35 protein-coding genes and 4 pseudogenes (2 of these 39 running past the window's edge) are annotated in these 57,671 nt (G+C 47.4%); 23 read left to right on the top strand and 16 right to left on the bottom strand.

The features are described 5' to 3' along the window. The 4 genes from putB to putR form a co-directional block, all read left to right on the top strand. On the top strand, positions 1-444 hold the final stretch of the coding sequence (putB, locus tag SC79_RS16030) for a proline dehydrogenase PutB (protein WP_082022797.1). It extends 468 nt beyond the left edge of the window; 444 of the gene's 912 nt are visible here — the last part of the coding sequence; its start codon lies off the left edge, out of view; its stop codon occupies positions 442-444. 15 nt (positions 445-459) lie between these two features. After that, entirely contained in the window at positions 460-2,007 is a 1,548-nt protein-coding gene (gene pruA, locus SC79_RS16025) for an L-glutamate gamma-semialdehyde dehydrogenase (protein WP_039075902.1), read from the top strand. Positions 2,008-2,098: 91 nt separating this feature from the next. Then, complete coding sequence (putP, locus tag SC79_RS16020; RefSeq protein ID WP_082022769.1) at positions 2,099-3,553, top strand: sodium/proline symporter PutP; 1,455 nt, start codon at positions 2,099-2,101, stop codon at positions 3,551-3,553. Positions 3,554-3,706: 153 nt separating this feature from the next. After that, positions 3,707-4,942: a proline utilization transcriptional regulator PutR gene (gene putR / locus SC79_RS16015; protein ID WP_039075901.1), complete on the top strand. Its 1,236-nt coding sequence runs from the start codon at positions 3,707-3,709 to the stop codon at positions 4,940-4,942. Positions 4,943-4,978: 36 nt separating this feature from the next. Here the strand turns inward: putR and SC79_RS16010 are convergent, their stop codons facing one another. The 3 genes from SC79_RS16010 to SC79_RS16000 form a co-directional block, all read right to left on the bottom strand. After that, entirely contained in the window at positions 4,979-5,836 is an 858-nt protein-coding gene (locus tag SC79_RS16010) for a TIGR03943 family putative permease subunit (protein WP_039075900.1), read from the bottom strand. Between the two features lie 4 nt (positions 5,837-5,840). Beyond that, positions 5,841-6,725 carry a permease gene (locus SC79_RS16005; RefSeq protein WP_082022795.1) on the bottom strand — a complete coding sequence of 295 codons (885 nt, stop codon included), beginning with the start codon at positions 6,723-6,725 and terminating at the stop codon, positions 5,841-5,843. A 96-nt stretch (positions 6,726-6,821) separates the two neighbouring features. Next, complete coding sequence (locus tag SC79_RS16000) at positions 6,822-7,676, bottom strand: alpha/beta fold hydrolase (protein WP_039075899.1); 855 nt, start codon at positions 7,674-7,676, stop codon at positions 6,822-6,824. A gap of 159 nt (positions 7,677-7,835) precedes the next feature. Here SC79_RS16000 and ffoR point away from each other — a divergent pair, with 159 nt between their 5' ends. Further along, the gene (gene ffoR, locus SC79_RS15995) at positions 7,836-8,846 is read left to right on the top strand and encodes a ferredoxin--NADP(+) reductase (protein ID WP_039075898.1); all 1,011 of its coding nucleotides are present in this window, start codon (positions 7,836-7,838) and stop codon (positions 8,844-8,846) included. Between the two features lie 202 nt (positions 8,847-9,048). Here the strand turns inward: ffoR and cobA are convergent, their stop codons facing one another. The 4 genes and pseudogenes from cobA to SC79_RS15975 form a co-directional block, all read right to left on the bottom strand. Further along, positions 9,049-10,500: a uroporphyrinogen-III C-methyltransferase gene (gene cobA / locus SC79_RS15990; RefSeq protein ID WP_082022767.1), complete on the bottom strand. Its 1,452-nt coding sequence runs from the start codon at positions 10,498-10,500 to the stop codon at positions 9,049-9,051. Between the two features lie 303 nt (positions 10,501-10,803). After that, entirely contained in the window at positions 10,804-11,124 is a 321-nt protein-coding gene (gene nirD, locus SC79_RS15985) for a nitrite reductase small subunit NirD (RefSeq protein WP_039075896.1), read from the bottom strand. A gap of 32 nt (positions 11,125-11,156) precedes the next feature. Beyond that, positions 11,157-13,574 carry an NADPH-nitrite reductase gene (gene nasD, locus SC79_RS15980; protein WP_039075895.1) on the bottom strand — a complete coding sequence of 806 codons (2,418 nt, stop codon included), beginning with the start codon at positions 13,572-13,574 and terminating at the stop codon, positions 11,157-11,159. A 120-nt stretch (positions 13,575-13,694) separates the two neighbouring features. Continuing rightward, positions 13,695-14,368, bottom strand: a pseudogene (locus SC79_RS15975) (molybdopterin oxidoreductase family protein); the annotation flags it as partial. Between the two features lie 119 nt (positions 14,369-14,487). Between SC79_RS15975 and folE2 the strand changes: the two are divergent. From folE2 to zinU, 4 genes and pseudogenes are all read left to right on the top strand, one after another. Continuing rightward, positions 14,488-15,402, top strand: a complete 915-nt coding sequence (gene folE2, locus SC79_RS15970; RefSeq protein ID WP_039075894.1) for a GTP cyclohydrolase FolE2 — start codon at positions 14,488-14,490, stop codon at positions 15,400-15,402. Then, a pseudogene (locus tag SC79_RS15965) lies at positions 15,399-15,963 on the top strand (L,D-transpeptidase). The gene folE2 and the pseudogene SC79_RS15965 overlap by 4 nt, the downstream one beginning before the upstream one ends. A gap of 83 nt (positions 15,964-16,046) precedes the next feature. Beyond that, positions 16,047-17,219, top strand: a complete 1,173-nt coding sequence (locus SC79_RS15960; RefSeq protein WP_039075892.1) for an FAD/NAD(P)-binding protein — start codon at positions 16,047-16,049, stop codon at positions 17,217-17,219. 36 nt (positions 17,220-17,255) lie between these two features. Next, positions 17,256-18,449, top strand: coding sequence for a zinc metallochaperone ZinU (gene zinU / locus SC79_RS15955; protein WP_039075891.1), 1,194 nt, complete (start codon positions 17,256-17,258; stop codon positions 18,447-18,449). A 47-nt stretch (positions 18,450-18,496) separates the two neighbouring features. Here the strand turns inward: zinU and SC79_RS15950 are convergent, their stop codons facing one another. Both SC79_RS15950 and SC79_RS15945 read right to left on the bottom strand, forming a co-directional pair. After that, positions 18,497-19,177, bottom strand: coding sequence for an amino acid ABC transporter permease (locus tag SC79_RS15950; protein ID WP_039075890.1), 681 nt, complete (start codon positions 19,175-19,177; stop codon positions 18,497-18,499). Positions 19,178-19,186: 9 nt separating this feature from the next. Beyond that, complete coding sequence (locus SC79_RS15945) at positions 19,187-20,050, bottom strand: transporter substrate-binding domain-containing protein (protein ID WP_082022765.1); 864 nt, start codon at positions 20,048-20,050, stop codon at positions 19,187-19,189. Positions 20,051-20,217: 167 nt separating this feature from the next. Here SC79_RS15945 and SC79_RS15940 point away from each other — a divergent pair, with 167 nt between their 5' ends. The 7 genes and pseudogenes from SC79_RS15940 to SC79_RS21390 form a co-directional block, all read left to right on the top strand. After that, the gene (locus SC79_RS15940; RefSeq protein WP_039075889.1) at positions 20,218-21,354 is read left to right on the top strand and encodes a zinc-dependent alcohol dehydrogenase; all 1,137 of its coding nucleotides are present in this window, start codon (positions 20,218-20,220) and stop codon (positions 21,352-21,354) included. Positions 21,355-21,366: 12 nt separating this feature from the next. Beyond that, on the top strand, positions 21,367-21,822 hold the full coding sequence (locus SC79_RS15935) for an RDD family protein (RefSeq protein WP_039075888.1): 456 nt from the start codon (positions 21,367-21,369) through the stop codon (positions 21,820-21,822). 81 nt (positions 21,823-21,903) lie between these two features. Then, positions 21,904-22,236, top strand: a complete 333-nt coding sequence (locus tag SC79_RS15930) for a YckD family protein (protein ID WP_039075887.1) — start codon at positions 21,904-21,906, stop codon at positions 22,234-22,236. Positions 22,237-22,372: 136 nt separating this feature from the next. Next, complete coding sequence (locus SC79_RS15925) at positions 22,373-22,795, top strand: MarR family winged helix-turn-helix transcriptional regulator (protein WP_039075886.1); 423 nt, start codon at positions 22,373-22,375, stop codon at positions 22,793-22,795. Continuing rightward, positions 22,783-23,124 (top strand): DUF3147 family protein, encoded by a 342-nt coding sequence (locus SC79_RS15920; protein ID WP_010330228.1) that lies wholly within the window; start codon positions 22,783-22,785, stop codon positions 23,122-23,124. Before SC79_RS15925 ends, SC79_RS15920 begins: the two co-directional genes overlap by 13 nt. 11 nt (positions 23,125-23,135) lie before the next feature. Continuing rightward, positions 23,136-23,864, top strand: coding sequence for an AAA family ATPase (locus tag SC79_RS15915; RefSeq protein WP_039075885.1), 729 nt, complete (start codon positions 23,136-23,138; stop codon positions 23,862-23,864). 137 nt (positions 23,865-24,001) lie between these two features. After that, positions 24,002-24,067 (top strand): annotated as a pseudogene (locus tag SC79_RS21390) (hypothetical protein); the annotation flags it as partial. Positions 24,068-24,142: 75 nt separating this feature from the next. On the opposite strand, the gene nin reads toward SC79_RS21390, so the two are convergent. The 5 genes from nin to hxlA all read right to left on the bottom strand — a co-directional run bounded on the left by nin (position 24,143) and on the right by hxlA (position 28,218). Next, a complete protein-coding gene (gene nin, locus SC79_RS15910) occupies positions 24,143-24,541 on the bottom strand; it encodes a DNA-entry nuclease inhibitor (RefSeq protein ID WP_039075884.1) in 399 nt (132 codons plus the stop codon). 23 nt (positions 24,542-24,564) lie between these two features. After that, the gene (gene nucA, locus SC79_RS15905) at positions 24,565-25,014 is read right to left on the bottom strand and encodes a DNA-entry nuclease (protein WP_142354790.1); all 450 of its coding nucleotides are present in this window, start codon (positions 25,012-25,014) and stop codon (positions 24,565-24,567) included. A 176-nt stretch (positions 25,015-25,190) separates the two neighbouring features. After that, a complete protein-coding gene (gene tlpC / locus SC79_RS15900) occupies positions 25,191-26,912 on the bottom strand; it encodes a methyl-accepting chemotaxis protein TlpC (RefSeq protein ID WP_039075882.1) in 1,722 nt (573 codons plus the stop codon). 111 nt (positions 26,913-27,023) lie between these two features. After that, a complete protein-coding gene (hxlB, locus tag SC79_RS15895; RefSeq protein WP_039075881.1) occupies positions 27,024-27,581 on the bottom strand; it encodes a 6-phospho-3-hexuloisomerase in 558 nt (185 codons plus the stop codon). Between the two features lie 4 nt (positions 27,582-27,585). Then, positions 27,586-28,218, bottom strand: coding sequence for a 3-hexulose-6-phosphate synthase (gene hxlA, locus SC79_RS15890; RefSeq protein ID WP_010330234.1), 633 nt, complete (start codon positions 28,216-28,218; stop codon positions 27,586-27,588). 229 nt (positions 28,219-28,447) lie between these two features. Here hxlA and hxlR point away from each other — a divergent pair, with 229 nt between their 5' ends. The 6 genes and pseudogenes from hxlR to SC79_RS21365 all read left to right on the top strand — a co-directional run. Further along, a complete protein-coding gene (gene hxlR, locus SC79_RS15885) occupies positions 28,448-28,810 on the top strand; it encodes a transcriptional activator HxlR (protein WP_010330235.1) in 363 nt (120 codons plus the stop codon). A gap of 572 nt (positions 28,811-29,382) precedes the next feature. Beyond that, positions 29,383-40,146 (top strand): surfactin non-ribosomal peptide synthetase SrfAA, encoded by a 10,764-nt coding sequence (srfAA, locus tag SC79_RS15880; protein WP_039075880.1) that lies wholly within the window; start codon positions 29,383-29,385, stop codon positions 40,144-40,146. A 12-nt stretch (positions 40,147-40,158) separates the two neighbouring features. Next, positions 40,159-50,910, top strand: a complete 10,752-nt coding sequence (gene srfAB, locus SC79_RS21680) for a surfactin non-ribosomal peptide synthetase SrfAB (protein ID WP_039075879.1) — start codon at positions 40,159-40,161, stop codon at positions 50,908-50,910. Positions 50,911-50,946: 36 nt separating this feature from the next. After that, complete coding sequence (gene srfAC, locus SC79_RS15870) at positions 50,947-54,777, top strand: surfactin non-ribosomal peptide synthetase SrfAC (RefSeq protein ID WP_039075878.1); 3,831 nt, start codon at positions 50,947-50,949, stop codon at positions 54,775-54,777. 28 nt (positions 54,778-54,805) lie between these two features. Continuing rightward, the gene (srfAD, locus tag SC79_RS15865) at positions 54,806-55,534 is read left to right on the top strand and encodes a surfactin biosynthesis thioesterase SrfAD (RefSeq protein WP_039075877.1); all 729 of its coding nucleotides are present in this window, start codon (positions 54,806-54,808) and stop codon (positions 55,532-55,534) included. A 99-nt stretch (positions 55,535-55,633) separates the two neighbouring features. Next, a pseudogene (locus SC79_RS21365) lies at positions 55,634-55,717 on the top strand (hypothetical protein); the annotation flags it as partial. 108 nt (positions 55,718-55,825) lie between these two features. On the opposite strand, the gene SC79_RS15860 reads toward SC79_RS21365, so the two are convergent. Both SC79_RS15860 and SC79_RS15855 read right to left on the bottom strand, forming a co-directional pair. Further along, positions 55,826-56,383, bottom strand: coding sequence for a YcxB family protein (locus tag SC79_RS15860; RefSeq protein ID WP_039075876.1), 558 nt, complete (start codon positions 56,381-56,383; stop codon positions 55,826-55,828). A 52-nt stretch (positions 56,384-56,435) separates the two neighbouring features. Continuing rightward, on the bottom strand, positions 56,436-57,374 hold the full coding sequence (locus SC79_RS15855) for a DMT family transporter (protein ID WP_039075875.1): 939 nt from the start codon (positions 57,372-57,374) through the stop codon (positions 56,436-56,438). 124 nt (positions 57,375-57,498) lie between these two features. On the opposite strand from SC79_RS15855, the gene SC79_RS15850 reads away from it, so the two are divergent. Then, a protein-coding gene (locus tag SC79_RS15850; RefSeq protein ID WP_039075874.1) for an aminotransferase-like domain-containing protein crosses the window boundary here: on the top strand, positions 57,499-57,671 show its 5' end (the start). It continues 1,162 nt past the right edge of the window; only the first 173 of its 1,335 coding nucleotides appear in the window; the start codon lies at positions 57,499-57,501; the stop codon falls past the right edge of the window.

Raw genomic sequence — 57,671 nt, 5'->3', positions numbered from 1 at the left:
GTGCTGCAAGCCTATCTGTACCGAACGGAAAGTGACATTGACGATTTGGATTCTTTACACCCGTTCCTTCGCCTTGTAAAAGGAGCTTATAAAGAATCGGAAAAAGTAGCTTTCCCGGAGAAAAGCGATGTCGATGAAAATTACAAAAAAATCATCCGGAAGCAGCTCTTAAACGGTCACTATACAGCGATTGCCACGCATGACGACAAAATGATCGATTATACAAAGCAGCTTGCCAAAGACAATGGCATCGCCAATGACCAGTTTGAATTTCAGATGCTGTACGGCATGCGGTCGCAAACCCAGCTCAACCTCGTAAAAGAAGGTTATAACATGAGAGTCTACCTGCCATACGGCGAAGATTGGTACGGCTACTTTATGAGACGCTTAGCAGAACGTCCGTCAAACATTGCATTTGCTTTTAAAGGAATGACAAAGAAGTAAAAAGGAGAGATTATCATGACAACACCTTACAAACACGAACCATTCACAAATTTCCAAGATCAAAACAACGTGGAAGCGTTTAAAAAAGCGCTTGCGACAGTAAGCGAATATTTAGGAAAGGACTATCCGCTTGTCATTAACGGCGAGAGAGTCGAAACAGAAGCGAAAATCGTGTCGATCAACCCAGCTGATAAAGAAGAAGTCGTCGGCAGAGTGTCAAAAGCTTCTCAAGAGCACGCAGAGCAAGCCATTGAAGCTGCTGCGAAAGCATTCGAAGAGTGGAGATACACGTCTCCGGAAGAAAGAGCGGCTGTCCTGTTCCGCGCTGCTGCCAAAGTCCGCAGAAGAAAACATGAATTCTCCGCTTTGCTTGTCAAAGAAGCAGGGAAGCCATGGAACGAGGCGGATGCTGATACGGCTGAAGCGATCGACTTCATGGAATATTATGCGCGCCAAATGATCGAACTGGCAAAAGGCAAACCGGTCAACAGCCGTGAAGGCGAGAAGAACCAATATGTATACACGCCGACTGGTGTAACAGTTGTCATTCCGCCTTGGAACTTCTTGTTTGCGATCATGGCGGGAACAACAGTGGCGCCGATCGTTACTGGAAATACCGTTGTTCTTAAACCTGCGAGCGCTACGCCTGTCATTGCTGCGAAATTCGTTGAGGTGCTTGAAGAGTCTGGATTGCCGAAAGGCGTAGTCAACTTCGTTCCTGGCAGCGGGGCGGAAGTTGGTGATTACCTTGTTGACCATCCGAAAACAAGCCTGATCACTTTTACGGGATCAAGAGAAGTTGGCACGAGAATTTTCGAACGTGCGTCTAAAGTCCAGCCGGGCCAGCAGCACTTAAAACGTGTGATTGCTGAAATGGGCGGAAAAGATACAGTTGTCGTTTGTGAAGATGCAGATGTGGAACTTGCCGCACAATCGATCTTCCAGTCAGCGTTCGGCTTTGCGGGACAAAAATGTTCTGCAGGTTCACGTGCAGTTGTCCATGAAAAAGTGTATGATCAATTATTGAAGCGTGTCATTGAGATTACGGAATCAAAAGTTACGGCAAAACCTGACAGCGCGGATGTTTATATGGGACCTGTTATTGACCAAGGTTCTTATGATAAAATTATGAGCTATATTGAGATTGGAAAACAGGAAGGGCGTTTAGTAAGCGGCGGCACTGGTGACGATTCAAAAGGATACTTCATCAAACCGACGATCTTCGCCGACCTTGATCCGAAAGCAAGACTCATGCAGGAAGAAATTTTCGGGCCTGTCGTTGCATTTTCTAAAGTGTCAAACTTTGACGAAGCTTTAGAAGTGGCAAACAATACTGAATACGGTTTGACAGGCGCGGTTATTACAAACAACCGCAAGTACATCGAGCGTGCGAAACAGGAATTCCATGTCGGAAACCTGTACTTCAACCGCAACTGTACGGGCGCTATCGTCGGCTACCATCCGTTTGGCGGCTTCAAAATGTCCGGAACGGATTCAAAAGCAGGCGGTCCGGATTACTTGGCACTGCACATGCAGGCTAAAACAATCAGTGAAATGTTCTAAAGCGGGACTAAATGGGCATCCTCCCTGCGGGGATGTCCATTTCATCCATATACCATAAAAAAGAGGAGGAAGTGCCATAGAAAACACACAGCTGATTATTTCGATTTGTATTTATATGGCGGGGATGATGCTGATCGGCTACTTCGCTTACAAGCGCACGTCGAATCTGACGGATTACATGCTTGGAGGACGCTCTTTAGGTCCGGCCGTAACCGCTCTCAGTGCGGGCGCTGCCGATATGAGCGGCTGGCTGCTGATGGGGCTCCCGGGTGCCATGTTCTCAACAGGTCTGAGCGGGATTTGGATTGTGTTCGGACTTTGCCTCGGAGCATGGGCGAACTGGCTCTATGTTGCGCCGCGGCTGAGAACCTATACTGAACAAGCGGGGAACTCCATCACAATTCCCGGGTTTCTTGAGAATCGCTTCGGAGACCATTCGAAGCTGCTGAGACTGTTTTCAGGGATTGTGATTTTAGTCTTCTTCACATTTTATGTTTCGTCCGGAATGGTATCCGGCGGCGTTTTATTCAACAGTATTTTGGGAATGGATTATCATACAGGCTTATGGGTTGTAACTGGTGTTGTTGTGGTTTATACCTTATTTGGCGGCTTTTTGGCAGTCAGCTGGACGGATTTTGTTCAGGGGATCATTATGTTTGCCGCACTCATCCTTGTTCCAATCGTTACGTTTTTCCACACGGGGGGAGCAAGTGAAACAGTTACTGAAATCCGGTCTGTTGATCCAGATATGTTTGATATTTTTAAAGGAACAAGCGTCCTTGGCATTATTTCTTTGTTTGCCTGGGGTTTGGGATACTTTGGACAGCCGCATATCATTGTGCGTTTTATGGCGATAACGTCTGTCAAAGAGATCAAAAGAGCGCGCAGGATCGGAATGGGATGGATGATGCTGTCTGCAGTCGGCGCTGTGCTGACCGGTTTGGGCGGACTCGCTTATTACCATCAGAATGGCATGACACTGAAGGACCCAGAGACCATTTTTATTCAATTAGGGAATATCTTGTTCCATCCGATTATCACAGGCTTTCTCATTTCAGCGATTTTGGCCGCGATTATGAGTACAATTTCTTCCCAGCTGCTTGTGACATCAAGCTCTCTGGTCGAAGATTTGTATAAGTCGATGTTCAGGCGCTCGGCTTCTGATAAAGAGCTGGTGTTTTTGGGCCGTTTGGCTGTGCTTGTGATTTCTGTCATCGCGTTATTCCTTGCTTGGGAGAAAAATAATACGATCCTTGGATTGGTAAGCTACGCATGGGCGGGCTTCGGTGCATCATTCGGGCCGGTTGTGCTGCTCAGTCTGTTTTGGAAACGAATGACCAAATGGGGGGCACTCGCCGGCATGATTGTGGGAGCAGCAACTGTAATCATTTGGGCGAATGCCGGTCTTTCGGACTTTCTGTATGAAATCATACCTGGTTTTGCTGCGAGTCTATTATCTGTCTATATCGTCAGTATATTGACGCGGGCTCCGTCACAAGCTGTTGCAGACCAGTTTAAAGACTACCAAGATACAATGTCACAATGAAGATTGAAAGGAGGAGGAAGGGGCTGTCCCTTTTTCCTCTTTTCTCCTTTTAAACGGCCGTTTTTTTCTTTTGGAAACGAACGTATTTTTTTCTATACAAATAGACCCGGTATGGATATGATTAAAGTAAAAAAAAGTATAGGAGAAAAAGGTATGGAAGAGCTTTTAGAGAGAGTTTTTTCATTTTCAGATGTTGATAAGCTGATTGACTTTATCAGTTATGAACTGCAAAAACCAGTCATACTGGAAAGTGCGGATTTCTTTTTGTTAGCCTATAATTCTTACTATATTAACCATTTTGACTCTGCTAATCAGCAGACTATTTTTTCGAAAAAATGTCCGGTTCAGATTTTTGAGAGGTTTCTAAAGGATGGAGTCATTGAAAAACTGAAAACAGAACCTGAGCCTTTTCGCGTCAATAAAATTGAAAGCATTGGGTTAAACCAGAGAGTGGTCGTAAGCGCAAAGCACAAAGGGGACGTCATGGGCTACATCTGGGTTCAGGAGCTGGACGAAAATCTGACGGAAGAAGAACTCGATTTTTTGTATGAGACCTCTTTCCATGTCGGGAAAATCATTTATAAAACCAATAAGCTGAAACAGGAGAAGGAAGAAAAAGCAGAAGATCTGATCAAACGGGCGATCTATGAGCAATTCACCTCTGAGAAGGAACTCAGACGGGAAGCTGAAAGAATCAACACCGTGCTGCCTTCCATGTTTTCAGTTGTCATCCTGCACGCCGCGAATGGGGATGGGGAAGCGGTTGAGGATTTAAAGGAAAATATCAGGTCGTACTTAAATTTAAGGGATAAAGTCAGTCATGTCTTAACGATCGATTCAAATATTGTCATCGTCGTAGCGAGTTTTTTCCAAAAAAGCTCCGTCTCCTCGGCAGCTTCTGAATTTATTAACAAGCTGTTAACACATTTTCACTTTCAAAAAATTCCCACCCCTATTTATATCGGTATCGGAAACGAATATGATCACCTTTTAAAACTTGGCAAGAGCTACACAGAAGCGCTTGAAGTAATAAAAGCAGCGGAGATCACCGGCAATCAAGAAAATATTCCATATGAATATGCAAAACTCGGCATTTACCGTTATTTAGAGAGCATTGAACAGAAAAATCAATTTTTAGAATACGAGAATAAGGATTTGGCTTTATTAAAAGCAAAAGACCAAGAAAGCAGCACCGAGCTGCTGAAAACGCTGGAAATCTATCTCCTCAACAACTGCAAAACCAAACCAGCAGCAGAACAGCTGTTTATTCACCAAAATACATTGAATTACCGCATCAAACAAATTACTGAAATGACGTCGATTAATTTAAGCGATTTTAGGACACGATGCCAGCTTTATCTTGATTTGATGCTGATGAAAAAGAAATAAAAAAGAAACCAGTACATGTACTGGTTTCGTCTTCACTTAAAATCCTCTGTAAACATAAGGATCATCAGGCTTTTTAATGGTGTTCCAGTCGGTCACTTTCACGACAGGGAGAGTTGACTTGAATGGCTGATAATATTCTGAGGCCAGCGTGCCTTTAATATGAATCCATTCATCATCCTTGATGTTCATGTCCTTCGGAAACTCCACAAGCATCCCATACACGCCGGAATCAGCGATACAGTGAATGATGCCAAACCTCAACACGAACTGCTGGTTTTTGTTAATCGCATTTCCTTTATACGCAAATCCATGAAATTCAATCGTCCGTCCGAGAAATTCACCCGGGTAGTTATAAATGGTTTCCATTCCTTTTAGGAAATCATCATCAGTCAGAGAAATCTCTTTTTTGCCGGAATACTTATCAAACAGCTGTTTCATCTGTTTGTCATAGCTGTCTTGCGCGTAATAAAGGCTGGCATCAGGTCGCAAATACTGTGTTTGTGAATAATGGTCTCCGCTCTCCATCGCTTTAAACGAGAACCCTTTTGTTTTGACAATGGATGAGTCAAGCGTCGCAATCGGGAAGAAAATGCCTGACACCAAAGGAAAAAGAAAAACAACATAAATCAAATAACGCTGATAAAACGGCTTGTTTTGTTCATGGTCATGCTCGTGATCGTGGCCGCACCCGCAATCATGATCATGTTGATGTCCGCCTTTATCAGGTGATTTGATAAATACATATGCTTGAACGGCTGTCAGAATGGCCAACAGGAAGATCGCAATAAAGGAAAGATAGGAATATTTCATATTGATATATTTTGTAAGATTCCCTGAGGCATGCAGATGATAAAAGAAAAACGTAAATCCCATCAGCACCAATAGACGAAACATCCAATCACCCCTTTACCAGTAGTGATCCCGCTAAGACGAGCACGACAATGTACGTAATCAGCAGGAAAACAAATCGTTTTTTGAACGCCGCAAGCATCATCAATAGATTTTTAATATCCACCATCGCCCCAAATACGAGAAAGGCGATGAGCGATCCTAATGAAAATGTGCTGCTGAAGGAAGACGCGATGAACGCATCGACTTCTGAACAGAGCGACAAGACAAACGCCAGCCCCATCATCACAAGGGAAGAAGATACATCATTTTGCCCGATCGCAAGCAGAGTGGATGTTTTGACATACGTCTGCATAGCGGCTGCGATAAAGGCGCCGATGATTAAATATTTCCCCACGGAGAAAAATTCATCAATGGCATGCCGCAAGGTCCCTCCCAGCTTTTGTAGCAGGGTGTGGTGATGATGGTGGTGATGCCCGGGTTCCTCAGGCTTTAAAAGCTGGTTATCCTTAAATTGATAGGATAAGATGATCCCAATGATCAACGAAACGGCAAGCGCCAGTCCGCCTCGATAAAAGACAACGCTCCATCTATTCCCGAACGCAATAAAAGTAGAAAATAAGACGATAGGATTGATGATAGGCGCGGTCAGCATGAAAGCAACGCCCGCATGCAGAGGAACCCCCTTTAACAGCAGCCGCCTCGTTATTGGGATAATGCCGCATTCACAGGCGGGAAATAAAACGCCGGCCAGCGCGCCGAATAGAACGGCGAGAAAGCGGTTCTTTGGCATGATTCTTGCAATCATTTCTTCAGAAACAAACATTTGAATGATTCCGGAAAGGATGACGCCGATCAGAATAAACGGAATGGCTTCTATTAAAATGCTGATAAAAATAGAATTCAGCTGAAGAAAAGATGATTGTGCTGTCACAATAAAACCTCCGCTCATGTTAAGCTGCCTTTTATCATATCAGAAAAAAGGCACTGCTTGTTTGACGGAGGAGGAGGAAAAATTGTTTCACTTTGTTTAGGATTTTAAAAATTCGAATATGATTCTATCTGTTTCAGCAGCGTCTTTCCCGAGCCAAATCAGGTGCCCCCATGAGTGAAGCAAACAGAGAACAGCGCCAGGAATGTGTTTTTTAGCATGATGGGCATGTGACTTGTCGATAAAACCATCATAAACACTTTGCATAATCAATACGGGGCATGAGATGGCCTGCAGCTCCTTTGAAGAGATAGCGGCGGTTTGTGACAAGTCTAGCAGAAAGCCGTCACCGGAGCGCTGCCGGCTGTTCATTTTCCGAAATGCTTCAATGTCTTTTTCATCCATCATGGTCTTGATTCTCTGAAACGACAGCGTGCTGAATTGCGGGCTCATGGCTTTGAACATCAAACGCGGGAAGGCGTTATTCAGAGAAGAAATCAGCTTCCATATCCACTTTTCCACCGGCGGGCGAAAGAGGATTTTCCCCATTTTATATTCAGCGTCTTTTGGGGTGAGCCATTCTTTGGTCACCGCGGATTGCAGGGTCAGAGTGATTGCTCTTTCAGGATAATGTGAAGCAAAGCTTATGCCGCTCGGGCCTCCTGCTGAGATGGCCATCACATGCACACTGTCAATTTGCAGATGATCTAATAGCTTTACATAGAAACGGCAGGCCTCAGCAAGACTTTTTCCGATCTCTTTTGACGTCTGTCCGTAACCGGGCCTTGAAGGCGTGATGATGGAATACCCCTGTTCAATCAATCCTGTGTACCCGAACTCCTCGTAACAATTTGAATGTCCGCCATGCATGACAAGAATGGGGGTTCCCTTGCCCGCAACGGAATATTCAAGCGTATGTCCTTCAATAGTGATCGTTTCGACTCGTCTTTTCATCTGTTTCTCCCATTTGTTTTCTGCCTATTATAGGGCTTTCAACCATTTACTACAAGGAGGGAAAATGAATAAACACAAGTCATGAAATATGATATACTTTGTATTGATATTCATTCTCAATTAAAGTGTTTTGATATAGGTGAACGGGAGGCAGGACGGATGGCTGAGAATCAAGAGGTATATGACGTTACGGTGATAGGCGGGGGACCGATCGGGCTGTTTACGGCTTTTTACTGCGGGATGCGGGAGCTGAAAACGAAAGTGATCGAATTTTTGCCGCGGCTCGGAGGCAAAGTGTCTTTATTCTTTCCTGAGAAAATTATTCGCGATATCGGCGGAATACCGGAAATTGCGGGAAAGCAGCTGATCAAGCAGCTGAAGGAGCAGGCGGCGACGTTTGATCCCGACATCGTGCTGAATCAGCGTGTGACCGGATTTGAACGCCTGGAAGACGGCACCATTGTGTTGACGGGTTCTGAAGGAGAAAAGCATTATACACGTACCGTGATTTTAGCTGTCGGCATGGGAACGCTTGAGGTCAATGAGTTTGACAGTGAGGATGCGACCCGGTACGCGGGCAAAAATCTTCATTATGGAGTGGAGAAGCTTGATGCCTTTAAAGGCAAGCGGGTCGTCATATCAGGCGGCGGTGATACTGCAGTCGATTGGGCCAATGAGCTTGAGCCGATTGCGGCGTCTGTGACTGTCGTTCACCGGCGCGAGGAATTCGGCGGAATGGAAAGCAGCGTGACGAAAATGAAGCAATCATCGGTGCGGGTGCTCACGCCTTATCGTCTGGAGCAGCTACGCGGCGATGAGGAGCGCATCCAAAGCGTGACTGTTTGTCATACTGTGTCTGGCCAGAGGGAAGACATAGAGGTTGACGAGCTGATCATTAATCATGGTTTTAAAATTGATCTCGGACCGATGAAGGAGTGGGGGCTGGAGATTGAAGAAGACAGGGTAAAAGCGGACACACATATGCGGACGAACCTTCCGGGCGTGTTTGTGGCGGGTGACGCGGCTTTTTATGAAAGCAAGCTGAAATTGATTGCAGGCGGTTTTGCAGAAGGCCCTACAGCGGTCAACAGCGCGAAGGCTTATTTGGACCCTAAGGCTGAGAATATGGCGATGTATTCAACCCATCACAAAAAATTGGTGCATAAATAAAACAGCCCTTGAGAAAAGGGCTGCTCAGATTGATGACTTTGTCATCTTTTCAGCGTGATTGAAAACCCTTGAAGTCTAGGAAGGATGAGCATTGGAGCACAGCGAATGCAGCAATTCGTGAGCACCAACGCGCAGGACTGACAACGAATGCGAGGGTTTGTCGACACGCTGAACAGCCCTTTAAGAAAAGGGCTGTGAGCAATCAGCTGTGAAGAAGCTTTTTTTCCGCCTGTTGATTCTGAATCAAAGCAAACAACTCATCCTGTTCTTGAACAACGGTGAATCCATAAGCGCCGGCAGCTGAGTCATCACCTATACAGACGATGGGAGGCCGGTTCGCTGATGGTTCCGGTGAAATGCCGATTTGTTCGCCTGTGCTGATCAATTGCTGAACGGACGGTTTGCTTGGACAGATGATCATGTGCAGCGGAGATTCATTGACGGTTCGCTGAATCATGTGGGTGAACCGGTCATCTATGACGTTTTCATGGGTGATATAAAACGAACAGGACTCATGCTTCTGCATGTTTTCCACTGAATGACGGCTCCCGACCACAAGACGTTTTTCTGAATCTGGCTGAACGGACGAGACGAGAAAACCCCGTTTCTCAAGCTCCGTCTCTGCATGTTCAGATGCCGCACTTAGTCGGGCTGTCAGCTGGCGGATGTCGATTTTCTTGGATGCCAGCGCTTGGAAAAATGCACAAACCGCATGGCGCGATGTGAAAAAAATGTCTTCAAATATGCCGATTTTTCGAAGAATCTCTTCATTGACAGGCATGTTCTCAATCCGCCATTTCGGCCATTCGATGACATCGGCACCGGAAGCACGCAGCTTGTCTGCAAGCGGGTCTTCATCTTCGCCATGAGTGACCACCATCATATGCTGTCCGATGAGCGGTTTGCTTTCAAACCAGCTGTGTGTTTGAAAATTGACGATATCCCCGATGACGATAATCGCAGGGTTTGTAATCTGGTGTTCTTGTACTTTTTGCTGAATGTTCTCAAGCGATCCTTTCACGCTCCGCTGGCGGCCCCATGTTCCCCATTGGACCACAATGACAGGGACAGAAGGCGATTTTCCGTATGCGATGAGCTGCTGGCAAATATAAGATAAATTCTTGACGCCCATGTAAAAGACAAGGGTTTGAACGCTTCGGGCAAGCCCCTCCCAGTCCAGATTCGGGGTTCCTTTTAATGATTTGTCATGCGCGGTAATCATGGCAAAAGACGATGCGAAATCCCGATGCGTGACGGGGATGCCGGCATATAACGGCGCTGCAATTCCGGAGGTGATGCCCGGCACCATTTCATAGCGGATGCCATGCTCATGGAGAGCATCTGCTTCCTCGCCTACTCTGCCGAATACACTCGGATCTCCGCCTTTCAAACGGACGACGGTTAATCCCTTTGATGCTTCTTCAACCAGCAGGGCATTAATGTCTCTTTGTTTCATAAAATGGCGGTCTGGCCGTTTTCCGCAATAAATAAATTGGCAGTCTGATGATGCGAATTCGAGCAGCTTCGGGTTGGCGAGCCGGTCATATAAAATGACATCCGCTTCCTCCAGCGCCTGCTTCCCTTTAATGGTGAGCAGCCCGGGATCGCCGGGGCCCGCTCCCACGAAATATACGATTCCGTTCTTCATGATCATGTCATCCTTCCGTCACTGTGAAAAATGAAGGGTCACTTGAAAAGTGATCCAAAGCGTGTCGACAAGCTCTTGCATTCGTTATCAGGCCCGCGCATTGGCGCTCGCTCAAAAAGGCGAGCGGCTACAAGCGTCCTGCGCGAGCGCCGCTGTCACAGGATGATGCGGAAGTCTGCGCCCATGCTCGGCCGTCCTGAACTCAAGGATTTTCAACACTGAAAAGAGGACAACATCCTAAAACCTTAACCCGCTTTAGGATGTTGTCAACAATCTGGGAATCACTTGAAAAGCGATTCGGATGTTTGGTTAATATAAAAGATAAACATGTTCTCCTTCGACCAGCGTTTCGTATGTTTTGACACATCCGTGATCTGGTTCTTGGACGATTCCATCTTCTAAAGAGATTTTCCAGTCGTGCATCGGGCAGAAAACATATTCGCCGCTGACGATGCCTTCCGCCAGGACGCCGCCCTTGTGCGGACAGCGATTTTCGATGGCCCGGATGCTTCCGTTTGAAAGCTTAAAAACCGCAAGCTCCTTATCTTCAATATACACTGTTTTGCCTAATTGTTCAGGTAATTCTTCAATTTTACTGATCCATACTTTTGTTACGCCTTTGTTTACCATGTCCATTCCTCCTTCATGTTTGTTTTTTGTCATTATGATGTGGTCACGACGTTTTGAAATAATTCATTAGAGCTTTGTTTGTTTTCCAAAAAGCCCTTCCATGGATCCTTGTGGACAGAGAGTGTTTCGTTCATTCGGCCGTTTAGCTCCTGCCGTTTTTCCGGATCGTTTAATACGGATTGGACATGGGATAAACCGACGCGCTCAAGCCAGGCGGAAGTGCGCTCCAGATAGTTTGCGGTTTCCCGGTAATATTGCAGGTAGGCGCCTGCGTATTCTAAGACTTCTTCATTTGTTTTCACCTTCATCAGCAAATCACCGGCGCGTAAATGGGTTCCGCCGTTTCCTCCGACGTAAAGCTCCCAGCCTCCGTCAATGCCGACAACGCCAAGGTCCTTAATGCCGGACTCTGCACAGTTTCGCGGGCAGGCAGATACGGCCATTTTCACTTTGTGTGGCGTGTTGAGTCCTTCAAATTTTTTCTCAAGGTCGATGCCTAATGCCATGGAGTCTTGCGTGCCGAAGCGGCAGAATTGCTGGCCTACACATGTTTTTACTGTGCGCAGTGTCTTTCCGTACGCGTAGCCTGACGGCATATCAAGATCTTCCCATACCTTCGGAAGGTCTTCTTTTTTCACGCCGATGAGATCAATCCGCTGGCCTCCGGTCATTTTCACGAGCGGGATCTCATACTTGTCGACGACATCGGCGATCTTGCGCAAATCTGTGGAGTTGGTCACGCCGCCGTACATCCGAGGCACGACTGAATATGTTCCGTCTTTTTGAATATTGGCGTGCATTCGTTCGTTTACAAAGCGGGAAGTACGATCATCCTCGTATTTGGTTGGATTGATCATGCCTAGGTAATAGTTAAGGGCCGGCCGGCATTTGGAACAGCCTTCTGGCGTTTTCCAGCCGAGTACGTTCATGATTTCTCTTGTATGTGACAGCCCTTTGGCTTTGATTTGTTCTACGACTTCATCTCTTGACAATGTGGTGCAGCTGCAAATCGCTTCTTTTTGCGCTGATGCATCAAAGTCTGATCCGAGCGTATGTTGGAGGATTTCTTCTACGAGCGGCTTACAGCCTCCGCATGAACGGGATGCACCGGTGCATGCTTTGATCTCGTCCGTTGACGAGCAGCCCTTTTCCTGTATGGCTAGAATGATGTCACCTTTTGACACGCCGTTACAGCCGCAGATGATTTCATCATCGCTCATCGCTGCGGTAATGCTTGTGCCGGCTTCTTGATTGAGAGGCTGTAAGATTGAGATTTTAGAGGTTTCAGTGATATCGGCTTCTTTTTGAATCATAGAAAACAGGCGGTTGCCCTCGCTGCTGTCGCCGAATAAAACAGCACCGACAATTTGATTGCCTCTCAGGACGATTTTTTTATAGATGCCATCCTGTTCATCGAAGACTTTAATCGCTTTTTTCTCCTCTGATTCATCAAAGTCACCGGCGGAGAAAACCTCGACGCCTGATACCTTTAGCTGAGTAGAGAGGACGGAACCTTCATACGGTTTCGTTTCGATGCCGCATATATGCTTCGCCAGCACTTTTGCCTGTTCATAAAGCGGCGCCACGAGCCCGTAAGCCATTCCCCGGTGCTCAGCGCATTCGCCGACCGCATAAATATGGGGGATTTCAGTTTCCATATAATCGTTGACAATGATACCGCGGTTCACCGGAATGCCGCTTTCCGCGCCAAGCTGTGTATTCGGGCGGATGCCGACAGCCATGACGATTAAATCAGCTTCAATGCTTGTGCCGTCTTTGAACCGGAGACCTTCGACACGGCCATCACCGATAATTTCTTCGGTTTGTTTTTCAAGTAAAAATGTCATTCCTTGTTTTTCTAATTCGTTTTGCAGCAGGCGCCCAGCCGTTGCATCAAGCTGCCGTTCCATCAGAAATGGGGCAAGGTGGATGACAGAGACATCCATGCCGAGATTCAAGAGCCCGCGTGCGGCTTCCAAACCAAGCAGGCCTCCGCCGATGACGGCAGCTTTTTTATATTGTTTGGACGCGGCGAGCATCGTGTCTGTATCTTTTATGTCCCGGAAAGCTGTGACGCCTTTTTTGTCTGCGCCCGGAATCGGAAGGATAAAAGGGACAGATCCGGTTGCCAGGATCAATTCGTCGTAAGGCTGGATTCTGTCTGCATCTGTGATGACTGTTTTGTTTTCCGTGTCCACTTTGATGACTGTTTCATTTGTATATAATTGAATATGGTTTTCTTCGTACCAGTCCCAATCGTTTAACGTAATATCTTTAATGTCTGTATCGCCTTGAAGCACTTTTGATAACAGGATTCGGTTATAGTTGGGATGCGGTTCGGCACCGAAAATTGTGATCTGAAACTCGTCTTTTGCAACACTCAGTATCTCTTCAATGGCCCTTACCCCGGCCATTCCGTTTCCAACAAGAACTAGCTGTTTTTTTCCCATCAGATGATCCGCTCCTTATCAATGTTTTTTTCAGCGTAGCACAGCAAAAAGAAATATTTAAGATGCATGTTATAAAATGTAACAAAATATACGAAAAGTTCTAAAAATTTTATGAAAAATTTAAAAAGGCCTGATTCGGACGGCGCACACCTTAAAACCGGGCATTTTGCAGGCTGGATCTAAGGTCTCGCCGATTAAATCATTCACATTTTGAGCATCTGCCCAATGGATGGGAACAAAAACGGTGTCTTTTCTGATTTGATCTGATAATTTGCTGCGGACGGTGATGCTCCCCCGCGGCGATTCTATTTTTACGAGCACACGGTCTTCAATTTGAAAGGACGCTGCTGTTTGCGGATGGATTTCCATAAATGATTCAAAATGTCTCGCGGCAAGGGCGGCGCTTTTTCTCGTTTGGACGCCTGTTAAGTAGTGAGCCATGACTCGGCCTGTCGTTAAATAAAGCGGGTAATCGGCTGTCGGCTTCTCTTTTGGAACTGCCGTGTCGTTTGGAATCACACTTAGTGCCGCTTTTTGATCCGGATGTGCGAATGAGTCCGCAAATAAGCGCCCGGTTCCAAGGTGATCAGGTTCCGGACACGGCCAATGAATGCCGCCTTCACGCCTGAGCCTGTCGTATGTGATGCCCGAATAATCAGCAATCCCGCCCCGGCTTGCTTCTCTTAATGTCACGCGGCCTTCGGCATTTGTCATGGTGCCCTCATCTTCTAAGTAAGAGGAGGCGGGCAAAATCACATCTGGTATGTCGCCGTCTCAGAAATAAAGATGCGGATGTATAGGTTTTCAAGGACACGTTTCGTGCGTGTCTTTTTATTTTCTCTTGATTTTCATCGGTGAAGCGATCAAAATAAATAGTAATAATTACGATTTATTGATGAGAGGAGTTTTCTGATTGAATCAACACACGCTGCTGCTGGAAAAACCGGAGCGACTTCAATATTTTGGGTCGGTCAGTCCGCTGAAAGGCGATAAACCTGTAGAAAAAGAAAAAATGAAGGATCTGCAAAACATCAGAAAAGATTATTTTTTTGACATTCAGCATGTAGGTGTCGCTAACGTGTCCCATCCGGTCACAATCACTTCTGTCATGGCGCCTGCTAAGCAAACAACGGCCGCAAACTTTACAATGACTTGTGATTTGCGGAGAAATCAAAAGGGAATTAACATGAGCCGGTTAACAGAGCTGCTTCAAGCCTATCATCAAAACGGCTGGATTCTCTCATTTTCCATACTTCAGCAATTTACGAAAGAGCTTGCGGAAAACATGGGCCAGTCCTCCGCATCAGTCGAAGTGCGGTTTCCATGGTTTTTCGAACGAAAAAGCCCGAAGCTTGAGAAAGCGGGCCTGATGCATGCTGACATATGGATGTCTGTCACCTATCGGGAAGATCAGCCGTTTGAACAGCATGCCGGCATCTCAGCGAAAGTAACGACCCTGTGCCCTTGCTCCAAGGAAATCAGTGAATACAGCGCCCATAATCAGAGGGGAACGGTCAGCATTTGGGCTGACATTCATCCGGCTGCATCGCTGCCAAGTGATGTTAAAGCCGATTTGCTTCATGCAGCGGAATCAAATGCCTCCGCTAGACTGCACCCGGTGTTGAAGCGCCCTGATGAAAAAGCCGTAACAGAAACGGCATATGAAAACCCGAGATTTGTGGAGGATCTCGTCCGGCTGATCGCTGCCGATTTGTATGAGCTTGAATGGGTGACAGCTTTTGAGATTGAATGCCGCAATGAAGAATCGATCCATCTTCACGACGCCTATGCAAAGCTGCGTTTCTCGAAACAGGAGGATCGAATATGAAACTCTTATTATTTGTTGCAGTTCTTGTACCGGCCATCCTGCTCTGGCCATGCGGAAGAACACACAAGCGCTGATAAGAAGAAAACGGCAGATCACGCAACGTCTGAGCAAAAGACAGAGGAAACCAGCATTGATTGGACAAAGCCTTCAGGCGGTGAATACCCGAATATCAAGGAGAAGCTTGTCTGGATTGATGTGAAAGACCAGAAGGCTTACCTTAAAGAAGGAAGCAAAACCTTATATACAATGATTGTCTCGTCAGGACTGGATCAAACAAAAGATGACGCTACGCCAAAGGGCACCTTTTATATAGAGCCTGAACGGGGAGAATGGTTTTTCTCTGAAGGATATCAGGAAGGCGCGGAATACTGGGTCTCATGGAAGAACCATGGCGAATTTCTATTTCACAGTGTACCGATGACAAAGGATAAAAAAGTCATCGAAAAAGAAGCAGAAAAGCTAGGGATGAAGGCATCTCATGGATGTATCAGACTGGCCATCCCAGATGCGAAATGGATGTATGAAAACATCCCTCAACATACAAAAGTTGTGATTGGCTGAATGGAAAAGCAGTTGACAAAAAGGAAAAAAGAACATACTATTTAAATCGTAACAATTACGTTTTGTAGAGAGGAGATTCTCCTATGTATAAATGGCTGACCATTGGCGGCGGCATCCAAGGCTCAACCTTGGCTGTGCATCTTGTGAAAAGCGGAAGGGCATCGATTGAGGAAATGGCTGTCATTGATCCCCATGAACGGCCTCTTGAATGCTGGAAACGAAACACAAGCCGCATTCAGATGAAATACTTACGCTCTCCTTCGGTTCATCACGTAGACACAGAGCCGTTCAGCCTGCAAACGTATGCGGATAAAAGCCAATGGCCGGAAGTGTTCCTTGGAAGATATAAAAGGCCCTCGCTGTCGCTCTTCAATCAGCACTGTGAGACGGTGCTGGACGAGATACAGATTGATCAAGCATGGAAAAGGGGCATGGTGACAAATCTGAGAAGGGAAGATGGATTGTGGGTAGCGGAGATAGATGGCGCCGGAACACTCACGGGTGAACGAGCGGTTTTAGCCATGAGTTTTTCCCATCAGCCCTTTTGGCCGGAGTGGGCAAAACCATTTCAGTATGACGGCGTTTATCATGTCTTTGACAGAGATGTACACGGTGTAAGCAATAAAAGGGTGCAAATGGCAGTTGTCGGCGGGGGGATAACGGCGGCTCATTATGCCGTAAAGCTCGCAGATGACGGCCATGATGTAACGATGCTGGCGAGGCATCCGTTTCGGATCTATGACTTCGACAGTGATCCGGGATGGCTTGGTCCGAAATATATGAAAGCATTCAGCGAAACGTCGGACTATCAACAGAGAAGGCAATGGATTACAAGCGCCAGACACCGCGGCTCTTTTCCAAAAGACATGTCAAGAAAGCTTGCTGTCTATAGGGAAGAGGGCAGAATAAAAGTCATTCAGGATGAAATTGAGTCTTGCCAAAAAACAGATGACGGCAAGCTAATGATACACGGAAAAACCAGCCAATCGCCATCTAAATACGAGCGTATCGCACTGGCAACAGGTTTTACTTCGGACATCAGCCGGTTCGATTGGGTACAGAGAGCAGCGCAAGCGGAGCAATTGCCTTATGCAGGCTGCGGTTTTCCGATCGGTGGCAAGGATTTGGAATGGGGAAAAGGAATATATGTGATGGGAGCCTTTGCTGAATTAGAAATCGGGCCGACAGCGAGAAATATTTACGGAGCGCGAAAAGCTGCTTACACCATTACATATACGGCGAAGCATACAAGTTAAATCGTAATGATTCTATTTTAAGAGGGGGACATTCATATGAAAAAAATTCCGGTTACCGTACTGAGCGGTTATCTTGGCGCGGGAAAAACAACATTGCTGAACAGCATTCTGCAAAATCGTGAAGGCTTAAAAATAGCCGTCATCGTCAACGATATGAGCGAGGTGAACATTGACGCGGGATTGGTTAAGCAGGAAGGCGGTCTTTCCAGAACAGATGAAAAGCTTGTGGAAATGTCAAACGGCTGCATTTGCTGCACGCTTCGTGAGGATTTATTAATTGAAGTCGAGAAACTGGTAAAGGAAGGGCGGTTTGATTATATCGTAATCGAATCGACGGGAATCAGCGAACCGATCCCGGTGGCCCAGACTTTTTCTTATATCGACGAAGAGATGGGGATCGACCTTACAAAATTCTGTCAGCTGGATACGATGGTGACAGTGGTTGATGCCAACCGTTTTTGGCATGATTATCAGTCAGGCGATAGCCTTCTGGACCGCAAAGAAGCATTAGGAGAAGAAGATGAAAGAGACATTGCCGACCTCTTGATCGATCAAATCGAGTTTTGCGATGTTCTGATCTTAAATAAATGTGATTTGGTCAGTGAGCAAGAACTCGAACAGCTTGAAAAAGTCCTTCGCAAACTGCAGCCAAGGGCCAAATTCATTCGTTCCGTCAAAGGAAATGTAAAACCGCAGGAGATTTTGCATACAGGGTTATTTAACTTTGAGGAAGCGAGCGGATCAGCCGGCTGGATTCAAGAGCTGACGGCAGGCCATGCGGAACACACCCCGGAAACAGAAGAATACGGCATTTCTTCATTTGTGTATAAGAGACGTTTGCCGTTTCATTCTACACGGTTTTATCATTGGATGGATCAAATGCCAAAGAATGTGGTCCGCGCAAAAGGAATCGTCTGGTGCGCCTCGCATAACAATCTCGCTTTGCTGATGTCGCAAGCTGGGCCGTCGGTAACGATTGAGCCTGTATCGTATTGGGTGGCGGCACTGCCAAATCTTGAACAGGAGCAAGTCAAACAGCAGGAGCCGGAAATTTTGGAGGACTGGGATCCGGAATTCGGCGACCGGCTGACGCAGCTGGTGTTTATCGGAACCGACTTGGATGAAGAAGCGATCACGAAAGAGCTTGATCAATGCCTGCTGACTGAGTATGAATTTGATTCCGACTGGTCGCTGTTTGAGGACCCATTCAAGTGGAAGCTGTATCAATAGGAAAAAAGCCGTCTCCTGAGGAGCGGCTTTTTTAATGAAACGTTTGTTTAAACATAATGAGCGTATTTTTTCTCAAGGATATTCTGAAAAGCGGCCGCTGCTGAGCAGATGGCCCAATAAATGAGAGCGGTCAGAATATACATGGTCATGTAATCAAACTCTCTGCCGCCGATGATTTTCGCATGCTGGAGCAATTCCGGCACTGTGATCATCGCAGCGAGAGAGGACGCTTTGATTAAGTCGAGCAATACGTTGGCAAGCGGAGGGAGCGCAATACGGACCGATTGCGGCAAAATGATGCCCCTCATTGTCTGCCAATAGGAAAGACCGAGAGAGGATGCGGCTTCCCACTGTCCTTTTTCAACGGATGAAATCGCTGAACGGTTAATTTCCGCAATGTAGGCTGCGCTGTTCAGGCTAAAGCCGATTAGAGCGGCAGTGACTGCGGAAAATTCAATCCCGATATAAGGAAATCCGAAATAAAGGATAAATAAGATCACTAAAATCGGGACGCCCCGCATAAAGGAAATATAGAGCTTCGCCGGCCATCTTAACAAGGCGAGTGTAGACATTCTGGCAAGTGATATGAACAGGCCGAGCACCGTTCCCGCAAACATGCTCACAAATGAGATGAGCAGTGTATATCCAATCCCTTGTATGACATAAGGAAACGAGTCAATCGCCAGCTTTGTGTTGAAAATATATTCCCACTGAATGCTATTGATCATGGCGTCCGATTACAAATCAACGTCTTGAACGTCGACTTCCAGTTTCTTTGATACATCTGCTTTATTGAAGAATTGTTTCGAGAGCTTAGCCAAAGTGCCATCCTTGCTCATCTCTTTCAATGTTTCGTTCATCTTTTTCTGTAGTGCCGCATTGCTTTTTTTCATGACGAGCGCCTGTTTGTTCGGCATATACTTAATGTCAGGATGGATCGTAATATTGAGATCCGGGAATGCTGCGAGCGCAAGTGTCTGCAGGTAATAGTCATTTAAAATGACATCAGTGCGTCCGTTGGCGACATCTTTTAAATACTGCTCATTGGTCGCATTATCATAAATGACTTCTTTGGCGCCGTATTTTCTCGCTACATCCATGTAGACTGTCGTAGCTGCGCCAGCCGCTTTCTTCCCTTTTAAATCCTTAAGCGTTTTAATTCCTGATAAATCGTCTTTTCGGACAATAGCTGTGCCGTATGAGTATTTATATGGAGTGGAAAACGCGAACTTCTTCTCGCGATCCTTTGTCACATCGATGTCATTTGCGGCTGCGTCAACCTGGCCGCTGTTCACCGCTGTCAGCATCCCGTCAATTCCCATCTCCTTGAACTCAACCTTTAGCCCCAGGCGTTTTGCCGCTTCACGAATGACTTCAACCTCATAGCCCGTCAGCTTATCGGAACCAGAATCGGTATCGTGGTAAGAAGTGGGATAAAGCGTGCCAGATGTAGCGACAACGATTTTTCCTTTGTCTTTGATCTGATCCCAGCCTGTATCCTTGGAATCGGCTTCATTTTTGCCGGAACAGGCTGCCAATATGAGAAAGAAAGCCATTGTGAAACTGAATATAACGGCTTTTGATTGCATGAATGATTTCACCTTTGTTTCCCCCAATCTGTTAATCAACTAAAAAGATAGCATTGAACATAAGGGGTTGCAATATGTTGAGCTCGTTTTCAAAAAGTTAGAATTGTGTAGACAAATGCGTGTGCACGTTTAAAAGCTGCTATGAAGGGAAGGAGTGATAAAAAAGGAGTTGTCCATGGATGAAAGCATTGACATACCAAGGAAAAGAGCATGTTGAAGTGAAGGATGCAGCTGATCCAGGGATTCAACACGATAAGGATGCCATAATCCGTATTACCGCAACAGGCATTTGCGGCTCCGATCTTCACCTGTATAAAAATGGGATTCCGGCCGCTCCGGATTATATCATCGGTCATGAACCAATGGGAATCGTTGAAGAAGTCGGAAATGAAGTCAAAACGCTAAAAAAGGGTGACCGTGTCGTTATTCCGTTTAACATCGGCTGCGGAGAATGCTTCTACTGCAAGCACCAGATGGAGAGTCAATGTGATGAATCAAATCCAAACCCGCATACCGATGCCGGCGGCTTATTCGGTTTCTCCGAATTCAACGGAAATTTTCCGGGTGGACAGGCTGAATACCTTCGTGTCCCTTACGCTGACTTTTCTTCCTTTAAGGTGCCGGCAGACAGCGATCTTGAGGATGAACAAGTATTACTTCTATCGGATGTCATGCCGACAGCTTTTTGGAGCGTGGAGCACAGCGGTGTGAAAAAAGGTGATACCGTCCTGATTCTCGGATCGGGGCCAATTGGCTTGATGGCGCAAAAATTTGCTTGGATGAAAGGGGCAAAACGTGTCATCTCCGTTGACCAAGTCCCGCATCGGCTTGAACACGCAAAGCGGACAAACGGGGCGGAAACATTTAATTTTTCGGAACACGATGAGATCGGACAGCTTCTTTATCATGAAACAAACGGCGGAGCAGATGTTGTCATTGATTGTGTGGGAATGGACGGAACACCGCTTTTTCAAGAAAATACGTCTGAAAAGCCGAATCAATTCGGTACGATCAGTCCGATCCTCACCGCTTCTGAAGCCGTCAGAAAGTTTGGCACAGTCCAGCTGACAGGGGCATATATCTCTCAAGCGGACGGTTTTCCGCTCGGCGATTTCTTTACCCGAAATGTATCAATCAAAATGGGCCAGGCGCCCGTCATCCATCTGATGCCAATGCTATATGAAATGGTGAAGCAGAAAGAAATCGATCCAACCGACATTATTACGCATAAATTAAGGCTTGCTGATGCCCCTAAGGCATATGATATATTCGATAAGAAAGAAGATGGAAACATCAAAGCAATATTGAAACCATAATGGGGGAGTCAAATGAATATTTACAAACCAGCCGGATTCTGGATCAGACTGGGAGCTTCATTGTTGGATTACATTATAGTCTCTGTTCCTCTATTGCTGATCTATTGGCTGATTACAGGAAAAGACCCGAACGACAGCATGTTCATCAGCTTGATTGTTCTCCTGTACTCTATTTTGCTGCCGGTGTTTTGGAACGGCTACGTTATCGGAAAAAGAATCTGCGGTATCAGAATCGTAAAAAAAGACGGATCACAGGTCAGCCTGTTAACGATGTTTTTGCGGGTTATTGTTGCCGGCCTGGTTTACACATTAACATTCGGCCTAGGCTTAATCGCCAGCCTGATTATGATCGCCGTGCGGGAAGACAAACGGACACTGCATGATGTAATTGCAGGAACGTATGTCACTTACGCGTCTCCGGGTGAAGCAGAACTTTATACTGACGAACAGATCAGAAAGAGCGAATAATGGTTCGCTCTTTTTATTTTGCATGCATAAAAAATGAAATGCAGCAAAACATATGAAAAAAGAAAAGGAGGAATAAATTGGATGAAACGAATGAAAATAAATATCATCATTTTGTTCTTAGCCGCAGCTGTCATTTCTCTGACCGGCACAGCTGAAGCCTCTGAAAAACAGCAGCAGCCACCCGCAAATGTAACATTGACAGATCAGCAAAAGAAAGAAATTGAACAGCTTGAAGCAGACATACTGAAAAAGCGTAAAGACGTTGTCTCGAAGTATGTGGAATATGGTGTTCTGCCTAAAGAAAGAGGAGAACACATCAAAAATCATATGGACAAACACTTTGAAATGATGAAACAAAATGGCTTTGTTCCAAAGCCTCACCCCCATCCGCATAAATTTGAAAAAAGACATTAAAACGGTAAGCATCCAATGGGAATTGGGTGCTTTTATCATGTGAATAAGCTGCTAGTAACAAATAAGTGAAACTTGAGAAAATAATATCGTATTGGTCATTTATATCGTATAATAAGATATAAAAGGGGTGTGTACGATGGAATTGGATTTCATAACTAAGTTAAACCAGCAGTGGACAGATATTTATTATTTATTACATTACAAACATAAAGACAATATTTCTCACCAGGCAATACGGCTCATGCAGCATATTGAAAAGCGAGGCGAAGCAACAATAGGGGCTTTGGCTGAATACTTGTCTGTCTCTCACAATACAGCGTCAGAGCATACTAAACGTTTAATTCAAAAGGGATTTGCGGCTAAACGGCGAAGTGACCAAGATGAACGAAAGGTTTTCGTTTTCTTAACACAAGAAGGAAGAGCTGTTCTTGAACAGCATACACAGCTAGATAAAGAGAAATTAAAACAAATCATTGAACGAATGAGCACATCAGAAAAGGATTTACTTGAACAGGCCTTTGAACTTTTAAGTAAGGAAGCTAAACAATGGCAGTCCTAAGCAAAGTGATCATCTCTGCGTTGATTATTGGTTTTGTAACTGAAATATCAAAAAGACATCCGACCTATGGAGGAATCATAGCCGCTTTACCCTTGGTCAGTTTATTAAGCCTTTTTTGGATGCGAATGGAGGGTGAAAAAACAGCTCAATTAAGCCAATTTGCATCAGGTGTGCTTAGAGGAATCCCTGCTACAGTTTTTTTACTTGCTATTTTGGCGTTTTTGCTGAAAATTCATGTGCCATTCTGGTTGGCGGTATGCTTTGGATTACTAGGATGGGCTATGTTTTTATACATACAGAAGATTTTCCTCAATATATTATGTAACTGAAAGGAGATGCTATGTTTTTAAAAAAGGTTACTCTTCTTCGAGATAAGATTTCGGACTTTGGCAGGTTTCCTTTTTCTATCCCGGCTATCAGCCAATTACATGACATTTTATTTACTAGCCAAGTAACTTTTTTTGTAGGAGAAAATGGATCCGGTAAATCTACTTTGCTTGAAGCGATAGCACATAAATGTGAATTCAATACAGCGGGTGGAAGCCGAAATAATGTCTATGAATTACAGGAGTCAGATTCTCACTTAGGCGATTACATACGCTTGTCTTGGCTTCCAAAAGTAACAAATGGCTTCTTTTTAAGAGCTGAATCGTTTTATCATCTTTCTCTTCATCTGGATAAGATGGAATTAGATGCTCCTCAGCCATACCGTTCTTATGGCGGGAGGCCGCTGCACGAGCAATCACATGGAGAATCCTTTATGTCTTTGTTCCGTCATCGTTTTAATGAAAAAGCGATTTATCTTTTAGATGAGCCAGAAGCGGCACTTTCTCCAGCCAGGCAGTTGGCTTTTTTGAGGTTAATACATGATTTGGTGAAGGGTGGAAATGTGCAGATGATCATTGCGACTCACTCCCCGATCCTCCTGGGCTATCCCAATGCAAATATTTTAAGCTTTGATGGTGGAAGGATACATCATACAGATTATGAGGAAACAGAACATGTTCAATTAACACGATATTTTCTTGGACACAGAGAAAAAATATTGAATGAGCTGTTCCGAGATTGATATCGAGTTGATATAAAACGCGTTTCACAGCCTATGATAGGTTTATCAAATATTTCAGGAGTGATAACACACTATGATCCGTCAGCATCCATACAAATCCGTATCTTTTTTGGTAGCCATTCAGCCAGCTTAACAGATTTGTCAATCGCGATGAGGAAAATACACATGATTTAAAACGCTTGAAGATAAAAAGCTTTTATTAGTATCAGGATGTCAGTAAGACAAACGGAGAGAGTTTATAAAGAGTCCCTGAGAGTCATGCTCTCAGGGCTTTTTCATTACACAGAAACAGCATCAATAATATAAGTGTCGGCGTGCAGATCTGACATCTCAGCCGGCACCGTCCAGCATGTCAATTGATAGTCTCCTTTAGGGAGATCAAAGGACAGCCTTTTAGACATAATGCTTTCAATTTCAATTCTGTTTTCTGTGACTTGAAAAGGAACAGTCACTTTCTTTTCGTAGGAGTTTACAGTTTCTGAACTGTTCAGGCGCAAAAGAATAAAGGCCTTTGTATTTCTCTGTGCTTCAAATGAAATCGCTCCGTCCGCCGCAGCAAATCCTTTTTCTATCGCTTCGTCAGTCCAATCCATAACAGGAGGTGCAGAATCCTTTTGAAATACAGTAAATTGATGATATGAAATCGACAGTTCTTGTGGCTTCCATGACTTGATCAATGTGCTGTTCCTCCTCTAACTGTTTACTGAATGGTGAATAAAACCTTTGTGCCATTTGGATAATCGGTAAGCTGATGCCCGACCCAGGAGCCTGCACCGCGGTTGTCTGCGGGAGAAATATATTCTACTGAAGCTCCCTCACCGCCTTCTTTGCACATGGCCATTGGCCATTCATCTCTGTCATACCCCGTTTTAGGAGGTACGTCTTTTAATGATTGCTCGCGGCGTTCCTCAGCGCCGTCTCTGTCGATGGTGCATACATCTGAGTGCCCCTCATTTATCGCATCCTCAATATGTTTTGCCGTTTCGGGATAACGGTCCGAAGGGAGGGCGATTGTTTCGTCATATTCATTCGTTTGAGACGTTTTTTGATCAGCTGAGAAAAAGTCTCCCTTGATCAGGCCGACAGCTGCAGCTGCTATGACGACGATGACGAGAAGTATCGTTTTTATGATGTCCATCGTGATGTTCACCTCCCGCTTTTAGCAACGTTAAAACTGACCCAAGAGTAATCCAGAAAACGTTTGGTGTAAAGGTTAAAACATTTTGTTTTACACTCGTTTTATTGCTGATATCGTAATTTTAGAAGAGCGAAATATTTGTTTTTAGTAAAACACTGTTTCTAAATTTCAATAATGACACTGAGTCATCAGTCGATTTCAGGTTGATCAATCATTTTAAATTGGCTTATGATACCGGTAAGCTCCTCAGCTAATTGAGATAGCGTTTCAGAAGCTGCAGTAATCTCTTCCATAGCAGCAAATTGCTCTTCTGTTAGTGCGGCAGCCTGCCGGGTATTTTCTGTGGATTCCTTTATGTCGTCCGTATTGGCTGCAAAAGAGTCGTTTATTTGGTGTGCAGTAGCTGAAATATTTGTTACAGATGATGATAAGTCACTAATTTCGGCACTGATTTCACCTGTTGCGGCTGCAATTTCCTTAAATGCATTTCGGGTGCGCTGGATCATAGTGACACCTTCTACAGCCTCTGTTTTCACATGGTCAACAGATCTAGCAGAAAGGTTCATATCTTTTTGTATTTCTGTAACCAGTTTTGAAATCTGTCCCGCAGATTGTTGAGATTCTTCCGCTAATTTACGTACTTCATCTGCAACGACTGCAAAGCCTTTGCCATGTTCACCGGCTCTGGCAGCTTCAATCGCTGCGTTGAGCGCAAGCAGATTTGTCTGATCGGCAATTTGGGTGATGACGGATAAAATTTGTTCAATTTGTTTTGAGCGGCCGTCCAGCTGCTGTATGATTTCCCCGCTTTTCTGAATCGAATGGTGTATCGCATCCATTTGTGCCTGTACATTTAGAACTTCCTTTTGCCCAATGTCGGCTTTTGTTTGTGCAAGCTTCCCTTTGTCAGCAATTGCGGCAGTATTTGAAGAAATATCTTGGATGTCTGCTGAAGCTTGTTTTAGTGAGCCCTCACTGTCTTCAATTCGATTGATCTGATGCTGGGCCCCATTTGCAATCTGCTGTACAGCTTCTGTGATCTTTTCTGAAGCTTGATTTGTTTCCTCTGCACCTGCTGAGAGCTGCTGAGAGGCTGACGCAAGCTGAAGGGCTGATTGCTGTACGGTCTGGATGGTATCGTTCAGTTTCATTCGCATCTTATTGTAATAGAAGCTGAGTTCTGATAGCTCGTCACCGGATTTGTCTGACACCTCTATTGTCATATCTCCGTTTCCGGCACTTTCAAAGGCGCATTTTAAAGCGTTCAGCCGCTTATTGATTCTTCTAGTGAAAAGCAGGACAAGGATGACTGATACAATAATGACAATAACAAGAACGATAGCGAATTGAATGAGAAGTGATTGCGTAAGTGATGTTAAAATGTTTTGATTGGCTCCTGTATACAGCATGCCGATGATATTCCCATTTTGATCTTTTAAAGGCATGTATGCCGTCTGATGAGAAGAGCCTGCTACGTCTGCTTGTCCGTAAAATCGTTTTCCATTCTTTAAAACAGCGTCAGTCACTTCAGAAGAAGCCTGAGTGCCGACAGCTCTTTCGCCATTCTTCATGACATTGGTTGCTACACGAGTATTCCCTTGAAAAATTGTAACGGTATCGCCTGTTTTTTCGCCAAGCAGATCAACGATATCTTCATTACCGTTGATTTGGGTTTGGCCTTTATACAATTTGTTGTTTTTAACCTCCCAATCCCCTGAAATAACATCGTCGATATAAGCGCTGCTTAAAGCGAGATCGCCTTTCGCTTTTTCAGTCGCCATTTGTTTCATGCTGTCTGTAATATCCTTAAGCATCACAGTGCCAACTGATGCTGAAAACATAAGAATAATCACGAAAACCAGGCAGAGAATTTTAGTTCCCAGCTTAAGCCTTAGTCGGTTTATCAACATAATTCCTCCTTTTTATAATTTTGTAGGTCATATTACTTATCGGTTTTTAGGTTTAAAGTTTTATTTTGGAAATTTAAAAACCGGCCTGATCTTCAGGCCGGTCGTGTGAGGCTATTCAAGGTTTGCGTGGTGGGTGAACATGGTTTCGGAATTGAGTCCTTTTTTCTCCATGAGTTTTAAAATCACCGCATCATAGAATAGCAGCAAAGTTTGCTCAAATAATGAACCCATTGGCTGTATGGTTTTATCGCTTCCGTTTGACCGATCTTTAGGAGAACCGGGCATTTTGACGATGAGATCCGCTTGTTTGCCAATGCTTGATTCCGGGTTGATGGTTAAAGCGGCAACAACCCCGTGTAAGCTTTTTGCTTTTGCTGCTGTATGGATCAGGCTCTTTGTCTCGCCTGATCCTGAGCCGATAATGACGAGATCACCTTCGTGAAGCGGCGGAGTGAGAATCTCGCCAACGATATGAGCGTTAAAGCCCATGTGCACCAATCTCATTGCGAAGGATTTTGCCATTAGGCCAGACCGCCCCGCTCCCGCAGTGAATACTTGATTGGACGAGAGAATGTGGTCGGCGAGCTGATCCGCTTCTTCATCAGAAATATTAGCCGCTGAACGGTGTAACTCATTCAGAATTTCCGTTACGTATTCAGTCGTTTTCATTTCGTTATCCTTGGGCAATAAGCTGTTTCATTTTTGAAGCTGTTTCGGCTTTATCGGCTGCGCTTGTAATGCCGCCCCCAACAATGACAAGGTCGGGCTTTTGTTTGATCACTTCTGGCAGTGTATCAAGCTTGATCCCGCCCGCAATTGCGGTTTTTGCGTTTTTTACGGCATTTTTGATTGTCGTTAATTCTTCGAAAGAGTTTTTGCCCTCTGCTTGAAGATCATATCCAGTATGGACGCAGATGTAATCAACACCGAGTGCGTCAATTTCTTTCGCGCGTGATTCAATATCTTTCACGTTAATCATGTCGACTAAGATTTTCTTCTTTTGTTTTTTGGCTTCTTCTACTGCGCCTTTAATTGTTGCATCGTCTGTAGCCCCTAAAACGGTGATGATGTCAGCGCCTGCTTCTGACGCTTTCATGATCTCGTATCCGCCGGCATCCATGATTTTCAGGTCTGCTAGAACCTTCAATTGCGGAAATGCTTCTTTTACTTCTTTAACGGCTCTGAGGCCTTCATTGATGACAACCGGTGTTCCGATTTCAACCACGTCGACGTATTGTTCCACTTCTTTGACGAGCTCGATGGCTTCCGGAATATTGACGAGGTCTAATGCTAATTGTAATTCCATTATTGATCCACTCCCTTTTCGAATTATTTTTCATTCTATAGGCTCCCACTTTTCATGAGAAGTAGGCACTTTAAAGTCAACTAGTTACTTGGAGGATACTGTGAGAAGAGGCAATCAGATTTCTTTCGCTTGGTTTTATGAGTGAGTATAATAAAAAGGAGTCTGCAAAAAAGTAAGTAAGTGACGATACGTATCTAACATACAAAAAATATACTAAGGGGGATTTCTATTGAGCCGGATGGACGACAAAAGGTTTAATTGTGAGAAGGAATTAACGCTTGCAGTGATCGGCGGAAAATGGAAAATGCTCATTTTGTGGCATTTGGGGAAAGAAGGAACAAAACGGTTCAATGAATTAAAAACTTTGATTCCTGATATTACGCAGAAGATCCTGGTGAATCAGCTCAGAGAGCTTGAGCAGGATTTGATTGTTCACAGGGAAGTGTATCCGGTTGTCCCGCCGAAGGTTGAATATTCCTTGACCCCGCAAGGAGAAAGCCTGATGCCTATTCTGGATGCCATGTATGAGTGGGGGAAGGGCTATATGGAATTGATTGATGTCGACAAAAAAATCATAAAGGAATCGTTGTAAGACGCTCTTCACAAGGGTGTCTTTTTTTGTTTGTTTTTCGGTTTTTGCGAGGTAACAGGTGCGATGTAAAGATTGTAAATGGCTTTCAACAATCAAAGGGATGGAAAGGAACGGCTTGTCTTAAAGATTTTTATTTTTCTGTAAATAATGTTTAGTGGAAATTGTTGCGGCATCCCGCAAAAATATACCAGTAAATAAACTGGAATCTTTCGGTATACCGCATGAAACTTTTCACCCATTTTTCGGTGATAAAAACACTTTTTTCATTTAAAGTGAACGATAGCAAGATAAAAAAATATTGAAAACAATGAATAAATAGCCAAAATTGTTTTGTGTTGGGATGAAGAGTCTTGCGGTCTTTATATGCTCGTGGTATACGCCGCGAAGATGATGGATGGCAGCCGTTTTGATAGCGGCAATCCGTTTTTTGTTTAGATGCACTGGTTTTTCAGTGTAGTTCTTTGGGCTTTTTTGGCTGGTAGTCCATAAGTATTAAAAGTTTATATGGATAAGAAAGGGAAATACATTGCGCATGTTCACTGCTTATTGAAGATTAGGGGAGGTATGACGATATGGAAATAACTTTTTACCCTTTAACGGATGCACAAAAACGAATTTGGTATACAGAAAAATTTTATCCTCATACAAGTATTTCAAATCTTGCGGGGATTGGTAAGCTGGTTTCAACGGAGAAGGTTGACTGGGTGCTGGTTGAGGAAGCGATACAAACGTTTATCCGCAGAAATGACGCCATGCGCCTTCGTTTGCGGCTCGATGAAAACGGTGAGCCCGTTCAATATATAAGCGAGTATCGGCCTGTTGATATAAAACATACTGACACCACTGGAGATCCGAATGCGATAGAGTTTATTTCACAATGGAGCCGGGAGGAAACAAAAAAGCCTTTGCCGCTGTACGAGTGTGACTTATTCCGTTTTTCCATCTTCACTATAAAGGAAAATGAAGTGTGGTTTTACGCAAATGTTCATCATGTGATTTCTGATGGAATTTCTATGAATATTCTCGGAAATGCGATTATGCACATTTATTTAGAATTAGCGGGCGGCTCAGAAACAAACGAAGGGATCTCGCATTCATTTATCGATCATGTTTTATCTGAACAGGACTATGCTCAATCAAAGCGGTTTGAAAAGGACAAGGCGTTTTGGAACAAGCAATTTGAAACGGTGCCTGAGCTTGTTTCTCTTAAACGGAATGCTTCAGGCGGAGGGAGTTTAGATGCTGAGAGGTTCTCTAAGGATGTGCCTGAAGCGCTTCATCAGCAAATCCTATCGTTTTGTGAGGCAAACAAGGTCAGTGTTCTTTCAGTGTTTCAATCGGTGCTTGCCGCCTATTTGTACAGAGTCAGCGGCCAGAATGATGTCGTGACGGGAACCTTTATGGGCAACCGGACAAATGCGAAAGAGAAGCAGATGCTTGGCATGTTTGTTTCAACAGTTCCGCTTCGTACAAACGTAGACGGCGGACAGGCATTCTTAGATTTTGTCAAAGACCGAATGAAGGATCTCATGAAGACGCTGCGTCACCAAAAGTACCCGTATAACCTTCTGATAAACGATTTGCGTGAAACAAAGAGCTCTCTGACCAAGTTGTTTACGGTTTCTCTTGAATATCAGGTCATGCAGTGGCAGAAAGAAGAGGATCTTGCCTTTTTGACTGAGCCGATTTTCAGCGGAAGCGGATTGAATGATGTTTCGATTCATGTAAAGGATCGATGGGATACTGGGAAGCTCACCATTGATTTTGATTACCGCACTGATTTATTTTCGCGTGAAGAAATTAACACTGTTTGTGAGCGCATGATTACGATGATTGAGAACGCGTTAACGCATCCTGATCATACAATTGATGAATTAACGCTGATTTCTGAAGCGGAAAAAGAGAAGCTGCTTGAGAGGGCCGGTGGTGAATCTGTCAGCTACCGCAAGGATATGACGATTCCAGAGCTGTTCCAAGAAAAGGCTGAGCTGCTTGCTGATCAGCCAGCGGTTGTGTTTGAAGATCGCACATTGTCCTATCAAACGTTACATGAACAATCTTCACGCATCGCTAATCTATTGAAACAGAAAGGCGTTGGCGCGGACAGTCCTGTCGCGGTTCTGCTTGATCGCTCTGAACGGATGATTACGTCGATCATGGGAATTTTAAAAGCGGGCGGAGCCTATGTGCCGATTGACCCCGCGTTTCCGGCGGAGCGCATCCAATATATTTTGGAGGACTGCGGTGCGGACTTTATCCTGATTGAATCGAAGGTTGCACCTCCTGTGTCCGATGCGGAGCTGATTGATTTTGATCAGGCGATTGCCGAAGGTGCAGTCGATAGCCCGAATGCAGATGTGAACGCGCGGAACCTTGCTTACATTATTTACACATCGGGAACAACCGGACGTCCGAAAGGCGTGATGATCGAGCATCGCCAGGTTCATCATTTGGTTGAATCTTTGCAGCAGACGATTTATCAAAGCGGCAGCCAAACACTGCGGATGGCATTGCTTGCGCCGTTCCACTTTGATGCGTCAGTGAAGCAGATTTTCGCGTCGCTTCTATTGGGCCAAACCCTTTATATCGTACCGAAGAAAACCGTGACAAACGGAGCTGCCCTTGCTGCATATTATCGCAGGCACAGCATCGAAGCGACGGACGGAACACCAGCCCATCTGCAAATGCTGGTCGCGGCGGGCGATTTTGAAGGCCTCAAGCTGAAGCATTTGCTGATCGGAGGAGAAGGCCTGTCGTCTGTTGTTGCAGACAAGCTGCTGAAGCTGTTTAAAGAAGCAGGCACAGCGCCGCGTTTGACCAATGTGTACGGGCCGACTGAAACGTGTGTTGACGCGTCCGTTCATCCGGTGATCCCAGAAAGTGCCGTTCAATCAGCATATGTGCCGATTGGGAAAGCACTGGGAAATAACCGCCTATATATTTTGGATCAAAAAGGCCGGCTGCAGCCTGAAGGTGTGGCGGGCGAGCTTTATATCGCCGGTGATGGTGTTGGCCGGGGCTATTTGCATCTGCCTGAATTGACGGCTGAGAAGTTTTTGCAAGATCCATTCGTGCCAGGCGATCGCATGTACCGGACCGGAGACGTGGTGCGCTGGCTTCCAGATGGAACAATTGAATATTTAGGCAGAGAGGATGACCAGGTCAAAGTTCGCGGATACCGGATTGAGCTCGGAGAAATTGAAGCCGTGATCCAACAGGCGCCAGACGTTGAGAAAGCTGTTGTTTTGGCACGCCCTGACGAACAAGCAAATCTTGAGGTCTCCGCATATGTTGTGCAAAAGACTGGCAGCGAATTTGCGCCGGCCAGCCTGCGGGAGCATGCGGCCAGACAGCTTCCTGACTATATGGTGCCGGCTTACTTTACAGAAGTGGCAGAAATTCCGCTCACGCCAAGCGGAAAAGTAGACCGCCGCAAGCTGTTTGCGCTGGAGGTGAAGGCGGTCAGCGGAACAGCCTATACGGCGCCGCGAAATGAGACGGAAAAAGCAATCGCAGCGATTTGGCAGGATGTGCTGAATGTTGAGAAGGCAGGGATCTTTGACAATTTTTTTGAAACGGGCGGGCATTCATTGAAGGCCATGACGCTGTTAACAAAGATTCATAAGCAAACAGGCGCCCATATTCCGCTTCAGTACTTATTTGAGAATCCGACGATCGCGGCTCTTGCAGAGGAAGCCGAACACAGAGAAAGCCGGGCATTTGCAGCGATTGAACCTGCTGAAAAACAGGAGCATTACCCGCTTTCGTTGGCACAGCAGCGAACATATATCGTCAGCCAGTTCGAGGATGCGGGAGTCGGCTACAACATGCCGGCGGCAGCGATTTTGGAAGGGCCTTTAGAGATTCAAAAGCTGGAGCTCGCATTTCAAGAGCTAATCCGCCGCCACGAGTCGTTGAGAACGTCATTTATTCTTGATAACAGCACGCCGAGACAGACCATTCATGACAGCGTCAATTTCGGCATCGAGATGATTGATAGAGGCGGCCGCTCCGATGAGACGGTTATGACGTCATTCGTCCGGAGATTTGACTTGGCGAAAGCGCCGCTGTTCCGAATCGGCTTGATGGAGCTTGGAGAGAACCGTCATATGCTGCTGTTTGACATGCACCATTTGATTTCTGACGGTGTGTCCATCGGCATTATATTGGAGGAGTTAGCACGGATATACAAAGGCGAACAGCTTCCTGAGCCTCGCCTTCAATATAAGGATTACGCTGTGTGGCAAAGCGTCCAGGCTGCTGAAGGGTACCAGAAGGACCGGGCGTATTGGAAGGAAGTCTTTGCGGGCGAGCTTCCGGTGCTTCAGCTTCTGTCCGATTACCCGAGACCGCCTGTTCAAAGCTTTGAAGGGGACCGGGTGTCAATCAAGCTGCAACCGGGATTAAAGGATCGCTTACATCGTTTGGCTGAACAAAATGGCGCCACGCTGTATATGGTGATGCTGTCCGCATACTATACGCTTTTATCAAAGTATACGGGACAAGATGACATCATTGTCGGCACGCCGTCAGCGGGCCGAAACCACTCTGATACAGAGGGCATTGTCGGGATGTTCGTCAATACGCTCGCGATTCGCAGTGAAGTGAAGCAGGATGAGACGTTTATCCAGTTGATCGCGCGTGTCCGCAAACAGGTGCTGGATGCCTTTTCTCATCAGGACTATCCGTTTGAGTGGCTTGTTGAAGATTTGAACATCCCGCGTGATGTAAGCAGACATCCGCTGTTTGACACGATGTTCAGTCTTCAAAATGCGACAGAGGGCATTCCGGCTGTCGGTGATCTGTCCTTGTCTGTTCATGAGACCAATTTCAAGATTGCAAAATTTGATTTGACGGTGCAGGCGAGAGAAACCGATGAAGGCATTGAGCTTGATTTGGACTACAGCACGAAGCTGTTTAAACAAAGCACGGCTGACAGGCTGCTCAATCATTTTGCGCGTCTGCTTGATGATGTTGCGGCTGAGCCTGAGAAACAGATTTCTGAGTACAAACTTCTTTCTAAAGAGGAGGCTGCTGCGCAAATTCAGCAGTTTAACCCGGGAAAAACACCTTATCCGAAAGGCAAAACGATTGTTCAGCTGTTTGAAGAGCAAGCGGCGAAAACGCCAGACCAGCCGGCACTTCAATATGAAGGCAAATCACTTACTTATCGTGAGCTGAATGAACGGGCCAATCGGTTGGCGCGCGGCATTCTTTCTCTAGGGGCGGGTGAAGGCAGAACGGCGGCAGTCTTGTGCGAGCGGTCAATGGACATGATTGTGTCGATCCTCGCCGTTTTAAAAGCTGGCTCGGCTTATGTGCCGATTGATCCGGAACATCCGATTCAGCGGATGCAGCATTTCTTCCGTGACAGCGGAGCGAAGGTGCTTCTTACTCAGAAAAAATTAAAGGCTTTAGCAGAAGAAGCAGCATTTAGCGGTGTTATCGTGCTTGCGGATGAGGAAGAAAGCTATCATGCCGATACGCAAAATCTCGCATTGCCTCTTGACTCCGCGGCGATTGCCAATCTGACGTATACGTCCGGAACGACAGGAACACCAAAGGGAAATATCGTGACACATGCCAATATTCTGCGCACGGTGAAGGAAACGAATTATCTCAGCATTACAGAACAGGATACGATCCTTGGCCTTTCCAATTACGTATTTGACGCATTCATGTTTGATATGTTCGGTTCTTTGTTAAATGGTGCCAAGCTTGTGCTGATACCGAAAGAAACGGTTTTGGATATGGCTCGCCTGTCTCGGGTCATAGAGCGGGAGAATATCAGCATTCTCATGATTACAACCGCTTTGTTCCACCTGCTTGTGGACTTGAATCCGGCGTGCTTGTCAACGCTGCGCAAGATTATGTTTGGCGGGGAGCGGGCTTCGGTTGAGCATGTCAGAAAAGCTTTGCAAACGGTTGGAAAAGGCAAACTCCTTCACATGTACGGGCCGTCTGAAAGCACGGTTTTCGCGACGTATCATCCGGTTGATGAATTGGAGGGAGACACGCTGTCTGTTCCGATTGGAAAACCGGTCAGCAACACGGAAGTATACATCCTTGACCGGGCTGGACACGTACAGCCTGCCGGGATTGCCGGGGAGCTTTGCGTGAGCGGCGAAGGACTCGTGAAAGGCTATTACAACCGTCCGGAACTGACTGAGGAGAAGTTCGTTCCGCATCCGTTTACGTCCGGTGAACGCATGTATAAAACGGGTGACCTTGCCAGATGGCTGCCGAATGGCGACATCGAATTTATCGGGCGGATCGATCACCAAGTGAAAATCCGCGGACAGCGCATCGAGCTTGGAGAAATCGAGCATCAGCTGCAAACCCACGACCGCGTGCAGGAGACTGTCGTGCTTGCTGTTGATCAAGGAGCGGGAGACAAGCTGCTCTGCGCGTACTTTGTCGGAGAGGGAGACATCTCATCTCAAGAGCTGAGAGAACATGCGGCGAAGGATCTGCCGGCTTATATGGTTCCTGCGGTGTTTATCCAAATGGATGAGCTGCCGCTGACCGGAAACGGAAAAATCGACCGAAGAGCACTGCCGCTTCCTGATGCCAACGTCTCGACAGGTGTTTCATATGTGGCGCCTCGCAATGAAACGGAACAACAACTCGCGGACATTTGGGCGCAGGTGCTTCAGGTTCAACAGGTCGGCGCTTTTGACCACTTCTTTGACATCGGTGGACATTCATTAGCAGGCATGAAGATGCTTGCCTTGGTTCATCAGGAACTGGGGGTTGAGCTGTCACTCAAAGATCTCTTCCAGTCACCTACGGTTGAGGGCTTAGCACAGGTGATAGCCTCTTCTGAAAAAGGGGCAGCCGTTAGCATCAGCCCGGCAAAGAGACAAGATACGTATCCTGTTTCCTCACCGCAAAAACGGATGTATGTGCTCCAGCAGCTTGAAGGAGCGCAAACGAGCTATAACATGCCGGCGGTTCTGCGTCTTACAGGTGAGCTTGATGTTGAAAGGCTTAACAGCGTCATGCAGAAGTTAATGCAGCGTCATGAGGCCTTTAGAACCACGTTTGAAATGAAAGATGGAGAAACGGTGCAGCGGATTTGGGAAGAAGCTGAGTGCGAGATGGTCTATTTCGAAGCTGCAGAAGAGGAGACAGAGCGGATCGTTTCCGAGTTTATCAAACCTTTCAGAATTGATCGGCTTCCGTTATTCAGGATGGGGCTGATCAAGCATTCTGACACTGAGCATGTTCTGCTGTTCGATATGCACCATATTATTTCTGACGGTGCGTCTGTCGGTGTGCTGATTGAGGAGCTTTCGAAGCTGTACGACGGAGACATCCTTGAGCCGCTCCGCATCCAATATAAGGATTACGCCGTGTGGCAGCAGCAGTTCATCCAGTCTGAGCTTTATAAGAAGCAAGAGGAGCATTGGCTGAAGGAGCTGGAAGGAGAGCTGCCGGTGCTGACGCTTCCGACTGACTATAGCCGGCCTGCGGTTCAAACATTTGCGGGAGACCGTATTGCATTTTCATTAGAAGCAGGGAAAGCTGAAGCTCTGCGCAGATTAGCAAAAGAAACGGATTCCACACTGTACATGGTGCTTCTGGCATCATACAGTGCGTTTTTATCAAAACTGAGCGGGCAGCATGATATCATCGTCGGTTCACCTATAGCCGGACGCTCTCAAGCGGACGTCAGCCGCGTCATCGGAATGTTCGTCAATACATTGGCGCTGCGCACGTATCCGCAGGGTGAAAAGACGTTTGCTGGCTATCTGAGTGAAGTGAAAGAAACGGCACTCGGCGCTTTTGATGCGCAGGATTACCCGCTTGAGGACCTGATCGAGAACATACAGGTTCAGCGTGACACGAGCAGAAATCCGTTATTCGACGCCGTTTTTTCAATGCAAAATGCGAATATCAAGGATCTGACGATGAAAGGGATTCAGCTGGAGCCGCATCCGTTTGAACGGAAAACGGCCAAGTTTGATATCACGCTGACGGCTGACGAAACCGATGGCGGGCTTACGTTTGTGCTTGAATACAATACAGCGCTGTTTAAGCCTGAAACAATCGAACGATGGAAGCAATACTGGATGCAGCTTCTAGATGAAGTCGCCGGCAATCCGAACCAGCCGCTTTCCAGCCTGTCTCTCGTCACGGAACCAGAAAAACAAACGCTTCTTGAGGCATGGAAGGGCAAAACGCTCCCTGTGCCGACAGACAAAACCGTTCATCAGCTATTCGAAAAAACGGCTCAGCGCCACAAAGACCGCCCGGCTGTCACCTACAACGGCCAGACATGGACGTACGGCGAGCTGAATGCGAAGGCGAATCGCCTTGCCCGAATTCTGATCGACTGCGGCATCAGCGCGGATGAGCGCGTCGGCGTTCTTACGAAGCCATCGCTGGAAATGGCTGCCGCGGTGCTCGGCGTCTTAAAGGCGGGAGCGGCGTTTGTGCCGATTGATCCTGACTATCCGGATCAGCGGATTGACTATATTTTGCAGGACAGCGGCGCGAAGCTTCTCTTGAAACAGGAGGGCATTTCAGTGCCGGATAGCTTCTTGGGAGACGTCATTCTTCTTGATGGCAACCGCACGATTCTAAGCCTGCCGCTTGATGAAAACGATGAGGAAAATCCAGAGACGGATGTAAATGCAGAAAACCTCGCATACATGATTTACACGTCTGGGACGACCGGACAGCCGAAGGGTGTCATGGTCGAGCACCATGCGCTTGTGAACCTGTGCTTCTGGCACCATGACGCGTTCAATATGACAGCGGAGGACCGCAGTGCGAAGTACGCGGGCTTTGGATTCGACGCCTCCATTTGGGAAATGTTCCCGACGTGGACAATCGGAGCCGAGCTTCACGTCATTGATGAAGCGATCCGCCTCGATATCGTCCGTCTGAACGACTATTTCGAAACGCATGGCGTGACGATCACGTTCCTGCCGACACAGCTGGCGGAACAGTTCATGGAGCTTGAGAATACGTCACTGCGCGTATTGCTGACAGGCGGAGACAAGCTGAAGCGTGCGGTGAAACAGCCGTACAAGCTCATCAACAATTACGGGCCGACTGAAAACACAGTCGTTGCCACCAGCACAGAGATCAATCCGGAGGAAGGCTCGCTTTCCATCGGGCAGGCGATCGCCAATACGAGAGTATACATTCTCGGCGAAGGCAATCAGGTGCAGCCGGAAGGCGTAGCCGGAGAGCTCTGTGTAGCGGGACGCGGCTTGGCGCGCGGCTACCTGAATAAGGAAGACGAAACCGCGAAGCGGTTTGTCGCTGATCCGTTTGTGCCGGGTGAACGCATGTACCGCACCGGCGATTTGGTGAAATGGGTAAACGGCGGCATCGAATACATCGGCCGGATCGACCAGCAGGTCAAGGTTCGCGGCTACCGGATCGAGCTGTCAGAAATCGAAGTCCAGCTCGCCCAGCTTTCTGAGGTGCAGGATGCGGCGGTCACAGCTGTCAAAGATAAAGGCGGCAATACAGCGATCGCGGCGTATGTCACACCGGAAACAGCTGACATAGAAGCGTTAAAGTCTTCATTGAAAGAAACCCTGCCGGACTACATGATCCCGGCGTTCTGGGTAACGCTGAATGAACTTCCGGTTACAGCAAACGGAAAGGTTGACCGCAAAGCTCTGCCTGAGCCGGACATCGAAGCGGGAAGCGGGGAATACAAAGCGCCGACAACGGATATGGAAGAGCTGCTTGTCGGTATTTGGCAGGATGTGCTCGGTATTCCGGAGATCGGTGTCAGCGACAATTTCTTCTCAATGGGCGGAGATTCCATTAAAGGAATCCAAATGGCGAGCCGCTTGAACCAGCACGGCTGGAAGCTGGAAATGAAAGACCTCTTCCAGCACCCGACGATCGAAGAGCTGACCCAATACGTGGAGCGTGCCGAAGGCAAACAGGCGGACCAAGGCCCGGTGGAGGGTGAAGTCATCCTGACGCCAATCCAGCGCTGGTTCTTTGAAAAGAATTTCACGAACAAGCACCATTGGAACCAGTCAGTGATGCTTCATGCGAAGAAGGGCTTTGATCCTGAACGGGTGGAGAAAACATTGCAGGTATTGATCGAGCATCATGACGCGCTTCGCATGGTGTACCGTGAGGAGCCGAAAGATGTCGTTCAATATAACAGAGGACTTGAAGCTGCTTCAGCCCAATTGGAGATCATCCACATTGAGGGGCAAGCGAAAGATCATGAAGACCGCATAGAGAGAGAAGCGGAGCGTTTGCAAAGCAGCATCGACTTGCAGGAAGGCGGCTTGTTAAAAGCAGGCCTGTTCCAAGCGGAAGACGGAGACCACTTGCTTCTTGCCATTCACCACTTAGTGGTTGACGGCGTGTCGTGGCGGATTTTACTGGAGGATTTCGCCGCGGTTTATACACAGCTTGAGCAAGACAATGAACCGGTTCTCCCCCAGAAAACACATTCATTTGCGGAGTATGCAGAGAGATTGCAAGACTTCGCGAACTCCAAAGCCTTTTTGAAAGAAAAAGAGTATTGGAGACAGCTTGAAGAACAAACTGTCGCGGCAAAGCTTCCGAAAGATCGCGAATCTGGTGATCAGCGAATGAAACATACAAAGACAATCGAATTCTCGCTGACTGCTGAAGAGACAGAACAGCTCACCACAAAGGCGCATGAGGCATATCACACAGAAATGAATGATATGTTGCTGACGGCATTCGGATTGGCGATGAAGGAGTGGACAGGTCAGGATCGAGTAAGTGTTCATTTAGAGGGGCATGGACGTGAAGAAATCATAGAAGACCTGATCATTTCCCGCACAGTCGGCTGGTTTACGAGTATGTACCCGATGGTGCTCGATATGAAGCATGCGGATGATCTGGGCTACCAGCTGAAGAAAATGAAAGAAGATATCAGACATGTACCGAATAAGGGAGTCGGATACGGCATTCTCCGCTATGTGACGGCGCCGGAACATAAAGAAGATGTTGCGTTTTCGATTCAGCCGGATGTCAGCTTTAACTACTTAGGACAGTTTGACGACATGTCGGATGCAGGCTTGTTCAAGAGATCAGAGCTGCCGTCAGGACAGTCGTTAAGCCCGGAAACAGAAAAACCGAACGCGCTCGATGTTGTTGGATACATTGAAAACGGAAAACTGACGATGTCACTGGCCTATCATTCTCTTGAATTTCATGAAAAAACGATACAAACATTCAGCGACAGCTTTAAAGCCCATCTGCTCAGAATCATACAACATTGCCTATCTCAAGATGGAACGGAATTGACGCCGAGCGACCTTGGCGACGACGATTTGACGCTGGATGAACTGGATAAATTAATGGAAATTTTCTAATAGAGGTGGCATATGAGCAAAAAATCGATTCAAAAGGTGTACGCACTGACACCGATGCAGGAGGGAATGCTGTATCATGCGATGCTTGATCCGCATTCTTCCTCGTACTTCACACAATTAGAGCTTGGGATTCACGGTGCTTTTGATCTTGAAATCTTTGACAAAAGCGTCAATGAACTGATTCGGTCATACGATATTCTCCGTACGGTATTTGTGCACCAGCAACTGCAAAAACCGCGTCAGGTCGTGCTAGCGGAACGCAAAACAAAGGTGCATTATGAGGATATCAGTCATGCGGACGCAGACCGCCAAAAAGAGCACATTGAGCGTTATAAACAAGATGTGCAGCGCCAAGGCTTTAACCTGGCAAAAGACATATTGTTCAAGGTAGCGGTTTTCCGTCTTGGTGCAGATCAGCTGTATCTAGTCTGGAGCAATCATCATATTATGATGGACGGCTGGAGCATGGGCGTGCTCATGAAAAGCCTGTTCCAAAACTACGAAGCGCTCAGAGCGGGCCGGACTCCGGCAAACGGTCAGGGCAAGCCTTATTCCGACTACATCAAGTGGCTTGGGAAACAGGACAGTGAAGAAGCGGAGAGCTACTGGAGCGAACGCTTGGCAGGTTTTGAACAGCCGAGCGTGCTCCCGGGCCGCCTGCCTGAGAAAAAAGACGAATACGTTAACAAAGAATATTCATTTACATGGGACGAAAAACTGGTTGCCCGCATTCAACAAACCGCAAACCGCCATCAAGTGACAGGGCCAAACCTGTTTCAGGCCGTTTGGGGCATTGTTCTCAGCAAATACAACTTTGCGAATGACGTTGTCTTCGGCACGGTCGTATCAGGCCGGCCGTCTGAAATCAACGGGATTGAAACGATGGCGGGGCTGTTTATCAACACCATTCCGGTGCGTGTCAAGGTTGATCGTGATGCTGCTTTCGCTGATATTTTCTCAGCTGTTCAGCAGCATGCGGTAGAGGCGGAGCGCTATGATTACGTACCGCTCTATGAGATACAAAAACGCTCTGCACTTGATGGCAATCTCTTGAACCATCTGGTCGCGTTTGAAAATTACCCGCTTGACCAAGAGCTTGAAAACGGCAGCATGGAAGACCGCCTCGGTTTTTCTATTAAAGTGGAAAGCGCATTTGAACAAACGAGCTTCGATTTCAACCTGATTGTGTATCCAGGCAAAACGTGGACCGTCAAAATCAAATATAACGGAGCCGTCTTTGATTCCGGTTTTATCGAACGGACAGCGGAGCACCTTACCCGCATGATGGAAGCGGCTGTTGATCAGCCGGACGCTGTTGTGCGTGAGTACGGGCTTGTGGGAGGCGAAGAGCAGCGGCAAATTGTCGAGGTGTTTAACCAGACGAAAGCCGAACTTCCTGAAGGCATGGCCGTTCATCAAGTGTTTGAAGAGCAAGCGCAACGGACACCGGCGAGCACTGCTGTCGTATATGAAGGAGCTGAGCTGACGTACCGTGAGCTGAATAGAGCGGCTAACCGTCTGGCGAGAAAGCTTGTCGAACAAGGTCTTCAAAAAGGGGAAACAGCTGCGATTATGAATGACCGCTCAACAGAAACCGTTATCGGCATGCTGGCTGTGTTAAAAGCAGGAGCCGCCTATGTGCCGCTTGATCCAGCGCTTCCTGAAGACCGTCTTCGTTTCATGGCGGAGGATAGCTCGATTCGCATGGTATTGGCCGGAAAGGCGTATGCAGATCAGGCGCATCAGCTGCAAGTGCCGGTTCATACCCTGGGCAGCGGCTTTGAAGAGAACGAAGAGGCTGGCAATCTCAATCTGCCATCCTCCCCGGATGATTTGGCATACATCATGTACACATCTGGTTCGACGGGCAAACCGAAAGGCGTCATGATTGAACATAAAAGCATCTTGCGGCTCGTCAAAAATGCCGGGTACGTTCCTGTTACTGAAGAAGACCGCATGGCGCAGACGGGAGCTGTCAGCTTTGATGCCGGCACGTTTGAGGTATTCGGCGCGCTGCTGAATGGCGCAGCGCTTTATCCGGTCAAAAAAGAGACGCTGCTTGATGCGAAACCATTTGCGGCATTCCTGCGTGAGCAGAGAATCACGACCATGTGGCTGACATCCCCTTTATTCAACCAGCTTGCAGCAAAGGATGCCGGCATGTTCGGCACACTGCGCCATGTCATCATTGGCGGAGACGCACTCGTGCCGCATATTGTAAACAAAGTGAGACAGGCATCGCCGTCGCTTTCGTTATGGAACGGATACGGCCCGACAGAAAACACGACGTTTTCGACAAGTTTTCTGATCGACCGTGAGTATAGCGGCTCTATTCCAATCGGGAAGCCTATCGGACATTCGACTGCCTACATCATGGATGAGCAGCAGCGTCTGCAGCCAATTGGCGCGCCCGGCGAGCTTTGCGTCGGCGGAATCGGTGTAGCGCGAGGGTATGTCAATCTCCCTGAGCTGACCGAGAAGCAATTTCTTGAAGACCCGTTCAGACCGGGGGAAAGGATTTACCGCACTGGCGACTTAGCGAGATGGCTGCCGGACGGCAATATTGAATTTTTAGGAAGAATCGACAACCAAGTGAAGGTGCGCGGCTTCCGAATTGAGCTTGGCGAAATTGAAACAAAACTGAACATGGCAGAGCATGTGACAGAAGCTGCGGTAATCATCCGGAAGAACAAAGCGGATGAAAATGAAATGTGCGCGTACTTTACGGCAGACCGTGAAGTGTCTGTGAACGGGCTGAGAAAAACGCTGTCTCAAACGCTGCCTGACTATATGGTTCCTGCCCATTTCATTCAGCTAGATAGCCTGCCGCTCACGCCAAACGGCAAAATCAACAAAAAAGAGCTGCCTGCGCCGCAATCAGAAGCCGTGCAGCCGGAATACACAGCACCGGAGACAGAGAGTGAAAAGAAATTAGCGGAGATCTGGGAAGGGATTCTAGGCGTCAAAGCAGGCGTTACCGATAACTTCTTTATGATCGGCGGCCATTCTTTAAAAGCGATGATGATGACGGCAAAAATCCAAGAGCATTTCCATAAGGAAGTACCGATTAAAGTGCTTTTTGAAAAGCCGACTATTCAAGAATTAGCGCTGTATTTAGACGAGAACGAAAGCAAGGAGGAGCAGACGTTTGAACCGATCAGGCAAGCACCTTATCAGCAGCATTATCCTGTATCCCCAGCCCAGCGGAGAATGTATATCCTCAATCAGCTTGGACAAGCAAACACAAGCTACAACGTCCCCGCTGTACTTTTGCTGGAGGGAGAAGTAGATAAAGACCGGCTTGAAAACGCGATTCAGCAATTAATCAACCGGCACGAAATCCTCCGTACATCGTTTGACATGATTGACGGAGAAGTGGTGCAAACCGTTCATAAAAATATATCGTTCCGGCTGGAGGCTGCCAAGGGACGGGAAGAAGACGCGGAGGACATGATCAAAGCGTTCATTCAGCCGTTTGAATTAAACCGCGCGCCGCTCGTCCGTTCGAAGCTTGTCCAGCTTGAAGAAAAACGCCACCTGCTGCTGATTGATCTGCACCATATCATCACTGACGGCAGTTCAACAGGCATTCTGATCGGTGATCTCGCCAAAATGTATCAAGGCACTGATCTTGAGCTGCCGCGGATTCACTATAAAGATTACGCTGTCTGGCACAAGGAGCATGCCGATCATCAAAAGGATGAAGCATTCTGGCTCGATACCTTTAAAGGCGATCTGCCAATCCTTGATCTTCCGGCTGATTACGAGCGGCCTGCTGAACGGAGCTTTGCGGGTGAGCGCGTGATGTTTGGGCTTGATAAACATATCACGGCTCAAATCAAATCACTCTTGGCAGAGACAGATACGACCATGTACATGTTTTTGCTGGCGGCGTTCAAAGTGCTCCTTTCTAAGTACGCGTCACAGGAGGATATCATTGTTGGTTCGCCGACTGCGGGAAGAACACATCCTGATCTGCAAGGTGTGCCGGGCATGTTTGTCAACACGGTGGCATTAAGAACAGCGCCTGTGGGAGATAAAACGTTTGCGCACTTCCTTGAAGAAGTCAAAACAGCCAGTCTTCAAGCATTCGAGCATCAGGGCTATCCGCTTGAGGAGCTGATTGAAAAGCTTCCGCTTACAAGGGACACAAGCCGAAGTCCGCTGTTCAGCGTGATGTTCAACATGCAGAACATGGAGATTCCATCATTGAGACTGGGAGATTTGAAGATTTCTTCGTATTCCATGCTTCATCACGTGGCTAAATTTGATCTCTCCTTGGAAGCGGTCGAGCGTGAAGAGGACATAGGCCTAAGCTTTGACTATGCGACTGCCTTGTTTAACGATGAAACCATCCGCCGCTGGAGCAGCCACTTTGTCAATATCATCAAAGCGGCCGCGGCCAATCCGAGCGTTCGGCTGTCTGATGTCGACCTGCTTTCTCCAGCAGAAACGGCTGCTTTGCTTGAAGAAAGACATATGACCCAAATCACTGAAGCGACCTTTGCCACCCTATTCGAAAAACAGGCACAGCAAACACCTGATCATCCTGCGGTGAGGTCTGGCGGACATCTGCTGACCTATCGCGAACTTGATGAACAGGCGAACCAGCTGGCACATCATCTTCGCGCGCAAGGGGCAGGAAGTGAAGACATCGTAGCGATTGTCATGGACCGGTCAGCTGAGGTTATGGTATCGATTCTTGGCGTCATGAAAGCGGGGGCGGCTTTCCTGCCGATTGATCCTGATACCCCTGAAGAACGAATCCGCTATTCATTAGAGGACAGCGGAGCGAAAATTACGGTCGTGAACGAAAGAAACATGACGGCCATCGGGCAACATGAAGGGACAATCGTCAACCTTGATGATGTGAAATGGAGAAATGAAAGTAAGGAACGCCTCCCTTCAATCTCAGGATCTCGCAGTCTGGCATACGTCATTTATACGTCCGGTACGACCGGGAAGCCGAAGGGCGTGCAGATCGAGCATCGCAATCTGACAAACTATGTGTCTTGGTTTAGTGAAGAGGCGGGCCTGACGGGATCCGATAAGTCAGTATTGCTTTCATCTTACGCATTCGATCTCGGCTATACGAGCGTGTTCCCTGTTCTTTTGGCAGGGGGCGAGCTCCACATCGTGCCGAAGGAAACCTATACGGCACCGGATGAAATTGGGCGTTATATCAATGAACACGGGATCACCTATACCAAACTGACGCCGTCTCTGTTCCATACGATGGTGAACACAGCTAGCTTTACAAAAGAGCCAAACTTTAAATCCTTGCGCTTGATCGTCTTGGGAGGGGAAAAAATCATCCCGGCCGATGTTCTGACCTTCCGCAAGGTGTATGGACATACCGAATTTATCAATCACTACGGCCCGACAGAAGCAACGATCGGCGCCATCGCCGGACGGGTTGATCTGTCTGAACCGGAGGCATTCGCGCAACGCCCGACAATCGGACAGCCGATTGCGAATGCCGGCGCGCTTGTGTTAAATGAGGCTTTGAAACTAGTGCCTCCGGGAGCGAGCGGCCAGCTTTATATCACGGGACATGGGCTTGCGAGAGGATATCTCAACAGGCCCCAGCTGACAGCCGAGAGATTTGTTGAAAATCCATATTCACCGGGCAGTCTCATGTACAAAACCGGAGATGTCGTGCGGACACTTTCTGACGGTACGCTTGAATTTATCGGACGGGCTGATGATCAGGTGAAAATCCGCGGTTACCGCATTGAACCGAAAGAAATTGAAGCGGTCATGCTCAGCCTCAGCGGCATTCAAGAAGCTGTTGTGCTGGCGGTTTCCGAGGGCGGGCTTCAAGAGCTTTGCGCGTATTACACGGCCGAGCAAGCCATTGAAAAAGCAGAGCTCCGGAACCAGCTTTCACAAACACTGCCGTCTCATATGGTTCCTGCTTTCTTTGTGCAGGTGGACGCGATTCCGCTGACGGCAAACGGGAAAACTGACAGAAACGCATTGCCAAAGCCGAACGCGGCACAATTCGGACACAAGGCCTCAGCCGCACCGGAAACAGCGCTTGAAGAGAACCTATGCCGCATTTGGCAGAAAACGCTCGGCTTAGACGCGATCGGCATCGGCGACAATTTCTTCGATTTAGGCGGCCATTCCTTAAAAGGGATGATGCTTATTGCCAACATTCAGGCCGAGTTGGAGAAAACCGTACCGCTTAAAGCGCTGTTTGAGCAGCCGACTGTTCGCCAGCTGGCGGCTTACATGGAGGCAGCGGCCGTTTCAGGCGGCCATTACGTGCTCAAACCGGCTGACAAACAGGAGATGTACCCGTTGTCATCCGCGCAGAAACGGATGTATGTACTGAATCAGCTCGATAAGCAGACGATCAGCTACAACATGCCATCTGTTCTTCTGATGGAAGGCGAGCTTGATCTTTCGCGTCTGCGCGACTCACTCAATCAGCTTGTGAACCGCCACGAGTCACTGCGGACGTCATTTGCAGAAGCAAATGGTGAGCCTGTTCAGCGCATTTTAGATGAGGCGGCGATTAATCTTCATGTGCTTGAAGCGAAAGAAGACGAAGCGGAACAAAAGATCAAGGAGTTTATCCGGCCATTCGACTTGAACGATGCACCGCTCATTCGCGCGGCATTGCTTCGAATCGAAGCGAAAAAACATTTGCTGCTTTTGGATATGCATCACATCATCGCAGACGGCGTATCAAGAGGCATTTTTGTAAAAGAATTGGCGTTGCTTTACAAAGGAGAACAGCTTCCAGAGCCGGCGCTTCATTATAAGGATTTCGCCGTTTGGCAAAATGAAGCTGAGCAAAAGGAACGGATGAAGGAGCATGAGGCGTACTGGTTCTCGGTTCTTTCAGGCGAGCTGCCTGAGCTTGATCTGCCGCTCGATTACGCCCGTCCGCCTGTGCAAAGCTTTAAAGGGGATACGATCCGTTTCTGTACGGGAAGCGAGACGGCAAAGGCGGTAGAGAAACTGCTCGCAGAAACCGGAACGACTTTGCACATGGTGCTTCACGCGGTTTTCCACGTCTTTTTAAGCAAAATATCCGGACAGCGGGATATCGTCATCGGATCCGTTACTGCCGGCCGGACGAATGCCGATGTCCAAGACATGCCGGGAATGTTCGTCAATACGCTTGCCTTACGAATGGAAGCGCAAGAACAGCACACCTTTGCAGAGCTGCTGGAGAAAGCGAAGCAGACGAACTTGTCAGCGCTTGAACATCAGGAATATCCGTTTGAGGACTTGGTCAATCAGCTTGATCTTCCTCGGGATATGAGCCGAAATCCATTGTTTAACGTAATGGTGACGACAGAAAATCCTGATAAAGAACAGCTTACATTGCAGAATCTAAGCATTTCACCTTACGAGGCCCATCAGGGAACGTCTAAGTTTGATCTGACATTAGGCGGATTTACTGATGAAAACGGCATCGGCCTGCAACTCGAATATGCGACTGATCTGTTCTCGAAAGAAACGGCTGAGAAATGGAGCGAATACGTTCTGCGTTTATTAAAAGCTGTCGCAGAAAATCCGAACCAGCCGCTTTCCAGCCTGTCACTTGTCACTGAACCAGAAAAACAAACGCTTCTTGAGGCATGGAAGGGCAAAACGCTCCCTGTGCCGACAGACAAAACTGTTCATCAGCTATTCGAAGAAACGGCTCAGCGCCACAAAGACCGCCCGGCTGTCACCTACAACGGCCAGTCATGGACGTACGGCGAGCTGAATGCGAAGGCGAATCGCCTTGCCCGAATTCTGATCGACTGCGGCATCAGCGCGGATGAGCGCGTCGGCGTTCTTACGAAGCCATCGCTGGAAATGGCTGCCGCGGTGCTCGGCGTCTTAAAGGCGGGAGCGGCGTTTGTGCCGATTGATCCTGACTATCCGGATCAGCGGATTGACTATATTTTGCAGGACAGCGGCGCGAAGCTTCTCTTGAAACAGGAGGGCATTTCAGTGCCGGATAGCTACAAAGGAGACATCGTTCTTCTTGATGGCAACCGCACGATTCTAAGCCTGGCGCTTGATGAAAACGATGAGGAAAATCCAGAGACGGATGTAAATGCAGAAAACCTCGCATACATGATTTACACGTCTGGGACGACCGGACAGCCGAAGGGTGTCATGGTCGAGCACCATGCGCTTGTGAACCTGTGCTTCTGGCACCATGACGCGTTCAATATGACAGCGGAGGACCGCAGTGCGAAGTACGCGGGCTTTGGATTCGACGCCTCCATTTGGGAAATGTTCCCGACGTGGACAATCGGAGCCGAGCTTCACGTCATTGATGAAGCGATCCGCCTCGATATCGTCCGTCTGAACGACTATTTCGAAACGCATGGCGTGACGATCACGTTCTTGCCGACACAGCTGGCGGAACAGTTCATGGAGCTTGAGAATACGTCACTGCGTGTATTGCTGACAGGCGGAGACAAGCTGAAGCGTGCAGTGAAACAGCCGTACAAGCTCATCAACAATTACGGGCCGACTGAAAACACAGTCGTTGCCACCAGCACAGAGATCAATCCGGAGGAAGGCTCGCTTTCCATCGGGCCGGCGATTGCCAATACGAGAGTATACATTCTCGGCGAAGGCAATCAGGTGCAGCCGGAAGGCGTAGCCGGAGAGCTCTGTGTAGCGGGACGCGGATTGGCGCGCGGCTATCTGAATAAGGAAGACGAAACCGCGAAGCGGTTTGTCGCTGATCCGTTTGTGCCGGGTGAACGCATGTACCGCACCGGCGATTTGGTGAAATGGGTGAACGGCGGCATTGAATACATCGGCCGGATCGACCAGCAGGTCAAGGTTCGCGGCTACCGGATCGAGCTGTCAGAAATCGAAGTCCAGCTCGCCCAGCTTTCTGAGGTGCAGGATGCGGCGGTCACAGCTGTCAAAGATAAAGGCGGCAATACAGCGATCGCGGCGTATGTCACACCGGAAACAGCTGACATAGAAGCGTTAAAGTCTTCATTGAAAGAAACCCTGCCGGACTACATGATCCCGGCGTTCTGGGTAACGCTGAACGAACTTCCGGTTACCGCAAACGGCAAAGTAGACCGCAAAGCCTTGCCTGTGCCAGACATCGAAGCGGGGAGCGGGGAATACAAAGCGCCGACGACCGACATGGAAGAGCTGCTTGCCGGCATTTGGCAGGATGTGCTCGGCATTACGGAGATCGGTGTCAGCGACAATTTCTTCTCGCTTGGCGGAGACTCCATCAAAGGAATCCAAATGGCGAGCCGCTTGAACCAGCACGGCTGGAAGCTGGAAATGAAAGACCTCTTCCAGCACCCGAAGATCGAAGAGCTGACCCAATACGTGGAGCGTGCCGAAGGCAAACAGGCAGACCAAGGCCCGGTGGAGGGCGAAGTCATTCTGACACCGATCCAGCGCTGGTTCTTTGAAAAGAATTTCACGAACAAGCACCATTGGAACCAGTCAGTGATGCTTCATGCGAAGAAGGGCTTTGATCCTGAACGGGTGGAGAAAACATTACAGGCGCTGATCGAACATCATGACGCGCTTCGCATGGTTTATCGTGAGGAAAACGGAGAGATCATTCAAGCATATAAACCGATCAGCGAAAGCAAGATCAGCTTCGATATCGTGGACCTATACGGCTCCGATGAAGAGATGCTGAAAAGCCAGATCAAGATTCTAGCGGACAGGCTGCAAAGCAGTCTCGATCTGCAAAACGGACCGCTTCTCAAGGCGGAGCAATACCGGACGGAAGCTGGGGACCACCTGCTTATCGCTGTACACCATCTCGTGGTCGACGGCGTATCATGGCGGATTTTGCTTGAAGATTTTGCATCAGGCTACATGCAGGCTGAGAAAGAAGAGAACATTATCTTCCCGCAAAAAACAAACTCCTTCAGGGACTGGGCGGAAGAACTGTCGGCATTCAGCCAATCAGCACACCTTTTGCAACAGGCTGAATACTGGGCGCAAATGGACGCTGAACAGGTTTCTCCTGTGCCGAAGGACTACGAAACAGAGCAGCGGATCGTCAAGCATACATCATCTGTCCTTTGTGAATTAACGGAAGAAGACACTAAACATCTCTTAACGGATGTTCATCAGCCATATGGAACAGAAATCAATGATATTCTTCTCAGCGCGCTCGGTTTGACAATGAAGCAATGGACAGGCGATGCCAAAATCGGCATGAACCTAGAGGGGCACGGACGAGAGGACATCATTCCGAATGTGAATATCTCCAGAACGGTCGGCTGGTTTACGGCGCAATATCCTGTTGTGCTCGACATGTCTGAAGCGGATGCATCAGCCGTGATCAAAACAGTCAAAGAAAACCTGCGCCGCATTCCGGACAAAGGTGTTGGCTACGGCATTCTCCGTTATGTCACAGAAACAGCGGGTACAAAGAGCTTCACGCCAGAGATCAGCTTCAACTATTTAGGCCAGTTCGACAGCGAAGTGAAAACCGACTTCTTTGAGCCGTCCGCTTTCGATATGGGGCGCCAAGTAAGTGAAGAATCAGAAGCACTGTACGCCCTGAGCTTCAGCGGCATGATCAGAAACGGCCGGTTTGCGCTTTCTTGCTCCTACAACGAGAAGGAGTTTGAAAGAGCCACAGTCGAGGGGCAAATGAACCGGTTTAAAGAAAATCTCCTGATGCTGATCCGCCATTGTACGGAAAAAGAAGAGAAGGAATTCACGCCAAGCGACTTCAGCGCTGAAGACCTTGGAATGGACGAGATGGGCGATATCTTTGACATGCTTGAGGAGAATTTAAAATAAAACGCAAGGGAATTACAGAAGGCGGGAGCGAAGCATATGAGTCAATTTAGCAAGGATCAGGTTCAAGATATGTATTACCTATCGCCGATGCAGGAGGGGATGCTGTTTCATACCATCCTGAATCCCGGCCAGAGCTTTTACCTTGAACAAATCACGATGAAAGTAAGAGGCAGCTTGAATATCACATGCCTTGAAGAAGGCATGAATGTGATCATGGACCGGTACGATGTATTTCGTACCGTGTTCATTCACGAAAAAGTAAAAAGGCCTGTCCAAGTCGTATTGAAAAAACGCCAGTTTCATATAGAAGAAATTGATCTGACACATTTAGCGGACAGCGAGCAAACAGCCAAAATCAATGAATACAAGGAACAGGATAAGATCAAAGGCTTTGATTTGACGCGGGATATTCCCATGCGCGCAGCCATTTTCAAAAAAGCTGAAGAAAGCTTTGAATGGGTGTGGAGCTACCACCACATCATTTTGGACGGCTGGTGCTTCGGTATTGTCGTGCAGGATCTGTTCAAGGTATACAATGCCCTGCGCGAACAAAAGCCGTACAGCCTTCCACCTGTCAAACCGTATAAGGACTATGTCAAGTGGCTCGAAAAACAGGATAAACAAGCGTCACTGCGTTACTGGCGCGAGTACTTAGAGGATTTTGAAGGACAAACGACGTTTGCGGAGCAAAGAAAGAAACAAACGGACGGCTACGAGCCGAAAGAACTGCTCTTCTCATTGCCGGAGGCGGAAACAAAGGCCTTTGCCGAGCTTGCAAAATCGCAGCATACCACTTTGAGTACGGCGTTGCAGGCAGTTTGGAGCGTATTGATCAGCCGCTATCAGCAGTCTGGCGATTTGACTTTCGGCACAGTCGTTTCCGGGCGTCCCGCGGAAATCAAAGGCGTTGAACATATGGTCGGGCTGTTTATCAACGTTATCCCGAGACGGGTGAAACTGTCTGAGGATATCACATTTAACGGTTTGCTCAAGCAGCTGCAGGAGCAATCACTTCAGTCTGAGCCGCATCAATATATGCCGCTCTATGACATCCAAACCGAGGCCGATCAGCCAAAACTGATTGACCACATCATTGTCTTTGAAAATTATCCGCTTCAGGATGCAAAGAATGACGAAAACAGTGAAAACGGCTTTGAGATGGAGGATGTCCATGTTTTTGAAAAGTCGAATTATGATCTTAACCTGATGGCTTCCCCGGGGGATGAGATGCTGATTAAGCTTGCCTATAACGAGAATGTGTTTGAGGAAGCGTTTATCCTGCGTTTAAAATCTCAGCTTCTCACAGCGATTCAGCAGCTTATCGAGAAGCCGGATCAGCCTGTCAGCACGATCAATCTCGTTGACGATAAGGAGAGAGAGCGTCTGCTTACCGGCTTAAACCCGCCGGCTCAAACTCATGAAGCAAAGCCTCTGACAGAGTGGTTCAAGGAAGCAGTGAACGTTAATCCGGACGCACCGGCGCTGACGTATTCCGGCCAGACGCTTTCCTATCGCGAATTAAATGAGGAAGCAAACCGCCTTGCACGCCGGTTGCAAAAGCAAGGCGCGGGCAAAGGCTCCGTTGTCGCGTTGTACACGAAGCGTTCGCTTGAGCTGGTGATCGGCATTCTCGGCGTATTAAAAGCGGGAGCGGCTTATCTGCCGGTTGATCCAAAGCTGCCGGAGGACCGAATGTCGTATATGCTGACTGACAGCGCGGCAGCCTGTCTGCTGACGCATCAGGAGATGAAGGAAAAAGCGGCTCAGCTGCCGTATACAGGGACAACGCTCTTCATTGATGATCAAACACGGTTTGCAGAACAGGCAAGTGACCTTGAAATCTCGATTGAACCCGATGATCCGGCATATATCATGTACACGTCTGGCACAACCGGAAAGCCGAAGGGCAATATCACCACCCATGCCAATATTCAAGGTTTGGTCAAGCATGTAGACTACATGAGATTTTCTGAAACAGATACGTTCTTATCTGTTTCGAATTACGCCTTTGACGCCTTTACCTTTGATTTCTACGCTTCCATATTAAATGCGGCAAGGCTGATCATCGCAGATGAACAAACGCTGCTGGATACAGAATCTCTCACCAATTTGATTCAGCAAGAAAATGTCAATGTCATGTTTGCGACAACCGCACTATTTAATCTTCTCACAGATGCGGGAGAGGATTGGATGAAAGGGCTTCGCTGCGTGTTATTTGGCGGAGAGCGGGCATCTGTGCCTCACGTCAGAAAAGCGCTGCGAATTATGGGGCCGGGTAAGCTGATTAACTGCTATGGGCCGACTGAGGGAACGGTGTTTGCGACAGCTCACGTCGTGCATGATCTACCGGATTCCACCACCTCATTGCCGATCGGCAAGCCGATCAGCAATGCCAGTGTTTATATTCTCAATGAGCAAAACGAGCTTCAGCCATTCGGAGCGGTTGGTGAACTGTGCATCAGCGGAATGGGCGTTTCAAAAGGGTATCTAAACCGCCATGACTTGACGAAGCAAAAGTTTATCGCGAATCCGTTCAAGCCGGGAGAGACGCTTTACCGCACAGGGGATTTAGCACGTTGGCTGCCAGACGGAACAATTGAATACGCTGGCAGGATTGACGACCAGGTCAAAATACGCGGGCACCGGATTGAACTTGAGGAAATCGAAAAGCAGCTGCAGGAATATCCGGGTGTGAAAGATGCGGTCGTTGTGGCAGAACGCCATGCGTCTGGAGATGCGTCCATTAACGCCTATCTTGTGAACCGGACGCAGCTTTCAGCCGAAGACGTAAAGGCGCGCCTGAAAAAACAGCTTCCTGCATACATGGTGCCGCAAACCTTTACTTTCTTGGACGAACTTCCTTTAACAACAAATGGAAAGGTCAATAAACGGCTCCTTCCAAAACCGGATCAGGATCAGCTGGCGGAAGAATGGATCGGACCGCGCAACGAGACGGAAGAAACGATCGCGCAAATCTGGTCCGAGATTCTCGGCAGACAGCGGATCGGCATTCATGACGATTTCTTTGCGCTCGGCGGGCACTCCTTAAAGGCAATGACCGCCGCGTCCCGTATCAAAAAAGAGCTCGCGATTGATCTGCCGGTAAAGCTTTTGTTTGAAGAGCCGACGATCGCCGGCATTTCAGCGTATTTGAAAAACGGGGGCTCAGATGGATTGCAGGATGTAACGGTCATGAATCCCGATCAGGAAGATCAGATCATTTTCGCATTCCCGCCGGTCTTGGGCTATGGCCTCATGTACCAAAATCTTGCCAGCCGCCTGCCGTCATACAAGCTGTGCGCCTTTGATTTCATTGAGGAGGAAAACCGGCTTGACCGCTATGCCGATTTGATTCAGAAACTTCAACCGGAAGGGCCTTTGACACTGTTCGGGTATTCAGCGGGATGCAGCCTGGCGTTTGAAGCGGCCAAAAAGCTTGAGGGACAAGGACGCATTGTGGAGCGGATCATCATGGTGGATTCCTATAAAAAACAAGGTGTCAGTGATCTGGACGGGCGCACGGTAGAGAGTGATGTCGAGGCGTTGATGAATGTCAACCGGGATAATGAAGCGCTCAACAGCGAAGCCGTCAAACAAGGCCTCAAGCAAAAAACACACGCCTTCTACTCATACTACGTCAACCTGATTAGCACAGGCCAGGTGAAAGCGGATATTGATGTCCTGACATCTGGCGCTGATTTTGACATGCCGGAATGGCTTGCATCGTGGGAAGAGGCCACAACAGGTGCTTACCGTGTGAAAAGAGGCTCTGGAACACACGCTGAAATGCTGCAGGGGGAAGCGCTAGACAGGAATGCCGGAATTTTGCTCGAATTTCTTAATATACAAACCGTAACGGTTTCTTAAATGAAGAGATGAAAGGAGGAGACGGCCAATGAGCCAGCTCTTCAAATCATTTGATGCGTCGGAAAAAACGCGGCTCATCTGTTTTCCGTTTGCCGGCGGCTACTCGGCATCGTTTCGCCCTCTCCATGCTTTTTTGCAAGGAGAGTGTGAGATGCTCGCTGCCGAGCCGCCGGGACACGGCACGAATCAAACGTCAGCCGTTGAGAATCTCGAAAAGCTGACCGATTTGTACAAACAAGAATTAAACCTCCGCCCTGATCGGCCGTTTGTGCTGTTTGGACACAGCATGGGCGGAATGATTACCTTCAGGCTGGCGCAAAAGCTGGAGCGGGAAGGCATCTTTCCTCAGGCGGTGATCATTTCTGCGATACAGCCGCCGCATATTCAGCGGAAGAAAGTGTCCCATCTGCCAGATAATCAGTTTCTTGATCATATTATCAAACTAGGCGGGATGCCCGCTGAGCTTGTTGAAAACAAGGAAGTCATGTCCTTTTTCCTGCCTTCCTTCCGATCAGATTACCGGGCTCTTGAACAATTTGAGCTTCACGATCTAGCCCCGATCCAATCGCCTGTTCATGTCTTTAACGGACTTGGTGATGAAAAATGCATTCGGGATGCGGAAGGCTGGAAGAAATGGGCGAAAGACGCCACATTTCATGAATTTGACGGCGGGCACATGTTTCTGCTGTCACATACGGAAGAAGTGGCAGAACGGATTTTTGCGATCTTGAATCAGCATCCGATCATTCAATCGTGACCATAAGCGGACAGCGCTGGCTGTTCCGCTTTTTTATGTTGAATGACCATTTTTACATGATATAATAGCCGGAATACTCAAATAAAGGCGGGTCGGAATATGCGCTCGTCTCCTCAGATGAAATGGTTTATATTGCTGTTTCCATTTGTTTTCGCCATCGGAATGAACTCATTCAGAAGTTCCTCTTCTATTTCTGCTGATGTGTGCATCGGCTGGAATCGAGCTGGTGCCGTTTTTAGATAAACAGAAGGCAAAAGAAACGCAGCAATCATTATAAAAGGACCAACACTATCAGCGCTGATCCTTTTTAAATTTCACTTTTTTTGTCTCATTATTTTTAAGGATAATTCCTCGGAACCTATTCATTTCCTCTTTGGAATGAAAAAAATGTTTTGGTATCGCAATATATTGGCTGCTGGATGTATTGATCCGGAAGACATTCTTATATTCGAGAACAGACGTGATTTCATTCCAATGAAAAATGAGGTCATACTTTTTAGAGCATATACGGATTCCTTCTTGATTGAGGGTATACGTTCTTTCGGATTGAATCCGTTCGTTCTTCTTGTATGCTCTAGAAAACTTTACATACAGAAGAAGGAGGAGCAGCAGTGTAAACAGAACAGACATGACGATAATGAAAATACTATTCATAAATAAGTTAAGCGCTTCGCTGCCATAAACGAGACGGGGCTGTCCGTTAATGAAATGAACTGCAGCAAAAATGGCGCAAAACAACAGAAAGTAAAAGAATGACATTTTTCCAACTTGATAAAAAAAGATTTCTCTTACATCTTTAAACGTAATTTCTCCTGGAAGATTGATGCTTTCACTAGCATATTGAATCATACGTACACTTACACTTCGAACCATGTTTTTCCTATCAGTCTAGCATAATTTCTCATTTTTTTGCAGGGACCCTATGGTGATTTGTCTTTTTCTGCAGGTTGATATTGCTCCCCACCACGCCAATCATAATACAAACGGCTCCGGCTAGATGATACCAGACGAGCGTTTCGTTTAGAATCACCACTCCCGCAATCATTGTCACGATGGTGGACACGTGATTGAAGGCGCTCATTTTAAAGGCTTCAATCCGTGACAGCGTATAGTTGGACAGAAACGACGTGACGAGTGAAGACAGCACGCCCAAATACACAATGGCAAGAACAAAGCCGGGCTCCCGGAATGGCTGAAAATAAGTGCCGACAGTTCCCGCCGCGCTGTGGCGAACAAGGGCGATGGCGTTGAAGACGGCAAAGCCGATCGCTGACATGATGTAAGTGAGCTCAATCAGCTTGAACCGCTGCGTCATTTTTCTGGCGGCGGTATTGTACATCGCGGAGGATAAAGCGGACAAAAGGATCAGCATAGAGCCTGTTAAGCTAGCTGATTCCACATCGACCCCTTTCATCACAAAAATGAACATGACGCCGGCAACGGATAAAACCGTGAAACCCTTCTGCATCCACGTGGAGCGTTCCTTTAATAGATAACTGGCTAAGACCATTGTGAAAATCGGAATGGCTGCCTGAATAATTCCCGCTTCAGAGGAGGACGAGTACACAAGGCCGAATGCCTGAAAGCTGAAAAACAACGCGGGATACAGCAGGGCGAGCGGCAAGATGGCCATGACGTCCTTTACACGAATTGATAGCTTTACCCAGCCGAATAAGACCGGTACAGTGGCCGCGGCAAACGCAATGGTGAACCGGTGCGCCAGAATATCAAACGGTTCGGCTGTTTGCAGCGCGATTTTTACGAATAGAAACGATAAACCGATAATGAACGAATATAAGATAGCCGCCATATAAGCGGGGGCTTGCTGATGTTTACCCATAATAGAAGGTGCTCCTTTACCTGATTTGCAGCGCCGGTCGCTCCCTTTTATTGTATGGCTGTGATTTGAAGGGTACAATGAGAAAAACAATGAACTGTACCGGTACAAAACAGGGGGAGAAAGCATGGAGAAATATATGAGTCTATTGACGAGGATAGAGGAGATGATGCAAAGCAGCGCCTATCAGGAAGGAGACAGGCTTCCATCCATCCGACAGCTGTCCATCCGCTATCAAGTCAGCAAAAGCACAGTGATCCGCGCGCTGCGGGAGCTGGAAAAGCGCCATCTCATCTACTC

The organism is Bacillus sp. MSP13 (assembly GCF_000815295.1).
Lineage (GTDB): Bacteria > Bacillota > Bacilli > Bacillales > Bacillaceae > Bacillus > Bacillus vallismortis.
This window is presented reverse-complemented; position numbering and strand designations above follow the sequence as displayed.

Excerpts from the sequence above, each read along its gene's own strand:
- SC79_RS15940 (WP_039075889.1), top strand. The coding sequence starts at position 20,218 with ATGAAAGCATTGACATACCAAGGAAAAGAGCATGTTGAAGTGAAGGAT.
- srfAC (WP_039075878.1), top strand. The coding sequence starts at position 50,947 with ATGAGTCAATTTAGCAAGGATCAGGTTCAAGATATGTATTACCTATCG.
- SC79_RS15860 (WP_039075876.1), bottom strand. The coding sequence starts at position 56,383 with ATGATTCAATATGCTAGTGAAAGCATCAATCTTCCAGGAGAAATTACG.
- pruA (WP_039075902.1), top strand. The coding sequence starts at position 460 with ATGACAACACCTTACAAACACGAACCATTCACAAATTTCCAAGATCAA.
- SC79_RS16000 (WP_039075899.1), bottom strand. The coding sequence starts at position 7,676 with ATGAAAAGACGAGTCGAAACGATCACTATTGAAGGACATACGCTTGAA.
- zinU (WP_039075891.1), top strand. The coding sequence starts at position 17,256 with ATGAAAAAAATTCCGGTTACCGTACTGAGCGGTTATCTTGGCGCGGGA.
- nasD (WP_039075895.1), bottom strand. The coding sequence starts at position 13,574 with ATGGGAAAAAAACAGCTAGTTCTTGTTGGAAACGGAATGGCCGGGGTA.
- tlpC (WP_039075882.1), bottom strand. The coding sequence starts at position 26,912 with ATGTTGATAAACCGACTAAGGCTTAAGCTGGGAACTAAAATTCTCTGC.
- SC79_RS15925 (WP_039075886.1), top strand. The coding sequence starts at position 22,373 with ATGGAATTGGATTTCATAACTAAGTTAAACCAGCAGTGGACAGATATT.
- putR (WP_039075901.1), top strand. The coding sequence starts at position 3,707 with ATGGAAGAGCTTTTAGAGAGAGTTTTTTCATTTTCAGATGTTGATAAG.
- srfAA (WP_039075880.1), top strand. The coding sequence starts at position 29,383 with ATGGAAATAACTTTTTACCCTTTAACGGATGCACAAAAACGAATTTGG.
- hxlB (WP_039075881.1), bottom strand. The coding sequence starts at position 27,581 with ATGAAAACGACTGAATACGTAACGGAAATTCTGAATGAGTTACACCGT.
- nirD (WP_039075896.1), bottom strand. The coding sequence starts at position 11,124 with ATGGTAAACAAAGGCGTAACAAAAGTATGGATCAGTAAAATTGAAGAA.
- SC79_RS15920 (WP_010330228.1), top strand. The coding sequence starts at position 22,783 with ATGGCAGTCCTAAGCAAAGTGATCATCTCTGCGTTGATTATTGGTTTT.
- cobA (WP_082022767.1), bottom strand. The coding sequence starts at position 10,500 with ATGATCATGAAGAACGGAATCGTATATTTCGTGGGAGCGGGCCCCGGC.
- SC79_RS15930 (WP_039075887.1), top strand. The coding sequence starts at position 21,904 with ATGAAACGAATGAAAATAAATATCATCATTTTGTTCTTAGCCGCAGCT.
- SC79_RS15915 (WP_039075885.1), top strand. The coding sequence starts at position 23,136 with ATGTTTTTAAAAAAGGTTACTCTTCTTCGAGATAAGATTTCGGACTTT.
- hxlA (WP_010330234.1), bottom strand. The coding sequence starts at position 28,218 with ATGGAATTACAATTAGCATTAGACCTCGTCAATATTCCGGAAGCCATC.
- SC79_RS15935 (WP_039075888.1), top strand. The coding sequence starts at position 21,367 with ATGAATATTTACAAACCAGCCGGATTCTGGATCAGACTGGGAGCTTCA.
- srfAB (WP_039075879.1), top strand. The coding sequence starts at position 40,159 with ATGAGCAAAAAATCGATTCAAAAGGTGTACGCACTGACACCGATGCAG.
- srfAD (WP_039075877.1), top strand. The coding sequence starts at position 54,806 with ATGAGCCAGCTCTTCAAATCATTTGATGCGTCGGAAAAAACGCGGCTC.
- SC79_RS15950 (WP_039075890.1), bottom strand. The coding sequence starts at position 19,177 with ATGATCAATAGCATTCAGTGGGAATATATTTTCAACACAAAGCTGGCG.
- SC79_RS16010 (WP_039075900.1), bottom strand. The coding sequence starts at position 5,836 with ATGTTTCGTCTATTGGTGCTGATGGGATTTACGTTTTTCTTTTATCAT.
- SC79_RS15855 (WP_039075875.1), bottom strand. The coding sequence starts at position 57,374 with ATGGGTAAACATCAGCAAGCCCCCGCTTATATGGCGGCTATCTTATAT.
- ffoR (WP_039075898.1), top strand. The coding sequence starts at position 7,836 with ATGGCTGAGAATCAAGAGGTATATGACGTTACGGTGATAGGCGGGGGA.
- SC79_RS15960 (WP_039075892.1), top strand. The coding sequence starts at position 16,047 with ATGTATAAATGGCTGACCATTGGCGGCGGCATCCAAGGCTCAACCTTG.